Raw genomic sequence first — 57,671 nt, forward strand, 5'->3', positions numbered from 1 at the left:
AGCGCTGATGGTAGTGTGGGGTTACCCATGTGAGAGTAAGTCATCGCCAGCTCATTATTCTAAACACCCCCGTTCTAATGAATGGGGGTGTTTCTTTATTGCGATAAAAAATTTGTGCGGAGAATAAATATAAAAATACTAAGGAAGAGTTGTGCTATAAATAATAAGAAAATTAATCTTTTAAGTATGCATAATAAGGGAAGAGCATCTATGATAATTTATGGTGATGTCGGTTCGGGTAACTGCTATAAGATAAAACTATTACTTTCCTTATTAAATATTAATCATAGATGGATCCACGTTGATATTTTAAACAAAGAAACTCAATCAGCTGATTTTTTGTCCTTAAATCCTAATGGAAAAATACCTGTATTAGTCCTAGAAGATGGTCGTGTTTTGAGTGAGTCGAATGCTATCTTAGGTTACTTGGCTGAAGGAACAAAATTTATTCCTACAGATCCTTTTATTAAAGCAAAAATGTACCAATGGATGTTCTTTGAGCAGTATAGTCATGAACCATTTATTGCAGTTGCACGTTTTATTAATAAATATTTAGGGTTACCACCAGAAAGAATAGAGGAATACCATAATTTACAGCCAAAAGGCCATAAAGCACTATCTATTATGGATAAAGCTTTAGTAGATCACGACTATCTTGTTGGAGATCAATTAACTATTGCTGACATTGCCTTGTATGCATACACGCATGTCGCGGAGGAAGGTGGTTTTGATTTGGAGCTATATCCAAATATTCAAGCGTGGTGTCAAAGAATTCGAGAATATTTAGGTTATGTAGATATGATTTAAATAAAAAAGAACTCATATCGAGTTCTTTTTTATTTCTGAAATTCTGATTTAGAAATGTGCTTCTAGACCTACATATGGGCCTTTAAACTCAAATTTAAGGTCATTGTTATCGTAGTCATCTAAGTCAATATTAAGTACGCGATAGCCTGCTGTTAGACCCAGATCAATGAGTAAGTTATCTGCAAATTTATATTTTACTTCTGCCAGTGCATCTGTAATTCGTGCATCGTCAAAGTTTGTATAAGTTGCTTCACCTTTAGCACTTAAGCCTGTAAACGGAAGTTTTACTTCACCTGACAAATAAGCAATAGGATATGTTTTATCAATATCCACGCGATTACCTGTATACGCAGTAATATCACCATTTAATACAGTTGCACCAAGACCAGCATCTACACTTACGATATTATCTAGTAATTCGTAGTAGAGGATAAAATCGCTATGATCTAGATCAACTTTATAGTTGGCTTGACCTAAAGTTTCTGATTTAGTTTCGGTATCTAAATTTACATAACGAATTTTTGCATTTGGAATAAATGGGATTGGGTGTTCTACTGCTAATGAGATTTGAGCACTACCTTTTTGATCTAAATCTTGATCTTCAGGTGATTGAGAAGACATATTAGCTTTACCGTCATAAAACCAGTAACTGACGTCTCCTTTTACTCCTACCAAGTCTGCTTGAGCAAAGCCACTTAAGCCCATCCCGAGCGTTAATAAAGATATTTTTAATATTTTCATTTTTACATCCACATAAAAGAAATCTTTGAGCGCATGATATAGACATCTTGCTACAGATGCATTGATAAAAAATAAGGATCTGAGATGTGTGATATGAATAAATTTTTAATCCTTAAAAAAGTTTATTTATTTCAAGGAGTTAATATTTTCTATTTAATTTAAATGAATTTAATCTTGTAGAAAATTTAGTATAAATTTTGTCAATCGTACTGACTTATTAAATTTTAATTGATAACTGGAGAGTTAAAAATAAATTAGTGGATAAGTTGAGTAATTAAAGGAGCTTTTTTAAGAGTTGGCAGAAAATGTCATTGAACAATAATGTTGAGCTACAAGTAGTAGAACGTAAATATTAGCTGAAAAATAACCAATTGTGAAAAAAACTCAGAAAATTCGTAAAATTTCTGACGGAAATTACAGTAAAAAGAAATAAAAACAGGTATTGTTCAGCTATATAGGGGCAAAAAATGGACAAAAATCTTTAAGGAAGAATTTTCTATTTTTGCTTGTTTGTTAAGGGAATAAAAATACTCAAAAGGTGCTTTTTATTTTCTACAAACACAAAAGTATTTTTTGGTTCTTTTTTTGCATGCGGAATAACAATCAACAATAGCAGTAAAAATAAGTAATCTTTTAACATTAGGTGTTCTATGACAGATTCTCGTGAAAACTGGACGTCACGATCTGGTTTTATTATTGCAGCCGTTGGTTCGGCTGTAGGCTTAGGTAATATCTGGCGCTTTCCATACGTTGCTTATGAAAATGGTGGTGGTGCGTTTCTTATTCCCTATCTATTGGCACTCATTACTGCTGGTTTACCGTTACTATTTTTAGATTATGCGGTAGGACATCGTAGTACTGGTTCACCTCCTAAAGCTTACCGTGCCCTATTTAAAGGCGGGGAAACATTAGGTTGGTGGCAGGTTTGTGTCTGTATCATCATTGGTTTGTACTATGCAAGTGTGCTCACTTGGGCTGGTAGTTATGTTTACTTCTCTATTGGCCAAATGTGGGGAAGTGATCCAGAAGGTTTCTTCTTTAATACCTATTTGCAGACCACAAAAGCAACCGGTTTTGATTTACAATTTGTAGGTCATTTATTCTGGCCAATTGTTGGGATTTGGGCACTTACTCTAATCATTCTTTATGGTGGTGTGAAAAAAGGTGTGGAATTATCGAATAAGATTTTCATGCCTTTATTATTCATTCTCTTCACTATTTTAGTGATTCAATCATTACGTTTACCAGGCGCGGTTCAAGGCTTAAATGCTTTCTTTACGCCGAACTGGTCAGCAATGATGGATTATAAAGTTTGGTTAGCTGCTTATGGCCATACTTTCTTCTCCCTCTCTGTCGGTTTCGGGATCATGGTGACTTATGCATCTTATTTGAAACCAAAAACGAATTTAACAGGTTCTGGTTTAATCGTTGGTTTTGCTAATGCATCAACAGAGATTTTGGCTGGTATTGGTATCTTCGCAGCGCTTGGTTTTATGGCTCATGCGGCAGGTACTGAAGTTAAAGATGTGGTGAGTGGTGGGATTGGGTTAGCATTTATTGCATTCCCTAAAATTATCTCAAGTTTAGGTACTGGTGCCGATTTATTTGGTTTCTTATTCTTCTCTTCACTTTTTGTCGCAGGTATTTCTTCGATGGTGAGTATTTTGGAAGTACCTATTGCAGCAATGCAAGATAAATTGAAATGGGGCCGTAAAAAAGCTGTAACCATTATCGGTGGTGGTAGTGCGCTTGTATCAATTATTTTATTCTCAAGTGTAAACGCAATTAAGCTGGTTGATATTGTTGACCACTTTATCAATAACATCGGTATTATTGGCGGTGCTTTACTTTCTATTATTGCCGTGACTTGGTTTAAACGTTCTGCACTGAAAGAACTTCGTGATCACGTAAATCGCATCTCAACTATTCAATTAGGTAAGGGGTGGGATTTCACTTTAACAGTCATTACATCATTAATCTTGTTAACTACTCTCAGTATGACTGTATTTAATTTGATCAAAAATGGCTATGATACTTATAGTATGAGCTTACAAGGTGTATTCGGCTGGGGCAGTGTGATTTTCTGTGCAGTCGTTGCAATTGTTTTAAGCAAAATGAAAGATCGCTAGGGGGACAGAATAATGAATACTTCAGCAATCGTAATGATGGTAATTTCGATGGTGTTTTTATGGGGTGGCTTGGCTTTGTCCATTATCCATTTATCGAAACATCCTGAAGAGTTAGATGATGTTTTAGAAGAAGTAAAAGATCAGCACACACTTTAATGCTGATCAAGTAAAAAAGCAGGCTTTAAGCCTGCTTTTTTATACAATTTTTTGGATTTTACAATAATAAAATCCATCACCAGACTGCGCTTGTGGCAGTAATTGGCGACCATAGGTTTGCTCGATTCCCCAGTCAGCATCAATCTTGATCTCTTTTGCATTTGGATTTTCAGCAAAAAAAGTCATCATTTGCTGTTCATTTTCAGCTTTTAAAATTGAACAGGTGATGTAAAGCAATGTGCCGCCAACTTTGAGCTGTTGCCACATGTGGTCCAAGATCTGCTTTTGTAGTTCAATGGTTTGAGCTATATCGGTAGATTGGCGCAATAGGCGTATGTCAGGATGACGACGAATAACTCCTGTAGCAGAGCAAGGTGCATCGAGCACGATACAATCTACTGGCTGTGCAGGAGTCCATTGAGTTGCATCGGCTGCCAAAATCTCTGTATGACTTTGATCAAGTGCTAAGCGATTTAAGTTCTCAGTTACACGCACTAAACGGCTTGGGTCCTGATCAATCGCAATGAGCTGAGCTGGTTTAAACTTTTCAAGTAAATGAGCAGTTTTACCACCTGGGGCAGCACACGCATCAACTACTATTTTATCGTTCAAATCTGGCAATAATGTTGCGCAAAGCTGAGCGTGTTCATCTTGTACAGAAAACCAGCCCTGTTCAAAACCATGTAACTGAGTGATTTGTACAGATTGTTCAAGAACAATACCTGCTTCAGACAAAGTACATGCACGTGCCTGAATTTCTAAACTTTGTAGTTTTGCTAAATAAGCATCGCGGCCAATATGACGCTGGTTCACCCTTAAGGTTAAAGGCGCGACTTGCTTCAAAGATTGGCAGAGAGATTCAGTTTGTTCACCCCAATCCTTTTTTAACCGTTTGAAAAGCCAGCTTGGTAAGCCATGCGCCTGCTGTAAGCCTTGCTGAAAGTCATCAGTTTCACGAGTAGCTCGGCGTAAAATTGCATTAATAATACCGCTGAGTGCAGGGAAACCAAGTTGTTTGGTTGCATCTACTGTTTCTGAAATAGCGGCATGCGCTGCAATACGCGTGCATAAAACTTGATAAAGACCAACATAAAGACAGGTTTCTACTGCCTCATTATTTAAAGGCTTGCTGAGTAGCGGTAGGCTAATTGATTTAAGTGCAAACCATTGACGCAATGTACCTAATACAAGCTCATGAAACAAAGCACGATCACGCTCTGCGACCTGATTCAGCTGTGTATTTAAAATACTAGCGAGTGATTGGCCTTGCTGAACTTTTAGTAACGTCTGGACGACTTGAGCACGCAGGTTAAAACGTGAGGAATTTGAGGTAACCTGACTCATGGCAAAATTTGTCCTACATGAAGTTTTTGAGTTTGTGCAATTTGTTGAGCGTTTAATGCTTTGCCACCCGGCCACTGCACGCTAGTCAGACAAATAAATGTATTTTCACCGCAAGCAACGTGCACACCTTGTTTATCGATTGCAATAATTTCACCAGCTTGAGCATTCGCTTTGCTTTGGCTAGATACTAAAGAGTTCCAGACACGTAGAGCATTATTTTCATCAAGCTGAACAAAAGCGACTGGCCAAGGGTTGAATGCACGTATATTTCGGTCAACTTGAATAGCATCAATTGCCCAATCAATACGAGCTTCTGATTTTACGAGCTTATGAGCATAGACCGTTAAGCTTTCGTCTTGAACTTCGCGTTCTGCCAAATATTTTTGTAGTGTTTCTTCTGACTCAAGTACCGCACAAATTGCTGTTGCACCTTGAGCTGCGAGTTTGTCATGCAAAGTTGCTGAGGTATCTTCGGCAGTAATTGGACAGTATGTTTTATACATCATATCGCCTGTATCTAAACCAGCAGCCATTTGCATGATAGTGATACCAGTTTCGTCGTCACCTGTTGCAATCGCACGCTGAATTGGTGCTGCACCACGCCAACGAGGTAATAGTGAGCCGTGAATATTTAAACAGCCATATTTAGGTGTATCGAGCACAGCTTGTGGAAGGATCAAACCATAGGCTGCAACCACCATCACATCAGCACCTAAAGCTGCCAGTTCTTGTTGAGCTGCTAAACCTTCTTCGGTTGAAGCTTTGAAGTGAAGGGGTTGATAAACAGGGATATTATGCTCAAGAGCAAGTTGTTTTACAGGAGATGGCGTTAGTTTTTGTCCACGACCCGATTTACGATCTGGCTGAGTATAAACCGCGATAATTTCATGGGAAGTTTTTAATAAAGCCGCCAATGCTGTTGCAGCAAATTCGGGGGTGCCAGCAAAAATAATTTTCACAAATGCAATCCAAAAAGAGTTTAGGCGTAGTATACGTGAAAAATGATTGAAGCCCTAAAAGCATGGCGATTGAGCATTTTAGTTTTTAAATAGTGAACAAAAAATTATTGAAAAACTTTTATTGATAAAAAAAGGTTATGAAAAAATAAAAAATTATTCATGTAAGTTTTGCTAAATATTGACTGTCTATTACTGTTCTTGGCTTTCCGAATATTATTTGCTTCTATAGAATGGAGAATGATCAAATTATGATGATGAGTCAATATTCCGACTGATCTAACGCTATATCAGTATCATTCGCCAGAGCGGGAAAAATTCCGCTCAAGCACAACTTGTTGGAAACACTAATGCCTGACTATCGTTCAAAAACATCGACACACGGAAGAAATATGGCTGGCGCACGTGGCTTATGGCGTGCAACAGGAATGAAAGATGAGGATTTCGGCAAACCGATTATTGCGGTGGTCAACTCATTTACTCAATTTGTGCCGGGCCATGTACATCTTAAAGATCTAGGGCAGCTTGTCGCAGCAGAAATTCAGGCAGCAGGTGGTGTTGCTAAAGAGTTTAATACGATCGCAGTAGATGACGGGATCGCAATGGGGCATGATGGCATGCTTTATTCACTACCATCACGTGATTTGATTGCTGACTCAGTTGAATATATGGTGAATGCACACTGTGCAGATGCCATGGTGTGTATTTCAAACTGTGACAAGATTACTCCGGGAATGCTCATGGCTGCGATGCGTCTGAATATTCCTGTTGTTTTCGTGTCTGGCGGACCAATGGAAGCTGGTAAGGTTAAGTTCCGCGGTAATGAAAAAGCGATTGACCTTGTTGATGCAATGGTTGTTGCGGCTGATGAAAGTTATACAGACGAAGAAGTTGAGGAATTTGAACGTTCGGCATGTCCAACCTGTGGTTCATGTTCAGGGATGTTCACTGCAAACTCAATGAACTGTTTAACAGAAGCTTTAGGTTTATCTTTACCGGGTAATGGTTCGATTGTTGCGACGCATGCAAACCGTAAAAAACTATTCTTAAAAGCAGGCCAACTTATTGTTGAATTGGCTAAGCGCTATTACGAACAAGAAGATGCAAGCATTTTACCTCGTTCGATTGCAACCAAGGCTGCATTTAAAAATGCGATGACCCTTGATATTGCAATGGGTGGTTCAACCAATACCGTTCTGCATTTATTGGCTGCGGCAAGTGAAGCAGAAGTTGATTTTACAATGGATGATATTGACGAATTATCACGTCGAGTTCCTGTATTGTCGAAAGTAGCGCCTGCAAAACAAGACGTTCATATGGAAGATGTTCATCGTGCTGGCGGTATCATGGCGATCTTAGGTGAACTTGATCGCGCGAATTTGCTTGATGTATCTGTACCGACTGTACACGAGAAAACTTTAAAAGATGCATTAGATAAGTGGGACATTATTCGTACTGAAGATGCAGACGTTTATGAATTCTATCGTTCATCACCAGGTGGTGTTCCAACTCAAGTTGCATTCTCGCAAAATCGCTATTATTCAACATTAGATGGCGACCGTGAAAAAGGCGTTATCCGTAATGCAGAAAATGCATTCTCTAAAGATGGTGGTTTAGCGGTTCTATACGGCAACATCGCGCTTGATGGTTGTATCGTGAAAACTGCAGGTGTTGATGAATCAATCTTGAAATTTACTGGTACAGCGCGTGTATTTGAGAGCCAAGATGCGGCTGTAGACGCAATTTTGGGTCATGATATTAAAGCTGGCGATGTGGTTGTGATTCGTTACGAAGGTCCACGTGGTGGTCCGGGTATGCAAGAAATGCTTTACCCAACTAGCTATCTTAAATCGAAAGGTTTAGGAAAAGACTGTGCATTGGTAACAGATGGCCGTTTCTCTGGTGGTTCATCAGGTCTTTCGATTGGTCACGTTTCACCAGAAGCGGCTGAAGGTGGTGCAATTGGTTTGGTTGAAGATGGCGATACTATTGAAATCGATATTCCAAACCGTACGATTCACTTAAACGTTGATGATGCGACTATGGCACATCGTCGTACAGTGCAAGAAGCGAAAGGCTGGCATCCGAAAGAAGAACGTAAACGTAAGGTATCAAAAGCGTTAAAAGTTTATGCAATGCATACAACAAGTGCAGCGAAAGGAGCTGTACGCGTTCTATAAAATATTCAATTTTAATAATTGATTATGAATCATGCACCCTTTGACAAGATGAATTGCTATCATGTTAAGGGTGCATTTTTCATGTCTGGTAAATAAAATCAGCTTGTAGAAAAAGGTGTTTTTAGATCATTCTATGGGTTTGCCATAAAATGGTGATAAAATCTTCACCTACGTAGAAACTTGCTAAAAACATGACTTATTTTCTGCGTAAACTAAGGTAGTTATATTTCAATCTCGACTACTGTTTTACCTTGCACTATGATCAAAACAATCTTTGATCTCGCTTAGGATTTATTTTTTAGAGGCACAACTCATGTCACTGCTACGCCGTTGGTTTGACCCTATTCGATCGAGCTGGTTTTACCAAAAGCCTTCTCGTCAAGCGGTGTTACCCACGGAAAATGGTTTAAGTATTTATTTACGACTTGATGATGTGTATAGCTATTTGGCTGTTCAGCAATTGTCTCAGCTAGATGAAATTTTAAGTGATGAACTTAAGCCTTTAAAAATTATTATTTCGCATACGGCTTCTGAACCTCCAAACAGCATGTCGCATGAAGAGTGGCAGAATTATTGTCTGAATGATGCCAAGATATTAGCCAAACAACATCGTTTCGGTTTTGATGAATTTCCAGAAATCCCAAGCCCAGAATCTTTAAAACAAGCGGCAGTCATATTAAAAAGAACCCCATTACAAGGTCAGAACTTCTTCCATCTATTAGAAGATATTTTTCACATGCTTTGGCAACAACAATATGGAAAGTTACGAACTTTACATGCCATGGCAGTTAAACATCAGCTTCCTCAACATTTTTCAGAACGCATTTTTACGGATGAGCCTGTACCTGCGGCATACTTTGAATTTGGTGGACGTAAATATCACGCAGTAGATGATTTATTACGTTTAACTCGTCGTCTGAAGCAGCAAAAATTACTGACGGGTAATCCAATTTTTTTAATTAATCATATCGAATGGCGTGAACATTTGATTAATGATGCTGAGGCACTTACCGAGATTCAGACCCTGCATCCTGAGCTTGATATTTATATTGCTTTAGAAGACCCAATGAGCTGGTTGTTACTTACCTACATTAAAGAAGAGCTGGCTGATTATTATGATATTCAACTAAAAGTTTACCCTTTAAGTTATCAAGGTCGAGACTGGTTTGACTGGAGTTTGGCGACACGTGTTTCTAAACGAACAGGTGTGGCCTTTACACCATTTTGTCGTCCTACTGAGGAAAGCACATTAGAGATGGCAAAGCTTTTCTATAGTGTGCAAGAGAATCAGCAAATCGATACAATTTTTACAATATTGCAGGCAGTTTGGACGAAAGGAAAAGATTTATCTTTCTTAAAACATTTTCAACAGTTACAGCAGCAACTTGGGATTGAGCAGCTAACCGTCCAAGATGTGCAATCTGTTTTGGCGCAGAATGATGCACTTTGCAAAGACAAGCATCAGCCTGATTTACCGGTTTTAGAGCTGCGTATTGATGGTCAGACCTACGTATTTAATAGCTTGTATCGTGTGTGGATGATCGAAAGTATTTTTAGCAATGTATTAGAAGAAAAATATAAAACAGCCTCAACTTTTAATTGAGGCCTACTCCTAAAAACAAGAATAGGGCAGTACCTGTTTTTTCCGTAGCATATTCTTTAAGGAATCGGAGATAAACAGTGACTTTTTTAGCAATTATTATAGTGGTCTTTGCCTTCGCTGGCATGATTAAAGGCATGATCGGTTTAGGATTGCCCGCGGTATCGATGGGCTTACTCACCATCGCAATGAGCCCTTTTCAGGCAGCATCTCTGCTCATTGTCCCTTCAATGGTCACCAACGTCTGGCAGCTTTTTGCTGAAGGACATGTCTGGGCGTTTATTCGCCGTTTCTGGACGTTGCTTGTCGGCATTATAGTAGGTTCTATATGGAGCTTTTTACCTACTTTAAGTCAAAGTCATGGGCATAGTAGTGAAATTTTATTAGGCTGTATGTTGGCCTTATATGGACTCTACGGTTTGTGCGTGAAGAAACTTCCACACTTAGGAAAGTATGAACGTTGGCTATCACCGATTATTGGATATATCGGCGGGGCAGTGACTGTAGCAACTGGTGTCATTATTATTCCAATCGTTCCTTATTTGCAGTCTTTACATTTAAAGCGTGATGAGTTGGTTCAGGCTTTAGGACTAACGTTTACTGTCTCTACCATTTGTCTTGCAGTCTTTTTACACCACAACCCGATGTCGGGAATGACATTGGATTATCGTTTATCTTTTGCTGCATTATTGGCGGCTCTCGTTGGAATGTGGTTAGGTAAAAAAATCCGTTATCGGTTAAATGAGCAGTTATTTCGCCGTATCTTTTTTATAGGTTTGGTGTCATTAGGTCTTTATATGATTTTGCATTAAGCTAATTTTTAAGGGCGATGTTGCAATAAAAAATCTGAAAATTGTTTATAACTGTTAGGCAGTTGATTGAAATTTTGTGTGGCCAAAAGCAGTTTACGATTTGCCCACGCGCCTAGCAGTTGAATGGAATGAAAGTCATAGTCCGATTGCAAACGCTGGGCAGCACGAGCCGGCATAATCGCAATTCCAACGCCTTTGGCGACTACCTCAGCAATCGCCCCAAAATTAGGTAAGCGCAAACGGTACTGTATGTTAAAGCCCAATAGCTTAGCTTGAGTTTCGATGGACTGTTGCAACGAATGGTGGGGTTTAAGGCCAATAAAACCATAATTTAAAGCCTCTACCAAATTCAGCTCTTGGTGTTGAGCTAAATTGTGAGTAGGAGGACAAATCAGAACTAATGGATCGCTAGCAAATTCCTTAGTTTGCAAATGTCTGGTATCAAAAAAACTTGAGACTAGCCCAAGATTTGCAACTCCTTGCGTTAATACCTCTACAATTTCTGAACTTTCTGCCTCATGTAAATCAATACTCATTTCGGGATGAAGCACCAAATATTGTGGTAATAACGGAGGCAAATATTCGCTTTGAGCAGAAGAGTTACACCAAAGCGTTAATGACTCTGTTGTAGGCGGCCTAAACCTCTGCATTTCTTGTTCGAGCTGCTCTTTTTGTGTCATCAGTTGACGGGCATGCTCTACAAACGCGTGTCCCGCTGTGGTGAGCTCCACTCCCGTCGTCTGGCGAATAAATAAGGGCGTTTCAAAATATTGTTCGAGTTTTTTTATACGTTCACTGGCGGCTTGAAGTGAAATTGCAGAGCGGTCTGCACCTTTGGTTAGACTACCTGTAGAGACAATATGAAGAACCAGCTGTAAATCAAAAAAATCAAAACGCATGACAAGGAACGTATTGAAGGCTAAAAAGTCATCATACTAAATCGTAATAAAAAAAGGCAGCTTGCGCTGCCTTTTTGAATTTAGGTTTTATCTTTTAAACTAAACAGCCAATTTAAAATAATGGCTGCAAAAGTTGCGGTACCAATACCACCTAAATTGAAATTACCAAACAATAATTCAAAGTTACCAGCACCTAAAATAATCGTGACCGAAGCAACAATTAGATTTTTATTGTTAGAAAAATCAACTTTGTTTTCGATCCAGATTTTGGCCCCAGCAATGGTAATTAAACCAAACACAACAATAGACGCGCCTGTTAAAACAGCACTTGGAATAGTACTAATAACCGCGCCAAATTTTGGAGATAGACCTAAGAAAATTGCAAAGACACCTGCGATGACGAAAACAATAGTTGAGTACACACGAGTGACTGCCATCACACCAATGTTTTCACCGTAAGTAGTCATCCCTGGAGCGCCGACACTACCAGATAATGTTGTTGCCAAACCATCTGCAACAAATGCTTTACCTAATTGTGGAGTCAGGTTTTCACCAGTCATCGCGCCAACAGCTTTAATATGTCCTAGATTTTCTGCTACTAAGATAAGCGCAACTGGCGCAATAATTAGCATAGCATTCGTGTCAAAAGTAGGATGCGAAAAGCTTGGAATCCCAAACCATGCGGCTTGTGAGATCTGGCTAAAATCGATTGGTTTACCTAAACCTAGCCCATTGGTGGTGATGGCATAAATTGCATATGCCAAGATCAAACCAATCAACAGAAGCAAGCGTTGCAATAGGCCACGAGTAAAGACTGCAATACTGCCCATACAAAGTACAGTAATTAAGGCCATCCACATTTCAAATGGTTGGCCTGCAACACCTTTAATCGTAACAGGTGCAAGGTTCAGACCAATAATCATCACAATGGCACCAGTCACCACAGGCGGCATGAGTTTTTCAATCCAGCGTGTACCAGTAAGCATCACGATAAAACCGATGATGGCATAAAAAACACCACATGCTACGATTCCACCTAAAGCCATAGATAGATTTGGATTGGCACCTGAACCTGTAATATGCCCAGTTGCAGCTGCAACCACCCCAATAAAGGCAAAACTTGATCCTAAGTAACTTGGAACACGACCACCTGTAATTAAGAAAAACAGAATGGTACAGATTCCAGACATTAAAATAGCAAGGTTAGGATTAAAACCCATGAGTAAGGGTGCTAAAACAGTCGCTCCAAACATAGCAAATGCATGTTGAATACCCAAAACAGCACTTTGAACGGGTGGGAGATATTCATTGGTAGAGACTGGCCGATGGTCAATATCACCTTGGTAAGGCTGCCATTTTGGAAACCAATTGGACATAAAATAAGCTCATTATTCTTTAATTGCTGCCATGATACTCTTTCTTGAGAGTGCATTTAATCTCTAGAGAGAAGTATATGAGTGAAAAGTAATTATTTTTTAACGATTGGTATAATTTTAAAAAAACTAAATGTGCGTATTTAGTTATTTTTTTCTTATAAAGATTAATTTTATGATTTTTAAAAAATATTCAAAAAAATAGAAAATCGGAGAAAATTTAAGAAAAATAAAGAACTTTGCAAGTAAAAAGCAGCACATCGAGATGCACTGCTTTATAAAACAATTGGTAAAATTAGCTTAGCCTGTATTACGTAAGCCAGCAGCGATACCCGCAATACTCACCATAAGTGCATGGTCAACAGGAGTGTGCTCTGCCTGACGCTCAGCAAGATAATCACGACGGCGCTTCATGAGTTCAGCCTGTAAAAGATGCAAAGGAAGTAAGTATGGTTTACGAACCTGCATGGATTGATCAAGAACATCATTATTACTCAGAAGCTTTGATTCATCTTTTAAGGTTAATAAAGTTTGCACAGCATCTTTTAGTCGTTGGCGTAATTGGTTACCAAGAACTTTCAAATCTTCATCTTCAGTCAGATGAGACTCGTAATAGAGTGCAATGTTGGCATCGGATTTAGACAATACCATTTCCAGCATATCAATGAGTGTCTGGAAATAAGGCCATTGCTGGAGCATTTCATCAAGTGTTGCTTTTTGCTGATCTGCAATCACTTCATTAATGGCAGCACCTGTACCTAGCCATGCAGGCAACATCAAACGGATTTGTGTCCAAGCAAATACCCATGGAATCGCACGTAAAGACTCGATGCCGCCACTTACTTTTCGTTTTGCAGGACGCGAGCCTAAAGGCAACATCTGTAATTCGAGTTCAGGCGTAACGGTCCGTAAATACTTGACAAAATGTGGGTTTTCACGAACTGTCTGGCGATAGACCTTAACAGAATGATCAGTCATGCGATTCATGAGTTCACGCCACTCAGCCTTAGGCTCTGGTGGTGGTAATAAGGTCGCTTCAAGTGTTGCTGCGGTATAGATTTCAAGGTTTTGCATGGCAATACCTTCTAAACCGAATTTGAAACGGATCATTTCACCTTGTTCTGTGACACGAATTGCACCAGAGATCGAACCCGGCGGCTGTGAGAATAGAGCTTGTTGGGTTGGTGCGCCACCACGGCTAATTGATCCGCCGCGACCATGGAATAGTGTCAACTGTACGCCGTGTGTTTGAGCAATTGCAGTCAGCTCTTCTTGAGCACGATATTGCGCCCAGTTGGCAGACATGAAACCGGCATCTTTTGCAGAGTCGGAGTAGCCGATCATGACTTCGTGTTTACCCTGAATGTGCTGTTTATACCAATGCATATTGAACAGCGTATTCATGGTAGTTGCAGCGCCATCTAAGTCTTTTAAAGTCTCAAATAGAGGAACTACACGTAAAGGATGCTGAATACCTGCTTCTTTTTGCAATAACAACACAGCTAAAACATCACTTGGATATTCAGCCATCGAAATAATATATGCTCCTAAAGACTCAGGTGGTTGGTCTGCCAAAGTACGCATGGTTGCAAATACTTCTTGAACATCTGGATGACCAATCAAACTCCCTTCAGGCTCATTAATATATTTCGGTAAAAGCGGGCGTTTACTTTGTAATTCTTGAATGAGGAAATTTTGGCGCGCTTGTTCAGTCCACGATTCAAAATTACCTAAACCTAAATATTCGGTAATGGCTGAAATCGCTTGGCGATGACGGCCTGATTCTTGGCGAATGTCGAGTTTAAGTAATTCAATACCAAAACAGTTCACACGGTAGATAAAGTCGAGCAGTTGACCATTCGCAATTTCAGGTAGGTTACTGTCGATTAAAGAGCGATAGCACAGCAATAATGGTTGTAAAAGCTCATCTTTACTTTTAATGACATTGCTGTCATCAGCTTCTAAGCCTTGTAAACGCTGAGCTAACCAGTGGCGAGTTGCTTTTAAACGCTCTCGTGTAGCACGTAAATATTCACGATAAGGTTCTGCATGTTGGCTACCAATTGCTTGAATCATTTCTTCAGAACACGTCTGGATTGAAAGTTCCCAACGTAAGTTTTCGATATCTCTTAAATAGAGATCGGCAGCTTGCCAGCGTGATAACCACAGCACTTCTTGGGTAATTTGATGGGTAACATTTGGGTTGCCATCACGGTCTCCGCCCATCCAAGATGCGAAACGTACTGGTGCAATATTAAGTGGTAAATTGAGTTGGCAGTTTTCTTGAACTAATTCATTTAACTCGCGAATGAATTTAGGTACAGCATTCCAAAGTGTTTGCTCAATTGTGGCAAATCCCCATTTTGCTTCATCGACTGGAGTTGGGCGATGCTGTCTGATTTCATCTGTTTGCCAAGCCGAACTAATTTGTTGCTTTAAATTCGCAAGTGCATTTTGGCGTTCGCGTGGGGTAAGTTTTTGCTGATCAAGCTGCGAGAGACATGCGTTAATATCATCATATTTCTGAATCAGGGTACGACGACTCACTTCAGTGGGGTGCGCCGTAAGTACTAACTCAATTTTAAGATCGCAAATTTGCTGGAATAGTTTTTCTGTTGAAATACTTTTATCTTTAAATTTTTGAAATAAGTGAACCAGCGGATTCGGAGAGTTTGCATCCGAATCGAACTCTGCCTGTCTGCGGCTACGGACCACATGATATTGCTCGGCAATATTGGCAAAATTGAGGAAATGAGAAAAAGCGCGGGTGAGAGGAAGTAACTCTTCATCGGGCAGTTCTAAAAATAATTGTTCTAGTTGCTTTTCGGCTTCAGCTTGACCATCACGTGCACCTTTGGCAAGAGCACGGATTTGCTCGATCTGATTAAACAGTTCTTGTCCTGCATGTTGTTTTAGGGTTTCACCTAATAAATTACCAAGTAAGCGGACATCCTCACGCAGTGGCGCATCGATTTGCTGAACCATGCTATTTTCTCCTGTTCTTATTCTTATCGAATATAGCGCGATTAACAAACATTCCAAGCTTTGAGCGTAAGAAAATGTGAATTTTTGCTTAAAAAATAACATTTAATTCGCTTATAGTGTCTTAAAAGCTGGCATGCACTCAGCGCAACTTTTGACAATCGGACTTTGGTTTAATTCCGGTATTTGAGCAAGAATAAATTAATTGCGTCACGAATAATTTGCTCTAGCTCCTGTGCATTTGGGGCAGCAGTGATGCCCAGTAAAACCTTGTGATGGCGTACACCAAGCAATAAGGTCAAAAGTAGTTCTGTTTGATAGATCGGATCATCGGCTTGAATGAAACCTAATTGAGCCGCTTTTTGAAAAAACTCAGCTAATTGATTCTCCATTCGTGTATGTGAAGCTTCAAAAAACTGTAGGGCGAGTGGGTTCTGTTCGGCTGCAAGCTCCAACAATACATGATCAAGCTTTAATGCTTCAGGTGAATAAATAATTTGTAAGGCACGTGAACATACAATAAAGAGTGTTTGATAGAAGTCTGCCGATGTATCTAAGTCAAATTGTTTAGTGCACAGTGTCTCTTCACAAGTTTCCGTAATCGCACAGATAAACAGGTTCACTTTATCTTGAAAGTGGTTATAAACCGTGAGTTTAGTAACGCCTGCTTCCTGTGCAATCTGGTTCATGCTAGTACCGTGATAACCGGATTTTAAAAAAATAGCTTTCGCGGCTTGTAGGATACGAGCACGCTTTTCCAGATCTTTGGGGCGACCACTTTGATTAACTGTTTGCACAAAACCCTCTAATAAAAGTTTAGAAAAATAAATATTTATAAGTTTTTTTTAATTAATGTACTCGTAGGTATATTAATTAAAAAACAAACAAATTATGATGCAAGCATATTGTGCCTTAAAAAATCAGTTTGAATAAGAGCGATAAGATATGAATCTGTTAAAACCTCTCATCATGAGTATGGTGATTGTTTGTACGGTCACATTAATGGGATGCAGTAAAGAAGCACCCAAAACAGAAGAAATACCCTATGTGATGGTGGCGCAGCCATTAACCACACTCAATGAACAAAAAAGCTATGCAGGGGATGTGCAGGCTAGACAACAAACGGCTTTGGCATTTCGGGTTGGTGGACAAGTTACGGCGCGCTATGTGGATGTAGGCGACCGAGTTAAAGTTGGACAAGTATTAGCAAAACTCGATGTGGCAGATGCTCAGTTACAATTAAATGCTGCTAAAGCCCAACTGGATAATGCACAGGCTTCAGCAAAAACAGCAGCAGATGAACTTAAACGTTTTCAACAATTACTCCCTATTAATGCAGTGAGCCGTTCGCAATTCGATACGGTAAAAAATCAATATGACGCGGCACAGGCAGCACTACAACAAGCTCGTTCTAACTATGAGGTTTCTGCTAACCAGACAGGTTATAACCAACTCGTTTCTAACAAAAACGGGGTGATTACTGCGCGAAATATAGAAATTGGACAAGTGGTTGCAGCAGGACAAGCTGCTTATCAACTTGCAATTGATGGAGAGCGTGAAGTTGTTATTGGTGTTCCTGAACAAGCAGTTACCGAGATTAAAGTTGGTCAAGGCGCTTGGATCACCTTGTGGTCTAAACCGAATGAAAGGTTTGCCGGATATGTACGTGAAGTTTCTCCGGCAGCGGATCAGTCTCGTACCTTTACAGTGAAAGTTGCACTCAAAGAAGGGCAGTCTGTTATCCAACTTGGACAAAGTGCACGCGTATTTTTTACCTCAACTCAAACCAACGTGATGAGTGTGCCACTTTCGAGTGTTTCAGCAACAGATAATCAGCCTTATGTCTGGGTTGTTAATGCGAATCAAACTTTACGCAAAGTACCTGTAACTGTTGGTGCATATGGCAGAGACAGTGTACCCGTGCTATCTGGTTTAACACCAAATGATTGGGTGGTGATTGGTGGTGTGCATTTGCTACGCGATAAGCAGAAGATTCACCCGATTGACCGTGAAAACCGTGCGGTGAAAATTCAGGGAGCAACCCAACCATGAAATTCAATCTCTCGGAATGGGCATTAAATAATAAAGGTATCGTCCTTTATTTTATGCTGTTACTCGGCATTATCGGCGCGATCTCTTATTCAAAACTCTCACAAAGTGAAGACCCACCATTTACTTTTAAAGTCATGGTCGTACAAACCTATTGGCCGGGAGCAACAGCGAAAGAAGTTTCAACGCTGGTGACTGACCGTATCGAAAAGGAACTGATGACCACAGGTCAATATGACAAGATTATGGCTTACTCCCGCCCAGGTGAGTCGATGGTTACGTTTGTTGCCAAGGACTCGCTGACATCGGCACAGATTCCTGACGTGTGGTATAACGTCCGTAAGAAGGTGAATGATATTCGCCATGAACTGCCAAACGGTGTACAAGGCCCATTTTTTAACGATGAATTTGGGGACACTTTCGGTAATATTTATGTACTGACAGGCAAAGACTTTGACTATGCAATTTTGAAAGAATATGCAGATCGTTTGCAATTACAGCTTCAACGAGTCAAGGATGTCAGTAAGGTCGAATTGATTGGTCTACAAGACCAAAAAATATGGGTTGAGATTTCTAACACTAAAGCGGTGCAGCTCGGAATTCCAGTTACAGCGATTCAAGAAGCCTTACAAAAGCAAAATAGTATGGCAAGTGCTGGCTTTTTTGAAACGGGTACAGACCGTATTCAAATTAGAGTAAGTGGTCATCTACAAAACATTGATGAAATTAAAAAAACACCTTTATTGGTCGGTGATAAAACCATCCAGCTTGGTGACGTTGCTGATGTTTATCGTGGTTTTAGTCAGCCTGCTCAACCACGTATGCGTTTCATGGGTGAAAATGGTATTGGCATTGCCGTTTCGATGCGTAAAGGCGGTGACATTATTGCCCTTGGTAAAAATCTAGAAACAGAATTTGCCCAACTGCAAAAGACCTTGCCACTCGGCATGAAATTGCAAAAAGTTTCTGACCAACCTGTAGCAGTACAACGCAGTATTCATGAGTTTGTGAAGGTACTCGCTGAAGCAGTCATTATTGTCTTGTTAGTGAGTTTTTTCTCTTTAGGCTTCCGTACGGGATTGGTGGTCGCTTTTTCTATTCCATTAGTTTTAGCAATGACCTTTGCCGGTATGAGTTTATTCGATGTCGGACTGCATAAGATTTCACTTGGTGCTTTGATCTTGGCGTTAGGTCTGTTAGTCGATGACGCCATTATCGCCGTCGAGATGATGGCCATTAAGATGGAGCAGGGCTATAGCCGAATTAAAGCCGCCGGATTTGCGTGGAAAACTACCGCATTTCCGATGCTCACGGGAACATTGATTACCGCGGCAGGTTTTTTACCGATTGCTACGGCTCAGTCTAGTACAGGCGAATACACACGCTCTATTTTTCAGGTCGTGACCATTGCTTTATTGGTGTCTTGGATCGCGGCAGTTTTATTCGTACCTTATTTAGGTGAAAAGCTATTACCAGATTTTACCAAGTTAGGACATCAGGCCCCTTGGTATGTCCGTTTGTGGGCAAGATTAACGAAAAAACCGCAACCGCAAACTGTGGCAATTTCACAGGACCATCATTACGATCCTTATCAATCTAGTTTCTATTTACGTTTTAGAAAGATGGTCGAGTTTTGTGTGACCTATCGTAAAACCGTGATTGCAACGACAGTGGGGATTTTTGTACTCTCTGTGCTGATGTTTAAGATGGTACCTCAGCAGTTTTTCCCGCCTTCAAACCGTGCCGAGATTTTAGTCGATTTAAAGCTTGAAGAAGGCGCCTCTTTAACAGCAACAGAACAAGCTGTGAAAAAGGTTGAAAAATTCTTGTCGAAACAAAAAGGTATTGATAACTATGTGGCCTATGTGGGTACAGGTTCACCACGTTTTTATTTACCTTTAGACCAACAATTACCACAAGCCAGCTTTGCTCAGTTTGTTGTACTCGCATCATCACTTGATGATCGTGATGACATTCGTCGTTCGTTAGAAACACAAATTAAGCAGTTACTCCCACAAGTCCGTACTCGTGTGTCATTACTCGAAAATGGCCCACCTGTGGGTTATCCATTGCAATATCGTGTGTCAGGTGAAGATTTAAATCTGGTACGTAAAGAAGCACAGCAAGTCGCTAAAGTAATGAGTGAAAACCCGAATACCACCAATGTGCATTTAGATTGGGGCGAGCCAAGTAAGATCATTTCCATTCAAATTGATCAAGACCGTGCTCGACAAATGGGTGTCTCTAGTCTGGATTTAGCGAATTTCATTAATGCATCAATTACTGGTAGTGCGATTGAGCAATATCGTGAAAAACGTGAACTCATTGAAATTCGCTTACGCGGGGACCAAGCAGAGCGCGTTGAAGTGGCTTCACTGGCAAGCTTAGCTGTGCCAACGAACAATGGAACTACTGTACCTTTAGCTCAAATTGCGAAGATTGAGTATAAGTTTGAAGATGGTTTGATCTGGCATCGTAACCGCTTACCGACGATTACTGTTCGTGCAGATATTCGTACCAATTTGCAGCCTGCTACTGTTGTGGGTGAGTTAGCTGAATCAATGGATAAGTTACGTGCTGAATTGCCAAGTGGCTATCTCATTGAAGTGGGTGGAACCGTAGAAGAGTCTGCACGTGGGCAAGATTCTGTGAATGCGGGTATGCCACTCTTCTTGGCAGTGGTCATGACATTACTGATGATTCAGCTCAAAAGCTTGTCTCGCTCGACCATCGTGTTGTTAACAGCTCCACTGGGTTTAATTGGTGTTGTTTTATTCTTACTGTTATTTAACAAACCATTTGGCTTTGTGGCCATGTTAGGCACAATTGCGCTCTCTGGCATGATCATGCGTAACTCGCTTATTTTGATTGATCAAATTGAGCAGGACCGACAAGCGGGACATCCAACTTGGGAAGCAATTATTGAAGCGACAGTGCGTCGATTCCGTCCAATTATTTTGACTGCTTTAGCCGCTGTTCTGGCCATGATTCCACTTTCGCGAAGTATTTTCTTTGGTCCGATGGCAGTTGCGATCATGGGCGGATTGATTGTTGCCACCTTACTGACATTATTTTTCCTACCTGCACTCTACGCAGCGTGGTTTAAGGTGAAAAAAACCGCATAAAATACATAAATTTTTTGTGAATAAAGGTGCGAAATATTGAAAACTCCAATATAGTAGCACCTGTCTTTACACAAAAAATACAGGATTATTTCACTGCATAAAAAATAGGCAAAATGCAGTGAATTGAGGTGAAATACAGATGGGGCAAGACCATATCGAACAGCATCGCCGCTATATAGTAATTTCTTATGCGTTCATGTTTCTTGCATTGTTTACGGTTATTTTTGCGGCCTTTGCTTATTTGGTCGCTCGTAAAGTGGCAGTTGTAGATAATGCAGAAGTTTGGATTCATGCGCATGCGCTATGGATTATGCGCAATGCGATTCTATTTCTATTTATGGCAATTTTTGCTGTTGTCTGGTTTATTCCGCTCTTCTTCTTTGCATGGGACAGCAATCTTTGGGTCACAGCCTCTACAGTTGCTGGTGTAGTTTTTAGCGCTATTGCGTGGTTATTTCTATTAAATGCATGGTTAAAAGGCTTGTCTAAATATTTAAAAAATAAGGCAGTTTTTTAATATATCTATTTTTTGAACATTTCCCCCTTGTAAATTCGGCTAAAGTCCCCCATTTAGTCGGCAATAGAGTATTGATAAAATTCCGTGAGGAGCACCGCCAAAAATGGCTAAACGTGATTATTATGAGGTTTTAGGCGTTTCAAAAACCGCAAGTGATGATGAGATCAAAAAAGCCTACCGTAAATTGGCGATGAAATATCATCCTGATAGAAACCCTGACAATGCCGAAGCTGAAGAGAAATTTAAAGAAGCTGCTGAAGCTTATGAAGTTTTATCGGATAGCGAAAAGCGTAGCATGTACGATCGCATGGGACATAATGCGTTCGAAGGTGGCTTTGGCGGAGGCGGTGGTGGCTTCGGCGGATTTAGTGCAGAAGATATTTTTAGCCAGTTCGGTGATATCTTCGGTGGCGCATTCGGTGGTGGTGGACGTCAACAGCGTCAACGTCGCGGATCAGATTTACGCTATGTAATGGAACTTACCCTTGAAGAAGCTGTAAAAGGGGTGAAAAAAACCATTACCTTTACTGCTCCAGCACCATGTGATGTGTGTGATGGTAAAGGTTCTAAAAATCCAAAAGATGTTGAAACCTGTAAAACTTGTCATGGTTCAGGACAAGTTCGTATGCAGCAAGGTTTCTTCTCTGTACAACAAACATGTGGTACGTGTCGTGGTCAAGGTAAAATTATTAAAAACCCTTGTCAGGCATGTCATGGTTCAGGTGTTGCCGATCGCCAGCAAACGTTGGAAGTTACAATTCCAGCGGGTGTAGATAATGGTGACCGTGTTCGTTTGAGTGGTAAAGGCGAAGCAATTCGTGATGGCCAATCAGGTGACTTATACGTTGAAGTCGTTGTTCGTGAACACGAAATTTTCCAACGTGATGGTGCCGATCTTTATATGGACGTACCAGTAAGCATTGCTGATGCTGCACTTGGTAAAGAAATTGAAATTCCAACTTTGGAAGGTCGCGTTAGCCTGAAAATTCCTGAGGGAACTCAAACAGGTAAATTATTCCGTTTACGTGGCAAAGGCGTTCGTCCAGTACGTAGCAGCATGGTGGGTGATTTACTCTGCCGTATTGTGGTAGAAACACCAGTCAACTTAAATTCTCGCCAACGTGAATTACTTAAAGAGTTGCAAGCTTCTTTTGATGGCGAAGACAGTGCTTCCTCACCAAAGAAAAAATCATTCTTTGATCGTTTGTTCGATTAATGCTTGATTAGACAAGAAATTAAAAAGAAGGCGGATATTTATAAAATATCCGCCTTTTTATTGCGCTGATGTATCTTATTATTTTTATTCTGCTTAAAAGAAAATTACGTCTGCTTACTTTGTAGGGAGAGCAACATCAATATCATTAACACTTACAGTCGGTTCGCTAGAAGCAAGAGTAGGAGCATTTTCGATCACTGGTGCGGCTACTGCTTCTGCCTGTACAGCTACTTTTGGTGCCTCTGCTGCTGTTTCGCCAATAATTGGGTCAATATCTTCAACTTTAACCTCAGCATTGGCATCGCTTGTTTGAGCTGTAGGCGTTGCTGTTTGAGTATTTACGTTTGTTGTAATACGCGCTTTAGATAAGCTTTCTAATGTGTCTCCTGGCTGGATTGCAGGCTCTGCAAATGCCACTGAACTCATAATCCCCATCATTACTGTAAAGCCAATAATTCTCGAATGCATGCTGAACTCCTTATAGTCATCTTTTTCTCATTCGTGGCTCCGTAGTCTGCCGATCAATTCTTTAACTTTTGTGAAAACAGATTAAATTTCGTCCCAACTCAAAAAATAATTTTTACTTTTTAAGATGAGCAAAGAGTTTTGATATAGTAGGTAAATTACGTAAAACCGAAGATTGGGAAGATTATGTCAGCAGCTCCACGCATTGGTATTTTAGGTGCAGGCGGTCGTATGGGCCGTACGCTTATTCAAGCAGTTCAACAGGCAGGCTATCAATTAGCTGCTGCGGTAGAGCGTCCGGAAAGTAGTTTGGTGGGCACGGATGCAGGTGAGCTTGCTGGTATTGGTTCAGTGGGTGTGAAGGTTTCAGGAAACTTGGCAGAAGTTCTTAAAGACTGCGATGTAATCATTGATTTTACTGCACCAGTTGCAACTGCTCAGCATTTAAAGCTTTGTCGTGAAGCTGGGGTTGCCATGGTTATTGGTACAACAGGTATGTCAGATGAGCAAAAAGCTGAGTTAGACGAAGTTGCTACGCATACCCCAGTGGTTTACGCTGCGAACTATTCAGTGGGCGTAAATGTATCAATCAAGTTACTTGAGCTTGCAGCAAAAGTATTTGGCGATACAGTAGATATTGAAGTGATTGAAGCTCACCACCGTCATAAAGTAGATGCGCCGTCAGGTACAGCATTAATGATGGGCGAAGCAATTGCAGATACTTTAGGTCGTAACTTAAAAGAAGTTGCTGTGTATGGCCGTGAAGGGCATACAGGCCCACGTGACCGTCAAACGATTGGCTTTGAAACCATTCGTGGTGGTGACATCGTTGGCGAACACACTGTCATGTTTATTGGTGAAGGTGAGCGTGTTGAAGTGACTCATAAAGCGACTAACCGTATGAACTTTGCTGCTGGTGCAGTACGAGCTGCTGCATGGGTTGTGGGCCGTGAAGCGCGTAAATATGACATGAAAGATGTTTTAGGATTGAACGACGTACAGGTATAAAACCCTGTACGTATTCCATGTGTAGCGAGAAAAACAAGATAGAGCAGAACATGAATAAAAAACAAATTGCCTTGACCACTCTTCTTTGCTTAAGCAGCCTCTGGACGGGGGCTGCTTCTACAGAAAAAGCTAAACTCAGCTTAGACCGCAATAATATTAAAGTCTGGACCTATCAAAAAACTGATAATCCAGTCTTTCAATATAAGGCTGAAACGACATTTGATGTGCCACTTGAACGCGCTGTCGCTGTGATTTTAGATGTAAATCGTGCTGACCAGTGGGTGCCTTATATGGGCAAAGTTGAAATGTTGTCTCAAGATGAGAAAAAAGGTGAGTTCACACTTTACATGGTGTTGGATTTTCCGTTTCCTTTGAAAGATCGCGATGTGGTTGTAAAAGGAAAAATGAGCAAGGCTGCAAATGGCGTTGTAACAATTAAAAATACTGCAATTAGTGGAAATTATCCGATACAACCTGATGTAGTGCGCTTAACACGCTATGAAGGGGATTGGACATTCCAGAAACTTGCAAATAATAAGGTGAAAGTAACGACCAGTGGTTATGCTGATCCTGCTGGTGCAATTCCGTTGAGCTTTGTAAATATGTTTGTTCAACAGCAACCTTACCAGATGCTGCTCAAAATGAAGCGGGAAGTAACCAGTCCGATTTATGAACACCCTAAATTACCAGATATTTTAAAATAAATAGCTTAAAAAAAAAGCGCCTGAGATCAGGCGCTTTTTTATTAATCTGAACACTGCTGTAAAGCTTGTGCAGGGCTGCTTTCGCGTTTGATTTGAAATAAAACCAATAACAAACCTAACCCAGCCAACAATGCGCCAGCAAAAGATACTGCGCTATAACCCCAACCTAGATCGAGTACTAACGCGCCTGCTGCTGCACCTACTGCATTACCTAAGTTAAACGCACCAATATTCACTGAAGAGGCAAGTCCTGGTGCTTCATGAGCGACTGACATTACACGCATTTGCAAAGGTGGTACTAAAGCAAAGGTTGCTGCACCCCAGATCACTAATGCAATGGCTGCTCCAATCTGGCTTTGCGCAAGAATTGGGAAAGTCACCATCATCACAATCAACAGAACCAAGAAACCAATCAGAGTTTTGTTGATAGACAAATCTGCAAAACGTCCACCCAAATGGTTACCAATTGAGAAACCTACACCAATCAGCACCAACATGAACGTAATGAAAGTCGGTGAAGCATGGGTAAACTCAGTCAAACTTGGCGCAATATAGGTGTAGAGTGTAAACATTGCACCTGCACCGAGTACGGTGGTGAGTAGCGCAAGGACCACAGGAGTACGCGTTAATACCTTTAATTCAGCTTTCACATTTGGTTTTTGGGCAACCATACCTTGTGGGAGCGCTTTCCATAAAGCGAGCATGGTAATTACGCCAAGCAAAGAAATCGCAAGAAAAGACATACGCCAGCCAATGTTTTGCCCAACCCATGTTGCTAACGGTACACCACCAATATTGGCAATGGTTAAACCCATAAACATGGTTGCTACAGCACTGGCCTGTTTATGTGCGGGTACAATGCTTGCCGCTACAACAGAGCCAATCCCGAAGAAGGCACCGTGGTTCAGGCTTGTAATGAGACGAGCACCTAATAAGCTCATATAGCTTGGTGAAAACGCTGCGATTAGGTTACCGACCGTAAAGATCGCCATCAGCAAAATAAGCGCATTACGTCGTGCAAAACCACCAAACCACAAGGTCATGAAAGGCGCACCTAGCATGACGCCAAGTGCATAGCCCGTAATTAACATTCCGGCCGTTGGAATTGAAATTCCTAAATCATTAGCGATATTCGGCAACAGTCCCATTGGTGAGAATTCCGTGGTGCCAATGGCAAAGGCACCAATTGCCAATGCCAATAACGAGAACGCCGTATTTGATTGAGTGTTCATGAGTTTAGTCCCAAACTGGTGCCCATGGCTCTGGGCTAACTTCACGACTGTTGCGGTCGAGCTCAGCAATCATTTGCATTTCAGCTGAAGTTAACTCGATATCCTGTGCTTTTAAGTTGCTCATCAGGTTTTCACGTTTAGTCGAAGATGGAATGACTGCAAAACCACGTTGCAATGCCCACGCTAGTGCAATTTGCGCTGTCGTTGCTTTATGTGCTGCTGCAATTTCAGCGAGAACAGGATCTTGAAGCACTTTGCCGTAGGCAAGCGTCATATATGAAGTCACATCAATATTCTTCTCTTGTAAGAAATTCACAAGCTTATGGTTTTGAAGATAAGGACTTAGCTCAATCTGGTTTGTTGCAATATGCTCTACACCAATTGTGTCAATTGCTTGTTGAGTAAGCTCAATATTGAAGTTTGAAATACCAATTTGTTTAGTTAAGCCCTGTTGTTTTGCTTCAAGTAAAAGCTTCATAACTTCAGGAATCGAAACGCCTAAATCTGGCGCTGGCCAATGGATCAATGTGAGGTCAACATGGTCAGTACGAAGCTTTTGTAGGCTCTCTTTTAAGCTTGGAATGAACTTATCTTGAGCAAAATTATCTACCCAGATTTTTGTGGTTAAAAATAAGTCCTGACGGGATACACCGCTTTCGGCAATGGCTTGACCAATTGCTGCTTCATTATCATAAATTTGAGCAGTATCAATGACACGGTAACCTACGTCTAAAGCAGTTTTAACAGAATCAATGACTGCTTGTTCTTTAAGACGGAAAGTTCCTAGACCAAAACGTGGGATATTCATGTATTTACCTAAATTTGAATAATCATTTAACTTGATGTGCATTTTGCTTTTTTTATTGTTGCGAAAAAATAGATGAATAAGCAAAATATCTTTGATCATTAGTCAATAATGGAATAAGACATGAAATCAACAATTGAAGAGCTGGTCGCATTTATCGCAATCGTTGATACAGGCTCTTTTGTTGCGGCGGCAGAACATTTAAAACAAACGCCTTCAGGAGTCAGTCGCTCTTTAACACGCTTAGAAGCTAAGTTAGATGTGACTTTGTTAGAGCGAACGACACGTAAATTAAAACTCACTCAAGAAGGGCAGCAGTTTTTGGTAAAGGCCCGTAAAATCTTAAATGAGCTAAATGCTGCCGAAGAAGAACTACAAAAATCTGATCAGGGTACTGCGGGACTTATTCGCATTGATTCAGCAACGCCGTTTGTCTTACACGTTATTGCGCCATTAATGCATAAGTTTCGTGAGTGCTATCCAAATATTGAAATTGAGTTAAATAGTAATGATCAGGTGATTGATTTGCTGCAACATAAAACTGATGTTGCATTCCGATTCGGAGAACTTAATGATTCAAGTCTTCATGCCAAATTAGTATGTAAAAGTCGCTTATTTATCGTTGCAAGCCCTGAGTATTTAGAAATTAAGGGTACACCGACACAACCTGAACAGCTTGAACAACACGATTTGATCGGTTTTACCAGACCTGCATATATCAATAGTTGGCCGATTAAAGTTGGTGATGAATATTTTTTTGCGCAATCAAAAATTAAAGCATCGAGTGGAGAAACGGTACGTCAGCTGACGATTAGAGGACATGGTATTGCACGACTATCTGAATTTGAAATTTGGAAAGATATTGAAGAAGGGCGATTGATTGCTTTATTTGAAGACCAAATTGAACATCAATACCAAAGCATCCATGCTGTGTATTATCAACAAGAGCATCTACCAAAACGAATTCGTTTATTTATTGAGTTTTTGGCAGAACAGTTAAAAGACGGTTTTAAAAACGCTCTCTAAAAGTAGTGTAACTGTCAGTTGGAAAATGAACTTCTAAAAGTGGGGTCGTTTGTCCTTGTGATGAATGTTGAGACAGAAAATAGCTTTTTTGATGTTCTCGGCAGCTAAAATACAAAGTTGAATAAACCGAGTTCACCATTACAACTTCATTTGAGCTATTCCGTTTATATTGATAATGAGAAATCGTACTGGTCTTTTCATCAGTGTGTTGCTCTATTTTATAGTCTTGTTGATTTGTCATTTTTAAATAACCTTCTATGAGGCTTTGGCAAACAGTATGTCTGTATTGCTCATCTTTTGGTTGTTGTTGGCAACCAGCTAAAACAATAGTAAATAACAATATAGCTTTTAATTTCATGACCTTGCTACTTTCTGAGTTGATTTCTATAGCCTAAAGGTGTTCTATAAACCAGTACAGATACAGAAATTTTTAAAAAAGCAGCACAGAATGACTTTCCAATATCAGGTTCTTGCCAATCAATTAGCACATCGTATTTATCAAGATGAGCTTAAACCTCATCAGAAACTTATTTCTTTGCGAGATTTTGCTCGTCAGCACAGCATTAGTTTAAGTACAGCAAAAAGTTGTTATGAGTTACTTGAGGCGAGGGGGCTTATTTATGTAAAGCCGAAGTCAGGTTATTTTGTGGTAGCTCGTGCACAATCTGGCCCCATTCCTGAAAGTCCAGATTTCTTGTCTTTACCTCGACAAGTCTCAAATCTGGAATTGCATAATCAAATTCAGGAAGCCGCCTTACAAAGTCATCTTGTACCTTTAGGCTCTATTCAGTTAACGCCTCATTTTATTCCTGTGGAAGGTTTACGTCGTTCTATTCAACGGGCTTTAAAAAATTGTCAGCCTCAAGACTTTCTTTATTGTAATAAACAAGGGCATGAGCAATTAAGAAAAGCGTTATCTGATCATTGGCGTGAAGATGGAATTTTTATCGCAGCAGAAGATATTTTTATTACCAATGGCTGCATGCCTGCTTTGTCTTTGGTGATTCAACATCTAACGGAAGTAGGTGATACTATTTTAATTCCGACACCTACTTTTAATGGACAACTACAGCTTATAGCCAGTTTAAAACGGCAGATTATTGAAATTCCAGCGCATCATCGTGGTATCGATCTTGAGCGCTTAGAATCATTTATGAAGCAAGGTTTGGCTAAAGTTTGCTTAATGACAGCCAACTATCAAAATCCTTTAGGATACTGTTTAAGTAATACAGAAAAACAAAAGATTGCCGAGTTAGCAGCAAAGTATCAGTGCTTTATTATTGAAGATGATATTTATGGAGAGTGTGGCTACAGTGGTGAGCGGCCATTGCCTATTCGCTATTGGGACCGTGAAGGCTATGTGATTTGGTGTGGATCGGTTTCTAAGTCATTGTCGAGCGCGTATCGGGTAGGGTGGTTCTGTTTAAGTGCGAAGCTACAGCATTTAAGGCTTGAGCTGGTAGCCAGTAATATTGGGGTCAATACACCCTTACAATTAGGCCTAGCTGATTTTATTTATAGTCGTGGTTACCGAGAGCATTTAGAGCAGTTAAGACCGAATTTGATGCGGCAAGTCGAGGAATATCGTAGTTGTATTTTAAATGCCTTTGAAGGTATTGCAATTGCACTGAGTCAACCAGAGGGGGGATATGCTTTATGGATGCAGTTACCTAAAACTGTAGATAGTTTGGCGCTCTATTACACTGCAAAATCTAACGGAATTACCGTAGTTCCCGGGCATGTTTTTGGGGAGGATGAACGCTATCGGCATTTTATTCGTTTAAATGCAGGTCATGAGTTAACAGCAGATGTCCGCCAAGCCATTAAAGACTTAGCGGACTGGTCACGGCAACAGATTAAAACAGCGAGTTAGTTTTATTCTGCAAAGTCTGCTTTAAGTACAATGCGGTAGCGTGCCTGACCTGAGTGTAGACGTTCAATTGCTTCATTGAGCTGTGACATTGGAAATAGCTCAATTTGAGGCGCAATTTTTTTGCGTGCAGCAAACTTTAAAAGCTGACGTAGTGCAGCAGGTGAGCCTGTAGGTGAACCAGTCACTGACTTAGCACCACCAATAAGAGAGCCAACAGAAACAGGAACAGGCTCAAGCGTAAGACCTAAGAAATGTAAGGTTCCGTTTGGTGCCAGTGTTGCAATAAAAGCAGACCAATTTAGAGTCACATTCACGGTACTTAGCAATAAATCGAATTTACCTTTTTGAGCTTTTACTGCCTCTGTATCGCGACTATTTACCACATGGTTCGCTCCCATTGCTTTGAGTTCTTCCGTTTTATCTGGGTTAGAACTAAAAGCAGTGATTTCACAGCCCCATGCTTTAAGTAGCTTAATGGCTATATGACCTAAACCACCAATACCAATTACACCGACATGATGCGTTGCCTGTATTTTGTGTTTGAGTAGTGGATCAAAAACGGTAATTCCGCCACAAAGTAAAGGACCAGCACTTTCAGCGTCTAAATTTTCAGGGAGGGGAATGGCCCATTGCCAACCTGCACGGACTTTATCAGCAAAGCCACCAGCATGCCCCACGATTGTTGCAACATTTCCACCTGTACACAGTACTTGCTGACCACCAATACATTCATCACAGGCTTGGCAACTTTCAGCTGTCCAACCAATGCCGACACGTTGCCCAATTTGTAGACCTTTTGCTTCTGAACCCAAAGCAACAATTCGTCCAATAATTTCATGACCTGCAACCACAGGGTACACGGTCGAACGCCATTCATTGTTTAAAACAGAAATATCAGAATGACATAAACCACAATATTCAACTTTTACCTCAACCTGATGCGGTTGTAATTCACCTGCGTCAAATTGATAGGGAACCAGTTTTTCACCTGCCTGCATTGCAGCATAAGCTTGAATCGTATTATTGCTCATCGGAAACTCCTTAAGCGGCTTTGAACCGTTCTGGTGGGTTATGAAGCTTTAAATTGACAATCGTTTTCATGATCATCGACCATGCCTACTGCCTGCATAAAAGCATAGCAGGTGGTTGGGCCAACAAATTTGAAACCATTCTTTTTAAGAGTTTTGGAAAGTTTTACGCTCAGTTCGGTTTGAGCAGGGGCCTTACGATAATCTACAACATCATTGTTTTGTGGAGCTGCATCTACAAACTGCCAAAGCCATGTAGGAACATCACCAACTTGTACTTTGAGCGCTTGCCAAGCAATAGCATTATCACGAATGGCTTTGAGTTTACCAAAGTGACGAATTAAGCCAGCATCGGATAATTTTAGTTCTAAAAAATCATCTGTAAATGAAGCAATGTCTGCAATCGGATGATTAAAAAAGTGTTGACGGTAGCTTTCTCTTTTTTTCAGTACGGTAATCCATGATAGGCCGGCTTGCTGTCCTTCAAGACAGAGCATTTCAAATAATCGTGCTTCGTCGTGTTCGGGTTTACCCCATTCTTCATCATGGTAAGCAATATAGAGTGGATCGTCGGAACACCATCCGCAACGTTGAGTTTTCATGATAATGCTCCTTATATTTATCTTAGAATTTTAAAGTTTAAATAGCACCCATTCATTCGGGCGAGTATCCCAATAATACAGTTCTGCTTGTGTTAAGTCTTCAAACTTTAGCCAAAAGTCTTTGCCAACTTTGTCTGAAAAACCGGTACTGATCAGTAGGGCATCATCGCTGATTTCCATGATCCAGCCTTGATAGCTATTGCCATTTAAAACGATCTTTTGCTGGTTGCCAGACTCGGCAAACTCTACTAAGCGATTGATCAGCGCTTCCGACATAAAATGTTCCTAGCGTAAATATGAATAAGGATTAACAGCACCACGACCTTTAGCATCTAAGTAAAGACCATAATGAAGATGAGGTGAAGTATAACGTGCATTGCCCGTATTGCCGACATAGCCAATGAGGTCGCCCTTTTTGACATAGTCACCCACATTTAAGCCACGTTTGTGACCATCAAGATGAGCATAATAATGCCATGTCCCGGCTGGACCTAAAATCCAGATGACTTTGCCACCTAAGTTGTTATTGCGAAGATCTGCAACGAGTCCTTCGGTTGCACTGTACACTTTGGTTCCACGTGGAGCCAAAATATCAATTCCTTCGTGACTACGGCCCTGACTCCGAGCAGCTCCCCATGTGTCTTTTAATTCATCACGGTCAATACCTTTTACAGGTACAGGTAGTCGACTTGGAAGCTGCATACTTTTGAGTTTGATGACTTGAGCAGGTGGAAGTGGGGCAGGTTTTTTAGGTGCACTGGCACAGGCAGCCAAAAGAATAATCAGAAAACCAAGTGAGAAATGAGAAACAAAACGTCGCACAAAATACTCCCTGTCACAGCCATATCAAAATTATTTTACTCACTATGTCATGAACGGCTTGTCGAGATCAATTTTTTCATAGCGGTTGGAACACCTTTGGCAATGGCTTGTTCCGGACTCAACCATTGACCTTCAAGTTCAATAGCCAGATGTTCTTTTTGATCAGGTTCCACGTGGAACACATGAGCATTAAGTAACCATGTGAAATGAGTGAAGCTATGGCTGATCTGAAAAGTTTGTGCTTGAGGTTGTAGTTTGAATTGTTGGCTTAAGCTCAGGCGTTCATGTTCATTTTCTAAAATAGGTAAACAGAATAAACCGCCCCATAGACCATGAGCTTGACGTTGTTGCCAGAACCATTCACCTTCGCACTGAATAATAAGAACATCTGCTGTTTTAACAGGTGGTGTTTTTTTCGGTTTTTTAAAAGGTAATTCTTGTTCTAACCCTTGCTGATAAGCCTGACAATGAGCTTGCATTGGACAATATAAACATAGCGGTTTTTTAGGAGTACAAATGGTTGCACCCAAGTCCATAATCGCTTGAGTGTAGTCATGATTGCGATGTGTAGGGCAAAGCTCTTCAGCGAGTTTCCACATTTCACGTTCGTGTTGTGGTTTGCTTAAGTCATCTTCAATGGCAAAGAAGCGAGCTAAAACGCGTTTCACGTTGCCATCCATAATGACGCCGTACTGACGTAAACCTAAAGACATGAGCGCCCCTGCAGTAGAGCGACCAATGCCAGGTAACGCAATCCATTCTTCTAGCGTTTCAGGAAATTTACCTTGCTGCGTGACAAGACCAGCCGCTTTATGCAAATTGCGTGCACGAGCGTAGTAACCGAGGCCAGCCCAAAAAGGGGCTACTTCATCCCAAGTTGCATGACCTAAAGCTTCTACAGTCGGGAAGCGCTCCATAAAGCGGTCAAAATATTGCAAGACCGTTTTCACCTGAGTTTGCTGCAACATAATTTCAGAAACCCAAACTTTGTATGGATCATCGGCAACTTGCCAAGGCAAATCGTGACGACCATGTTGATCGAACCAGTTTAAGAGGGCATCAGAAAAAGAAAATTCAGGCATGAACAGCTATAGAAGAGAAGTAAGGGCTAAATTATAGCTGAAATTTAGATGAAATTTTGTTTAAAGCAGGCGAACAGCGAGAGTATATTAAAACAGAGACGACCTTGAAAAATAGCAATCTCTGTTTTAATCAGATAAAAGGATTAATCCTTTTGTACACCCCAAAGTTGATCAAGTTTCAACGGTTGGTTTTTATAGTAAGGAATGACATGAATGTGGAAATGATCTGAAGTTTTTCCAAAAACTTCACCATCATTAAAGCCAATATGAAAGCCATCTGGTTGATGACGAAGCTGTGTCTCATGACGGGCAATTTCAAGAAGTGTCAGTAAGCCTTGGTGTTCTTTAGATGTAATGTCAAAAAAAGAACTAACATGGCGCAGTGGTGTTACTACACAGTGGCCTTTAGATAACGGATTAGAATCAGGCAAAATTACGGCAAATTCATTCTTATCAATGATGTCATATTCATCAAATTCGCAATACGGACATTTCTTGTCAGTCATTGTTGTATCCTCTCATGTTATTCCATTAAACCCCGAGTGCGGGAAATAAGACTAGGCTTTGCTCTAGCTCAACGGGAGTATAGTTATTGAAGTATGGTTTAAAAAATACAGTAAAAATATTGCAAAGTCATAAACATTTAAGGGAGCAAATGCAAAAAAATCATTTGCTCCAAATTTGCTTCTTTTATTTTAGAGTACGATCTAATAAAGCGTACATTTTAGCAAGGCCTTGTTTTTCCGCTTCGCTATTGTAGCCAAGGTCCACACCGTTCGCTTTAGCTCTTTCATCGGCAAGCGGGTTACTAAAGCCATGTTTAGCACCTTCTAAAACCACTACTTCATGTTTAACCTCAGCAGCTTGCATCTCTTTTTCAAAATTAGCAACATCTTCTAAGGTGACCATACTGTCTAATTCACCATGTAGAACTAAAACTTCACCTTGAATGTCGCCTTTTTGAGCAGGAGCTTTAGGCGTTAATGTGCCATGGAAAGTTGCAGTTGCTTTTAGTGGAGCACCTGAACGTGCAAGATCTAATACGACTTTACCACCATAACAGTAACCGACAGCAGCAATTTTTTCACTGTTTACTTCCGGCTGAGCAGCTAAAGTTTGAAGCCCAGCATTGGCACGATCAGTCACCGTGTCTAACTCTTCAAATGTCTGCATCATCCATTCATAGGCTTGAGCTGCGGTGGTTGTAACTTTTTTATCACCATACATATCAATTGCAAGCGCAGCATAGCCGTGTTCAGCAAGTTCACGTGCGCGTTGCTCAGTATATTCGTTACGTCCCCACCACTCAGGAGCAACAATCACACCCGCAACAGGTGTTTCGCTATCTGGAGCCGCAAAGTAACCAATTAAATGGCTACCATCTGGTGCAGTATATTGAATTTCACGGGTTTTAATTGCAGTACTCATGACATTAATCCTGAAATTTAAATCGATTTAAATACGCTTGATTAAAGCATAAAAATTAAGAACTAAAATAAATAACTATGTAAAAATCTACATCAAAAGAAAAAGATACAAAGCTATAAGCAATAAAAAAAGAAGGAAACCAGTTCCTTCTTTTTATGTGATCATGATTAAATTAAGTTCGGCCTCGAGAAATGAACCCAATTACAGCTAGAATTACAGCTACAACTAATAAAATCACGGCAAAGTCTTTAGATAGCCCTGCAACACCACCAAACCCTAATAGACTGGCAATGAGTGCAATTACTGCAAAAATTATCGCCCAACGGAACATAATGCTGTCCTCCTTATTTTTCATTGTCATTTAACTATATAGCGTGTTTTTTACTCGGAATGTGTCGTTTATGTGGTTGAAATGTATATTAAACAATCATTTTGTGATGTCATAAATACAGCTTCTTTTTTAGTACAGACCACTTCAATGCTATACTGATACATCATTTTATCTCATCAGCTGTTAAAAGATTATGTCTACCGAGACCTCACTTCGACCACTCTTTTGGAAAAACTATCCGTTAGAGCAACTGACTCAGGCTGAGTGGGAAGCTTTATGTGATGGCTGTGGTTTGTGCTGTCTGGTAAAACTAGAAGATGAAGATACACATGAGGTGGCTTATACCAAAGTGGCCTGTAAGTTACTTGATTGTGGTACAGGGCGTTGCACGGACTATCCGAATCGTCAGCAGCAAGTACCTGACTGCCTACAATTAACGGTAGAGTCTTTAAAAACAATCCACTGGTTGCCTTCAAGCTGTGCCTATAAGCGCTTGAATGAAGGCAAGAATTTACCTTCTTGGCATTATTTAAATACGGGTTCGAGACAAAGCGTGGTTAAGGCGAAAAAGTCAGTTGCAGGACGTTGTATTTCTGAAGTTGATGTCCATGAAGATGATCTTGAAGATTATATTGTGCGGTGGGTGCGCTAATTTAGTCTTAAAAGAGAATGTTTGATTACAGCGTATAATAAAGTAACACTTTTATCGTAATTTTTTTGCTCATCTCCGTAATATAACAATAAAAACAAAGGAGATAAAAATGATGAGACGATTAGCAGCCCCCTTATTATGTAGTAGCTTTTTTTTGTTAATGGCCTGTGGGTCTAATAATACCAATTCAAAAAATCCTGAACAAAATACGACTGCAAAAGTAGATCAGTCTGTTGCCATCAAACAAACTTATCGGGTTGAAGCAGTCTCACATTTTAATGAGCCTTGGGCTGTGACCAGTCTGCCTGATCAGCGTTTATTAGTGACTGAACGGCAAGGTAAATTAAAAATTTTTAACCCAAAAAATAAGCAAATGTTGGACGTGCAAGGTGTTCCAGCGGTGAACTATGGAGGACAGGGTGGTTTAGGAGATGTCATTTTACACCCTGACTTTGCCAAGAATCATTGGGTTTATCTCAGCTATGCTACAAAAGGGCAAGGTGGATCTGGCGCAGTGATTTCACGTGCGAAACTAGATTTATCTCATCCTAATCAGCCAAAACTCACCGAGATAAAGCAGATTTGGCAGCAAGTGCCTAAAATCTCAGGACAAGGCCATTATGGACATCGCATGCTTTTTGGTACAGATGGTAAGCTGTGGGTCAGTTCAGGTGAGCGACAAAAGTTTGATCCTGCCCAAAACATGAAAAGTAACTTAGGTAAAATCTTGCGTTTAAATGAGGATGGCACCGCGGCTGTAGGTAACCCTTTTTATAAGCAAGGCGGGGTCACTGCTGAAATATGGTCACTGGGACACCGTAACCCGTTAGGTATGGCTTTTGACCGCCAAGGACAGCTGTGGATGGTTGAGATGGGGCCTAAAGGTGGTGATGAGCTTAATATTATTACTAAAGGTGAAAATTATGGTTATCCAATCGTTTCAAATGGAGACCACTATTCGGGCCAACCTATTCCAGATCATCACACTCGGCCAGAGTTTAAAGCACCAGAAATTGACTGGACTCCTGTTATCTCTCCATCGAGTATGATCATTTATCGCGGACAACAATTTCCTGCATGGCAAAATAAAGCCTTAATTGGCGGGTTATCTTCCGAAGCGATTATTGTGGTGGATTTAGAGCATAAGCCCGTGAAAGAAGTGCAAAGATTGGATATGAAAAAACGTATTCGTGGGTTGCATGAAGCACAAGATGGTTCGATTTGGGTGATTGAAGATGGCTCAAATGCGCGTTTACTCAAGCTGAGTAAGAAACCCTCTTAATGCTAAGCAAGAGCCTGTAAATAAAGAACGTGTCTCATAGATTCAAATTGTAGATTTCTGTGAGACACAATAGACTATAGTGAAAAGACGATAAAGCCATTTGAGATGTCAGACACCCATATTCCACTTCCCGAACGCCTGCGCCCAAGAGACTTGTCTGAAATTATTGGGCAAGACCATTTATTAGGTGAACATGCGCCCTTACGTCAAATGATTGATCAGGGTCATTTGCCTTCTATTATTTTTTGGGGTCCACCAGGCGTTGGTAAAACAACAATTGCTTTACTTTTGGCGCAGGCGATAGACCGTCCATTTGTGAGCTTGTCTGCGCTGAATACGGGCGTAAAAGAATTACGTGAAGTGATTGCAGAAAGTGGTGATTTACTGACACCTGTAGTTTTTATTGATGAAATTCATCGTTTTAATAAATCTCAGCAAGATGCTTTATTGGGTGCAGTTGAAAAAGGCAAAATTACGTTAATAGGCGCGACAACTGAAAATCCATCTTTTGAGGTGAATAGCGCGCTTTTATCACGCTGTCAGGTCTATACCTTAAATAGTTTAGACAGTGAGGCAATTCAGACATTACTCAACAATGCACTTCAAAGCGATAGATTCTTAAAAGAACGTTACATTCATATAGAAGAATATGATGCGCTGATTCAGTTCGCAGCAGGTGATGCACGTAAAGCGCTTAATTTACTGGACTTGATCGCAAGTACTTTTGAACCAGAAGTTGAAAACACGATTACTAATGCGGTTGTGGTAAAAGTCGCTCAGCAAAATATTGCGCGTTATGACAAATCTGGCGAGCAGCATTACGACCTTGTTTCTGCCTTTATTAAATCAATTCGCGGTAGTGATCCAGATGCAACGCTATATTGGATGGCACGTATGCTTAAAGGCGGAGAAGATCCAGTTTTTATTGCAAGACGTATGCTGATTGCAGCCTCAGAAGACATTGGAAACTCTAATCCAAATGCGCTATTGCTTGCAGGTGAGTGTTTCCGCTCTGTACAAGCGGTGGGTATGCCTGAGGCTCGAATTATTCTAGGTCAAACAGCAGTTTACTTAGCAACGAGTGCAAAAAGTAATAGTACTTATTTAGCGATTAATAAGGCTCTGGAACTTGCTGAAAAAACGGCAAATTTACCTGTGCCTTTGCATTTGAGAAATGCGCCAACCAAGCTTATGAAACAGCAAGGCTATGGTATTAATTATCTCTATCCTCATGATTACCCTGAGCACTTTGTGCTGCAAGACTATCTGCCGCCTGAGTTGAAGGGAACCAAACTCTATGAGTCTGCAAGAAATAAGCGTGAGGTTGAAGGTGAGCGTTTGCAGCAACGCAGATGGCAGCAGGAACAATAGTTCCTGCTTTATGCTATTCCAGCTCTTTAGTGACCTGACCATAAATCAGTAGAGTAAACACGCCTGTACCGCCAATAATATTGCCGATAGTGGTAGGGATGAGGAAAGTAAACAGATACTTGCTAATAGAAGCTTCTCCTTGCCAGACCAGATAGGACATTTCTGTAGAACCAACCACTACATGGGTAAAGTCACCCAGTCCTATCAAATACGTCATAAAAAAGATGAGCAGAAACTTATTACTGACTGAAGGCAACATCCAGACCAATGCAGCAATTAACAGCCCTGACATAATGCCTTTGAGCAGATTCTGAGTGGCAGAAAAGGAACCCACATGATGTGCGAGTTCATCTAGTGCTTTATCAATATCTGGCGTAAACAGGTGAGTAGTTAGGAAAAATAAACTCGCTAAAGCTGTTCCAATGATGTTGCATAGAATCACAATGCCCCATAAGCGGCCCACTGCTCGTAATTTATCGAAAGTAAAGGGATTAAATAAAGGCACAACTGTGGTGATAGTATTCTCGGTAAAGAGTTGCATGTGACTCAATATAGCGATTAGAAACCCAATGGTATAACCCACATTAGTGATTAAATCGGTCCAGACTGCATCAGTTGGGAGATAAGCAGCAATAATCGCTTTAAATACAAATGAAAAACTGATGACTAAACCCGCGGCAATCCCTGAAAAGATCAGTGCAGTTGTTGGACGATCAAGCTCTTCGGCACCATCACGGCGGATAATTTCATAAACCAGACGGGGTGACAGTTTCTCATGTTCTTCGACTGCCATTTTTTCACGCCAGCTTAAAGTTTTCTCGACTTTCTTTTCCTCTATTTCATGGTCCATCAGGGTTACTCCTCACTGAATAAATATCTTATATTTATTGTTTTATTTATTGTTAAGGCAGTGTTCAGGATAAATCTAGTCTATTCATAACAGCTTTATGTGTCTTTTTATAAATCGAATGCACAATGATCAGATCATCAATCACAAAATCAAAGAAAAGTATAAGCTCTTAAAGTACGGATGAGTGCCATATAGTCGCCTTGAGAGGCTTTAGCAATAACAGATTCAACCTCTGCCTGACTCCAGCCTTGTTTTAAGGCAGAAGTACTAAAGTTGTTTAATAAGACCAAAGGATTTTCACCAAAATGGATTGGATGATTCATTAATCTCTTTTCAAGCTTAGATAATTCCATAGGTTCATCCTAGTTTTTAAATTTAATTATTGTGAAGTACTTTGTGTTTTTTTAGATTTTAGTGTTTTAAATTAAGCTTATGCAAGTGTTAATTTATAGAAATAGACAAATCTGTCTACATTGTTTGGGGCGCATGGCGCTGAATATAAAAAAACCGGGCTTTAGCCCGGTTTTTTATGAAGTTTTACTGATTAGATGTCAGATAAATCTACGCCTAAACGAGCAGCAACTTCTTCATAAGCTTCAACAACACCGCCTAAACCTTGACGGAAACGGTCTTTGTCGAGTTTCTTCTTAGAGTCTTTATCCCATAAACGGCAGCCGTCTGGAGAGAACTCATCACCAAGCACGATGCGGTCATGGAAAACACCGAATTCAAGCTTGAAGTCCACCAAAATCATGTTGCCTTCAGCAAATAAAGCTTTTAATACATCGTTTACTTTATAAGTTAAAACTTTCATTTGTTCTAACTGTTCAGCAGTCGCCCAACCTAAAGCAATCGCTTGAGATTCGTTAACCATTGGGTCGCCTAGACCGTCATCTTTATAGAACAATTCAAATGTAGGAGGAGTTAACTCTTTACCTTCTTCTACACCTAAGCGACGGCATAGAGAACCAGCTGCGTAGTTACGAATTACACATTCAACTGGAATCATTTGAAGTTTTTTAACAAGCACTTCAGTTGGAGAAAGCAATTTTTCAAAATGCGTTTCAATACCCGCAGCAGCAAGTTTTTCCATGATGAAGGCGTTAAAACGGTTGTTCACCTTGCCTTTACGATCTAGTTGTTCGATTTTTTCGCCGTTGAACGCAGAGGCATCATCACGAAAGACTAAAATCAGATGGTCGGCATTGTCTGTTTCATATACAGATTTTGCTTTACCAGTATAGAGCAAGGTTTGTTTTAACATGAGGGAACCTTTTTAAAAAAAATGCCTAGTAAACGACTAGGCTGGCCAATTTTGGTAAATCTGGTTTAGCACTTCAGCAGCCACATCTGGGCTTGCAAAAGTGTTATCTACATTAAATAGAGCAAGAGTATGACTAGAACCTACACCAGTAAGTTTAAGCACATAAGTATTGTCATTTACTTTAATCGTCGCTTGATTACTACCTTGAGCGATGATGTTGAAATTTAAAGTACTTAAAGTTGCTTTGGTGTACTGCCAGATCTCGGCTGTATTTCCATCAACTTTTAACAACGGATTTTTATTACCGTCAGTCACAAGCTGAGGACGTCCAAGCGCAGTCGTCGTTTGAGCAGAGGCATCTAGTGTCGCATTACCTTGCGTTTGTTCAGGGCGTGGCAGTGCATAGCGGTTGCCACGCTTATTTTCAAACTTCGGTGCGTTATCGATAGCGCGCTGTTCTACAGTTGGTGCAGGATACAAAGGTGTCGCTGGTCGTACAGTTGCATCGGCAGGATATTCAAGCGGGGCAAGTTGCTTGGCATTTTTATAATCTAAAGAGTGATTATTAATTGCGAAGCGACCACAACCAGCTAAACTTAAGGCTGAAACTGCAAGGACTAAACCAAGACGTAATTGCATCATAAATTGCTCTTATTAAATAATTCCCGCATCTTTTAGGGCATTGCGGAGAGGTTCGCGATATTGCTCAGCGAGAGGAGTGAGTGGTAAGCGAATACCAGTATCAATCAGTCCCATCTCATGTAGTGCCCATTTCACAGGAATTGGGTTTGATTCGCAAAATAGAATATTGTGTAAATTTGCAATCTTATTGTTAAGCGTCTTCGCTTGTTGTTCATCTTTGGCAATCGCAACAGCACATACTTCACTCATTGCTTTAGGTGCAATATTTGCAGTAACCGAGATGTTGCCGTCAGCGCCAAGAAGCATAAGTTCCCATGCTGTCTCATCATCACCTGAGTACACAGCCATCTTGCCGTTTAACGCCTCAATTAAAGCTTTACCACGAGGTACGTCACCTGTTGCATCTTTAATGCCAACAATATTCAAGATCTCTGCTAAACGTACAGCTGTGTCGTTTGAAAGGTCTACGCCAGTACGACCAGGTACGTTATAGAGAATAAGCGGTAATTCAACAGCTTCAGCAATCGCTTTATAGTGTTGGTAAAGGCCTTCTTGAGTTGGCTTGTTATAATATGGTGTTACAAGTAAAGCTGCATCAGCACCGAGGTCTTTAGCGGCTTTAGTTAATTCGATTGCTTCACGGGTTGAGTTTGCACCAGTACCGGCAATAATTGGAATACGTTTATTGGCTACACGAATAATTTCTTTAATAACCTGTGTGTGCTCTTCCATGCTCAATGTTGAGGCTTCGCCGGTTGTACCGACGGCTACAATACTGTTTGTACCTTGTTCTATGTGCCACTCAACCAGCTTCTCAAGACCCTTCCAATCTACACCGCCGTCTTTCAACATTGGTGTGACGATTGCGACGATTGAGCCTTGAATGGTCTGTGCTTGCTGAGTCATTTTTAAAAATATCCTATTTATCCATCCGAATCTGAGGTAAGAAAAACAAAATGTGGGATGGTTGCAGTATTTTGATTGTCCAGTTCTAACAATAACAGATTGTTGAATGACAATTATGCAAATTATGACTGATCAGACGCATAAGAACAATACGCCTAACGGATAATCGCGATGTAAACTTGAGGAAAAGATAGGATGTTTTCGTTATTGCGCATTAAGAACACCCAATAAACACAACAATACAGTTGGATTCAGCTGAGCCTTACTTAATATGTACTTTTTTTATGGCAAGATAGAATGCAATTTCCCAGTTGGGATTGAAGATGACATGGAAATGAATAAACAACCACAAAATGCGGTTTTAATCGTAGTTGATGTACAAAATGGTTTTACACCGGGTGGAAATTTAGCAGTTGCTGATGCCGATAGAATTATTCCAACGATTAACCAACTTGCTGGTTGTTTTGAAAATGTCGTCCTGACTCAGGACTGGCACCCGGATAATCATATCTCTTTTGCAGCCAATCATTTTGGCAAGCAACCATTTGAAACCATTGAACTCGACTATGGACAGCAGGTGCTTTGGCCTAAGCATTGTGTACAAGGTACTCAAGATGCCGAGTTTCATCCTGATTTAAATATTCCGACAGCTCAACTGATTATCCGAAAAGGCTTTCATGCTCATATTGATAGCTACTCGGCTTTTATAGAAGCTGATCACTCTACAACGACGGGTTTAACAGGTTATCTAAAAGAGCGCGGTATTGATACGGTTTATGTGGTCGGAATTGCTACGGACTTTTGTGTAGCATGGACTGCTTTAGATGCAGTTAAGCAAGGTTTTAAAACTTTAGTGGTTGAAGATGCTTGTAAAGGGATTGATCTGAATGGTTCATTAGAACACGCGTGGCAAACCATGCAGCAGCAAGGTGTTGTCCGTATTCAGTCGACTGATCTGTTGAGTGAGCGCTAATTATATTGCTCTGGTTTTTAACTTTCATATTTTAATTTTTAGGGATAGAAAGTATGGCTGCATTCCTACGCTTTACCCAATTTATTCAAAAAACTTTTGCCCTATGGGTGATTGTTTTTGCAGCGCTAGCGCTATGGCAGCCTGAATTTTTTGTCTGGCTCAAAGCGTACATTCCATGGATTTTGGGCATTATTATGCTTGGTATGGGAATGACCATGACTGTCGATGACTTTAAAGGGGTATTACAAAGCCCTAAAGCGGTATTGATTGGGGTGGTAGCGCAGTTTGTCGTAATGCCTGGCTTGGCATATGTTTTATGTAAATTATTTAATTTACCGCCTGAAATTGCGGTTGGGGTCATTTTGGTGGGTTGTTGCCCAGGGGGAACGGCGTCAAACGTAATTACCTATATGGCCAAAGGCAATGTGGCGTTATCGGTAGCCTGCACATCGGTATCAACACTTTTAGCACCTGTATTAACCCCTGCGATTTTCTATCTGCTTGCCAGCCAATGGCTAAAGATTGATGCAGCTTCAATGTTTATTTCGATTTCGCAGGTGGTGCTACTGCCTATTGTGATTGGTTTGATTTTAAGAACATGGCTTAAACGTCAGGTCGAATCTTATATTCAAGTCATGCCTTTAGTTTCGGTCATTGCAATTGTAGCGATTGTGGCCGCGATTATTGGTGGAAGCAAAGCAGCAATTTTACAGTCGGGCTTGCTCATTTTAGCCGTAGTGATCTTACATAACGGGCTTGGCTATTTATTAGGTTTTACCGCGGCACGTTTCTTTAAACTACCTTATGCGGACAGTAAGGCCATTGCTATTGAGGTGGGGATGCAAAACTCAGGCTTAGGTGTTGCACTTGCAGCAGTCCATTTTGCTGCTTCTCCGATTACAGGTGTACCAAGCGCAATTTTCAGTCTTTGGCATAATATTTCTGGGCCTGCGCTTGCGACTTATTGGGCAAGTAAACACAAACAAGAATAACTGTATAAACAACATTCATTAGGAAAGAAGGCCAAACGAATAGTTTGGCCTTTTTATTTAAAGCATATTTTAGGGGAGCTAAAGCTAGAACTGGTATGTCTTTTGCTTTGAATTGATGCACTAAAAATAACGTGAATATGAGTATAAATCGTAAAGAAAAATAAGGCATTTCCTTGATGAACCAGATTTTTAAATTATTTATTCCCATGCTCTCAAGCAATTTAATTCTAGTTTTAAGTGGATTGATTGATATTGCTTATGTAGGGCATTTTAGTAACGATCATGTAGCAGCATTATCGGTGACCTTATCTTTATATACAGTGGTTTATGTCATTGGTATGGGGATTCTGCAAGGTGTGATGCTCAAGCTTTCAGAAGCTTATGGTTGCCATGACATACCACACATTCGTCAAATTTTTATTCAAGGCATCTGGCTGATGTTATGTTCGGCATTGGTGAGTATTGGCTTGCTCTACTTGTTCCGTGATTTGCCCAAATTGTTTGGTGCATCGGAACATGTTGTTTCAATTACTAAAAACTGTATTTGGGCTTTGGTATTTATTTTACCTGCCCATTTACTGATGCGCTTATTTACAGCTTTATCTCAGGTCACTGAAAATGCGCATAAGGTTTTACTATCAGATAGCATTTTCTTCATTCTTAAAATTATTTTGTCCTATCTTTTGATTTATGGCGTCGCTTCATTTTCAATTCCACCACTCGGTGCCATAGGGGCTTTGTTAGCCACTCTCATTGTACGGTGGTTTATGTTGGCTGTTTATTACGTATTTTTCTTGGAAAAAGGATACCTCTTTATTGAGCAACCCGAACAGTCGATTGAAGATAGTCGAGAAAGTCTGCGGATGATTTTAAAAATAGGTATCCCGACAGCAATTATGGCGTTGATGGACGTTGTTGCATTTTGTTCGGTTGCTATTCTGATTTTACCTTTTGGGAGTGTGGTGTCAGCAGCACATCAAATTGTCGCAAGCACTGGCGGCTTCATGTTTATTTTTCCTTCGTCCATTGCCTCGGCCTATAGCATTTTGGTGTCACGATCTATGGGCAGCGGGAACATGGAAGAAGCAAACAAAATTGCCAGACAAAGTATATGGGTGATTATGGCAGTGAGTGGCAGTTTGTCCCTGTGTTTATGGTTGGAACGGGATTTAATTGTCACGTTCTATTCAGACGATTTGGCCGTGCAGATTTTGGCTGCATCGTTGTTGTTGATTGTGTGTCTGTCTCACTTTCTAGATGGCTTAATGACGTTATTGACCTCTTTGTTGCGCTGTTGGGATGTGTCGATTTTACCAATGCTGATTTTCTTGGTCGTGGTGTTATGTTTCGGATTAGGCGGTGGTTGGTGGATGGCCTATAAAGGACTGCATTGGCAGGATATCTCGATTTCTGCGATGGGAATTTATGGCTTCTGGTGGATGGCTGCCATAAGTTATTTAGTGGCTTGTCTAATGAGTGCCATCTGTTTCCATTTTAGAAAACAATTAAGAGGATTTTGATTGAGCAGACAATGATTAAAGAGGATGTTCTACTAACCAATCTTCAATCTCATTTTCAGAAATTACTTCAAAGCCATGGCGCTGCAAAAGCGCCGTGGTGATTCCAACTCCCGTAATTTTCTCACCTTGAAAAGTACCGTTATAAATTTTTTGGCTACCACAAGATGGGCTATTCTCTTTTAAAACCACACAAGTCGCTTTTATTTGCTGCGCAACTTCTAGGGTGCGGTAAGCACCTTTTAAATATAACTCTGTCACATCTAAACCAGATGAATCAGTAATTTTTGCTTTGCCATCAAGCACATCTTGACCTGTTCCGTCCACAATTTCTGCGGGTAAACGGGGAGTGGTAAAACCACCTAATAGCTCTGGGCATAATGCTTGGGCTTTTTTATTGATTAATAGTTGCTTAAGTCGGGTATTTGGACAGGATTTACCATCATATCGAACAGGTTCACCAATTAAACATGCGCTGACTAAAAGCATAGTTTTTCAAACTCAAAGCAAGAGAGATTTTTGAAGATAAGGATCATAAACAGAATATCGAATATGACAATTGATTTTAAAAACAGGCAAATTAAAAGATTACTAAAATTATGCAATTCATAATTAAGTTATGTATTGCATAATTTAATTGTTTTTAGTAGCATCTAATTCAAGGTAAATGGCCATTGGAGATCCAACAAGGATGTTGGTCTCCATAAATCTATAAATGATTTTTAGGAAAAGACGATTTTTAAGGGTTTATTGAAAAATCTCAATCGTACTTTTAGATAACAAAGGACAGTGTGTATGGAAAACAAACACCACATGGAACGGAAATTAATCATTAAAGGCTTTACGCTCATCATATCTTCGTTTTAATGACTCGTTTTTTTCTCATAGGATGCGTTGGGTTAAGCCAATTTGACGGTTCAAGTCTTCACCCAATAGCAACGTATTCTATAGAGAAAGGAGCTGAGTTCATCAGCAATAGAGATAAACGGAACAGGTAATCACCAGAGGGAAACTAGATGGATATTTTAGAGAACCCATTAGAATTATGCGGTTTTGCATTTATTGAGTTTGTTTCAAAAGAAAATGAATTAGATCCAGTTTTTGAGACAATCGGCTTTTCAAAAGTAGCCAAGCATAAATCGAAAGAAGCGTACTTATGGCGTCAAGGAAATATCAATATTATCCTGAATTATCAGCCAGAATCTTATGCTTCATTCTTCTTTAATGAACATGGTCCATCTGCTTGTGCGATGGGTTTTAAAACACGTGATGCAGCAAAAGCTTTCCAAAAAGCAGTAGAACTTGGTGCTGAACCAATGTATTCAAAAGTTGGGCCAATGGAGCTCAACATCCCGGCAATCAAAGGTATTGGTGGTATGCCAATCTTTTTAGTTGACCGTGATATTTATGAAAATGACTTTGTTTTCTTTGATGATGCCGAGAAACGTCCAGTAGGGGCAGGCTTAAATGAGATTGATCACTTAACTCATAACGTCTACAAAGGCCGTATGGAGTATTGGGCAAACTTCTATGAAAAAATCTTTAACTTCCAAGAAATTCGCTACTTTGATATTAAAGGTGAATATACAGGTTTAACGTCTAAAGCATTAACAGCACCAGACGGTAAGATCCGTATTCCGTTAAACGAAGATTCAGATAAAGGAAACGGCCAAATTGCAGAGTTCCTGTCTGACTTTAATGGCGAAGGTATTCAGCATATCGCGTTTATTTGTGATGACTTAATCTCGACTTGGGATAAGTTAAAAGGCCTTGGTCTGAAATTCATGACTCCGCCGCCAAATACGTATTATGAAATGCTAGAAGATCGTTTACCTGAGCATGGTGAACCGACTGATGAATTAAAACAGCGCGGTATTTTGCTTGATGGTAATACTAAAGACGGTCAGAAAAAGCTGTTATTGCAAATTTTCTCTGAAAACATGATTGGTCCAGTTTTCTTTGAATTTATTCAACGTAAAGATGATGATGGCTTTGGTGAAGGTAACTTCAAGGCGTTATTTGAGTCGATTGAACGTGACCAGATTCGCCGTGGTGTTTTAGAAACTAAATAAATAAGCTGAGCTTTATTCCTGATCTTAAAAAACCAAGAGTTTGATCTCTTGGTTTTTTTATGGCTATTGATTAGCGGCTTTTAATATATTGATTGATGAGGTTAACTTCATTTTTCAAGATTTCAATCGTTTTACTGTGAGGGTCGACTGGTAAAAACATTTCACTATCCAGTGCGACAATACAAAACTCAATGCTCTGGTTTGAGTTAAATACAGGTAAACCTACCGCATTAATTCCCGTCAGTAAATCACCTTTCGCTGCCGACATTTTTTGCTGGCGAATGGTGTCTTTAAGCTCTGTAAATGCTTGCCAGTTTTGTGGTGCGATGTGCAGACCAAGTTCTTGGTGCTTTTGCCATTCCGCTTCCATTAAGGGACGAACAAAATGTTCTGGAAGATAAGAAGCAAATAGACGTCCCGCAGCAGAATTGACTAAAGGCATAATCGAGCCGACTTTAGTCACAATCGAAATAGGGTGGTTTGATTCAATCGATTGAACAACTACAGGGCCTTTAGGTGACCATTTACTAATTTGTATACCGCAACCAATTTTGTTTTGTAGGTCATAAATTAAATGCTGTACCAGCTGTAGTGTGTCGCTATGCTGGACACAGTTGAGACCTAAGCGCCATGCCTGATCACCTAAAGCATATTGCCCATCATCAAGCTGTTTTGCATATTCCATACGAATAAGGCTGACCAGATAGCGGTGAACCTTGGCAGGATGCATTTCGAGCTTGCTCGATAGATCTTTGAGAATAATAGGTTGATTGTGCTCTAAAAGGGCGTTTAGTACAGATAAACCGACTTCAAGTGATTGAACCCCCCCAGATACTTTTTCTTCAATCATTTAAATACCCTTAATAAATTTACTTCAGCTGTTAAACAGTGACGATCAAAACATAAATTGAAATTGGCGCGTTTTACATCATGCCTGAGCCTAGTGAAAAATAGAAATCACCTTTTTCTATTAGCGAAATTGACATGTTTAATAACCAACAATTTTTTAAAATCACTATGCTCTTATTTATAGCGCAATTTTCTAGAAATTTAGCGGTTTTAAATAATATAAATCGGCATTGATATAGAACTGCTCTTAAAACAATTCTAATCAATGCCGATTTTTTATTACGCTCTTTAAAAATTAGGTTCCTAACTCTTCTTCATGCAAGAAATGAGTATGGTGCGGAGCGCGTTTGGTTTTGCTCCATTCCTCTAGCATTTCAGTTTTCATTTCTTCAGTAATTTTTGCAATTTTTTCTTCAGCATGAGCATCGTTATAGGTCAGTTCTAAACGATGACCATTTGGATCGAAGAAGTAAATTGAGTGGAAAATGCCATGGTTAGTCACACCTAAGACTTTCACACCATTTTCTTCTAAATGTTGCTTGGCAGCCATCAACGCATTTAAGTCTTCAACTTCAAAAGCAATATGCTGTACCCATTGAGGCGTATTTTCATCTCGGCCCATTTCTGGTTGAGTTGGCAATTCAAAAAATGCCAAAACGTTGCCTTGACCAGCATCTAAGAATAAATGCATGTATGGGTCAAAGGCTTTAGTTGACGGCACATGGTCTTCAGCAAAAGCTAAAATAAAGTCCATGTTGAGCATTTTTTTATACCACTCAACAGTTTCTTTCGCATCCTTACAACGATATGCAACGTGATGTATTTTTTTAATGGCAAATGTCATATTAAAACTCCTTTTTACTATTCCCAATCTGGTTGTTGTTCTGGCGCCGCGTTATAAAAGGCTGGGATAGACAAACAATGGTGATAAATCGATTCAATTTTTGGAAACGCAGATAAATCAATCTTGAAGCGTTTCGCGTTGTAGACCTGTGGAATCAGACAGCAATCAGCGATTGTTGCTTGTTGTCCAAAGCAAAATTGTCCATTTGAATCTTGAAGTTGCTGTTCGAGATTTTGAAAGCCTTCAATAATCCAGTGCTGATACCAATAATTTTTCTGCTCATCTGAAACATTTAAGTCATTTTTTAAATATTTCAGTACACGTAAGTTGTTTAACGGATGAATATCGCAAGCGATTGCTTGAGCAAAAGCACGAACTTTTGCTCTCTCTTGCACATCACTTGGAAGTAATTTGGTTTCTGAGTATTGTTCATCTAGATATTCCAAAATACTTAACGATTGAGACAAGGTTAAATCGCCGTCAATTAAAGTCGGAACTAGAGCACTACTGTTTAACTTTAAATAGTCTTCGCTTTGCTGTTCATTTTTTACCAGATGAACTGGAACAGTCTCATAAGCTAAACCTTTAATGTTTAGACCAATCCGTACTCTGTAGGCTGCAGAGCTACGAAAGTAACTATACAGCTTCATAGTCAGGCTCCGAAGTTTCTGCAAAATCGAAATTTAATGCAGGAAGGACTGTATTTCGAACTTCACCGAAGCCAATGCGAATACCATTTTTCTCACAATGACCTTTCATGATCAGGGTATCGCCATCTTGCAAGAAACCACGAGTTTCGCCATTGGCAAGTGTTAAAGGCTTGGTGGTGTTCCATGTAAGCTCAAGCAAGCTACCATACGAATCTGGTGTAGAACCTGAAATGGTACCTGAACCCATTAAATCGCCAACCTGAACATTACAGCCGCCAATGGTGTGGTGAGTAAGCTGTTGAGCCATAGACCAATACATATATTTAAAATTAGTTTTGCAGATCACGTCAGCTTGTGCCGATTTCGGGCTTTGAATTTCAACACTCAAATTAATGTCGTAACTGTTAGCGATATTTTCTTGTAAATACGCTAAAGGTATAGGCTCTTGTTTTGGGCCTTCCACTTTAAATGGCTCAAGTGCTTCAAGTGTGACTACCCAAGGTGAGATGGCACTAGCAAATGATTTTGAATTGAAAGGGCCTAAAGGCACATATTCCCATTGCTGGATATCGCGTGCTGACCAGTCATTGAGTAATACCATTCCAAAAATATGGTCCCAAGCATTTTCAATTGAGATTGGCTGGCCAAGCTCTGTTGGTTTACCAATAACAAATGCTGTTTCAAGTTCGAAATCGAGTTTACGGGTAGCTGAGAAAACTGGGCGCTCTTCATTTGGAAGTTTAATTTGTCCAGATGGACGTACGACTTGAGTGCCACTGACGACAACAGAACTAGCACGACCATTATAACCAACAGGCAATTCAGTCCAGTTTGGCAGTAAAGCATTTTTAGGGTCGCGGAACATACAGCCTACATTGGTGGCATGTTCTTTAGAAGAATAGAAATCAGTATAACCAGATACTTGAAGTGGTAAATGCAAAGTAACATTGTCTTGCTTAACCAAAACTTCCTGACGCAATGCTTCATTTTCTTGAAGCGTTAAATTTTCAACCGAGAGAAGAGACTGTAGTGTCTTACGAGCTTTTGACCAGTTGGCTTTACCAGACTCAATAAATTTATTCAGTGTAGGCTGGTTAAAATATGTGTCTTGTTCTGAAAGTTTTAAAAGACCGTGCTTTTCAAGAGCAGCGAGATCAATCACCCAATCACCAATAGCTACACCAACTTGACGCTCACTTTCGTTAGCTCTGCTAAAAACACCGTAAGGCAAATTATGAATAGTGAAATCTGATTGAGGTGAAACTTCAATAAAAGAGTTTAGTTTTTGTTCCATTTTCGCTTCCTTGTCTTTATCTCGGGTCTTATACAAATAAAAGTTCGGTCTAGGACTGAGCTACTCAATAAGTTTTAACCTTTGCTGAGATCATCTTTTGTCTTATGAGTTTGATATAGACCGAGCACAACCAATTGCTTCATGTCTCTATAATACTGAATTCATAAAATTACGCAATACATAATTTAATTACACATTTCATAATAATTGTCATTTCTTGTATTTTCTGTTTTCATTCGCGGTCATGAGAAAAGTCACGCAATTATTTTTCATGAATCTCTATGAAAGTTTGATAAATTTATGATATACGTAATTTATTGGAAAAAAATTACGTGACACGGATGAGAATAATCATATGTCAGCACAAGAGCAAGGAAACCTGAAACATGGTTTGAGTAATCGGCACATCCAGCTTATTGCATTGGGTGGGGCGATTGGCACAGGGCTTTTTCTTGGTATATCACAATCGATTAAATTAGCAGGTCCATCGGTCATCCTCGGTTATGCCATTGCAGGATTTATTGCTTTTTTAATGATGCGTCAGCTTGGCGAAATGGTGGTAGAAGAGCCAGTTAGTGGATCTTTTAGTCATTTTGCCTACAAATATTGGGGACCATTTGCAGGGTTCATGTCAGGATGGAACTATTGGGTACTCAATGTACTCGTCTGTATGGCAGAACTAAGCGCAATTGGTCTTTACATTCAATATTGGTGGCCGCAAATCCCGACGTGGGCATCTGCTTTAGCCTTCTTTGTCTTAATTAACGGCATTAATTTGCTACACGTTAAGTTTTTTGGCGAAATGGAATTTTGGTTTTCTATTGTCAAAATCTTAGCAATTCTTGCAATGATTGGCTTTGGTTCATATCTACTTGCAACAGGCACCGCAGGTCCACAGGCAAGCATTTCAAACCTCTGGGCACTTGGCGGTTTCTTCCCGTTTGGTGTTGAAGGCTTAGTGATGGCAATGGCGGTCATTATTTTTGCTTTTGGTGGTATTGAGCTTTTCGGTATTACTGCAGCTGAAGCACGTGACCCTGATAAAACTTTACCTAAAGCTGTGAATCAAATTATTTATCGTATTTTGATTTTCTATATTGCGACGCTTTTTGTTTTATTCTCGCTGTTCCCATGGAACCAAATGGCACAAGGCGGCAGTCCGTTTGTAATGGTCTTTGCTTCTTTAGATAGCCAAGGCATTGCAACGTTATTAAACTTTGTGATTTTGACTGCTGCTGTTTCAGTTTATAACGGGACAAGTTATTGCAGTAGCCGTATGTTGTTAGGCCTTGCGCAACAAGGAAATGCGCCAAAAGTATTTGCACGTATTAATAAACGCGGTATTCCAACCAATGCAGTGATCCTTTCTGCGGCAGTCACTATTTTATGTGTACTGTTAAATTATATTTTCCCTGAAAAAGCATTTGGTTTACTCATGATGCTGGTGGTTGCAGCGATTGTAATTAACTGGGTTGTAATTTCATGGACGCATTTAAAATTCCGCAAATATATGCAGCGCCAAGGGCAAACAACGAAGTTCCCAAGCTTTATGTATCCGTTTAGCAACTATCTATGCATACTGTTTATGCTGGGTATTTTGGTCGTGATGTCTTTAACACCAGATATGCGTGTTGCGGTCATGATGATTCCTGGCTGGATCTTGTGTTTGATGGTGGCTTACCAATTTAAACGCCGAAAATTAAAAGCTGAACAGTCTGTACCTGCCTTAGAAGCAGATATTTAATAAATTATTGAGTTGTATCTAAAAAGGACGTCTGACAGGCGTCCTTTTTTATTTTTAAAATTTAGCAACAGAAATTAAAGGATTTTATTATTGTTATAATATAACATTTCTTCAATTTAATGATGAGCAATTTTCCCATTTTTGGTGAAGATAGAGCATATTTATGAAGCGTTATTTAGGTTTAATTTTATTATCTCTCACAGCGTGTAGCACTCAAACTCCCAAGCCAACAACTCCTTTGCACACCCGGACCTCTTTACCTCAACCTACAAAAACAGTAGTCAAAATAAAGCCTCAACCCGAGGCGTATGTTGCGTGGTTAGCTTCAGCAGACCATCGACAGGCTGTACAAGCTTACAAGCAATTTCTTAAGCAAAAAGGGCTTGCCAATTTAGTTCCAGACCATGAATTATTAAGCTCAGCTCGAGATTGGCAAAAATGTGGAGTTGAGCCTTACGCAGTGCCACCACGCGAGATTTGGTCCAATATTGTTCCGACGCTTAGCATTTTAAAAGCATTAGTTGATGATGGCGTAATTAATGATTTTGAAGTGACTTCGGTCTACCGAGCGTTGTCTCTAAACCGCTGTGCAGGTGGTGCTGATGCTTCCCGACATGTCTTTAATGCAGCACTTGATTTTAGAATTGGGCCAGAACAGCCCAGCGACTTAGACCAGTTCAATATTCAGCAAACTAAAACTAAGCTTTGTCAGTTTTGGGCCACAAAAGGCCAAGCGCTTAATATGGGATTGGGTGTTTATGCTTCAGGACAAATCCATATTGATAGCCAAGGATTCCGTGCATGGGGGCCTGACCATCACTACAAAACCTCAATTTGTCAGGGACTATAAAAGCAATTTTTTCAACGACTAAGTAAATTGATTTAAATAAAAGCGGAATAAAAACTTGATCAATAGTTATGTTATAACATAACATTATTGCGGTTTAGAAATAGATTACGCCTGTGATCTGGCCATATCTAAATGGCCAGCCATGATCAGTTTAAATATTATTCGAAGAGATCAAGCCATGCGCACTGCAATCGCCAACTCATTTGCCAAGCTTCCCGTCACTGTTTTATCAGGCTTTTTGGGTGCAGGAAAAACCACATTACTCAACCATATTTTAAATAATCGCGAAGGCCGCCGTATTGCCGTGATTGTCAATGATATGTCTGAGGTGAATATTGATGCGGCATTAGTACGCGAAGGTGGGGCGGAGCTTTCAAGAACAGATGAAAAGCTGGTTGAAATGAGCAATGGTTGTATCTGTTGTACGTTACGCGAAGATTTATTGGTTGAGGTGAGACGTTTAGCTGACGAAGGGCGCTTTGACCAATTGGTGATTGAGTCAACAGGCATTTCAGAACCGTTGCCAGTAGCAGAAACTTTTACCTTTGAAGATGAAGATGGAAACTCACTCAATGAGTTCGCTCGACTCGACACTATGGTTACGGTAGTCGATGCTTTTAACTTCCTTAAAGACTACAGTTCAGTCGACTCACTGCAGCAACGTGGTGAGTCGCTAGGGGAGCAAGATGAAAGAACTGTGGTCGATCTTCTCATTGATCAAATCGAGTTTTGTGATGTAATCGTGCTGAATAAAATTGATTTGATTGACCAAGCCCAGCAAGACCAGCTCATCGCAATTTTAAAAACTCTAAACCCGCGTGCCCGAATTGAAATTGCTCAATTTGGAGAGGTCGCTTTAGATAAAATTTTAAATACGCAATTATTCGATTTTGATGAAGCAGCACAAGCACCGGGCTGGTTAAAAGAGTTACGCGGCGAGCACACTCCCGAGACTGAAGAGTATGGAATCAGCAGCTTTGTTTACCGCGCTCGCCGACCTTTCCATCCAGAGCGTTTTTATGATTTGGTTCAGGCTGAATGGCCGGGAGTCGTGCGTTCTAAGGGCTTTTTCTGGTTGGCTGCCGAACCGACATTGGCTTATTCATGGTCACAAGCAGGTGCAATGGCTCGACACGGCTTGGCAGGTTATTGGTGGGCCGCCGTTGCAGAAGAAGACTGGCCGAGTGACCTAGCCAGCATTGAAGAAATTAAGAAAAATTGGGATGCTCGCACAGGTGATGCGCGTCAGGAGCTGGTTTTAATTGGTATGCAAATGGATGAGCAAGCTTTAATACAACGCTTGGATCGCTGCCTGTTAAGTGATGAAGAAATGGCTTTAGGACCACAAGTTTGGCAGAGCTGGTCTAATCCTTTTAAGCAAGATGATGAAACCATGTTGATCGCTTAATAAAACAAAAGCCCCTGATTTAAAGGGGCTTTTGTTTATGATTTGTCTTTAATAAAAACCTTTCGAATGTAGCTGTTAAGCGGTGTGGAATAATATTTTTCAATCGCTGCGCTGATGATAACAGTCAAAACCAGATAGCCAATTAAAAGCATAATTTTGATGCTAGAGTCGGTTTGAGCAGGAATAAACGCAACTTTCATAAGGCCCAATACAACTAGATGAAATAAATAAGTTTCGTAACTTCTTTGCCCCAACCAGACCATCACTTTGGTAAATAGGTTATGCGCTTGCGTTTCGGAAGGATGCTGAAAACACAAAATAAGTAAGCCTGTGGCAAGAGCGAATAAACTGATACCCCATGTACTGACTTCTTTAATTGGTGCATATAAATATAGAGCGGTCATACTCAAAATAATCAACCATGAAAGAGGTTTTTTATAGGACCAATTTGGCTGATATTTATGAGAAAAAATGGCAGTTAAACAGCCCACCGCTATACCATCAAAACTTGAAAAATAATGATATAAATAAGCGCCGCTTTCTTCTCCAAAATGCAGAGATCTAAAATAAGGCCCATATAAAATGACTCCAATTAGCACAGCAATAAAGACCTTATTACTGCGCGTGAGTAGACACAATAATGGAAAAACAAAATAAAAAACTTCTTCCACAGAGAGCGACCACAGCACTCCCAAAGCGTAGTTTACCCAACCGAATTTAATAATCAGGATATTCATCCAGAAGGTTAAAGCTGCAAATATGGTTAAAGGATAAGAGACTTCAATGCCATTCGGTGCTTGGTTCATAAAGGGTTTTAAGTCAAATGAACCGAGTATGCTTACACCTAAAATGAGTAATACCAGACACGGTAAAATACGCGCTGCCCGTCGGATATAAAAATGCTTGAGGTTAATTGCAGAAAATTGTTTGTCTCGTTTTAAAGTGTGATGGGTAATTAAAAAACCCGAAATCACAAAAAACATGGTGACGCCATAATTTCCATTTCTTGCGATGACTGTGCTAAATGCTTCACCTAAAAAATCAAAACCTAACCATGTATCTTTAAGTTTATAGGGAATATTAAAATGATGTAAAAGAACCAAAAGGATAGAGATTCCTCGAAGAATATCTATTTTATAATTACGCATTCGATGTGCTTCCAGTTTTATTAATATACTGTGTGGCAGAAGAATACTATCGATCAGTTATTTTAAATAAAAGTTTTAAGCATCATTTCGTAAACCCGAAAAAATGATATTTTTGTTTTCTTGGATGGGGCACTGGCTTAGCAGAAATAACTATTAAATAAATATTGATAAAATCCTAATATATTTGAATTTCTCTACATAAAACTTTAAATTAGCTCTTATCGAGCTATGTTTATTTTTTAAACTTTTTAAAATCTATTTGATTCATAAATTAACATGTTGTATGTGGTTGTATATACATAGCATGTCAACTAAAATACCTTTTTGCCTGCCGCCTTTTTGAGTATTTGTTATGCCCAGAACATCAAAACAAGAACATACTGAGCTTTCGATTGAAGCTGATAGTCCAGTTCCTTTATATCAACGCGTAAAACAACTGATTTCACAAAAGATTTATGAAGGCTCGTGGGCTGTAAATAAAAAAATTCCTTCGGAAAGTGAACTCGTTAATCAACTCGGCTGTAGCCGTATGACGGTAAACCGTGCGCTTCGTGAATTAACGACTGAGGGTTTACTCGTTCGTATTCAGGGCGTTGGCTCATTCGTTGCTGAAGGGCAAGGCCGAACTGCACTTTTTCAAATTAATAATATTGCCGATGAGATTATTGCACGAAACCATAAGCACCACGCTGAAGTTTTAGTCTTAGAACAAATTTATGCAAATGCAGAGCAAAGCGTGTTAATGCAGACTCGTGAAGGGCAAAGATTATTTCATTCGATTATTGTGCATTATGAAAATGATGTACCTGTTCAGGTCGAAGATCGTTTGGTTGATGCAGCACTGATACCAGATTATCTACAACAAGATTTTAAAACCATTACCCCAAATGCTTACCTCATGGCAAAAGCTCCCGTGACAGAAGGCGAGCACATTGTCGAGGCCGTTTTAGCATCTGCTCAAGAGTGCAAGTGGTTGAAGATTACTAAAGCTGAACCGTGTTTACTCATCCGCCGTCGCACATGGTCAAATAAACAACTCATTTCAAGTGCGCGTTTGATCTATCCGGGTAG

Annotated in this window: 55 protein-coding genes (1 of these 55 running past the window's edge); 25 read left to right on the plus strand and 30 right to left on the minus strand. The window is 40.1% G+C overall.

Going from position 1 to position 57,671, the window contains the following annotated elements; translation table 11 throughout:
• The first annotated feature begins 210 nt into the window (after positions 1–210).
• Positions 211–807: a glutathione S-transferase family protein gene (locus tag WBW42_RS09390; RefSeq protein ID WP_032012858.1), complete on the plus strand. Its 597-nt coding sequence runs from the start codon at positions 211–213 to the stop codon at positions 805–807.
• A gap of 48 nt (positions 808–855) precedes the next feature.
• On the opposite strand, the gene WBW42_RS09395 is transcribed toward WBW42_RS09390, so the two are convergent.
• Entirely contained in the window at positions 856–1,560 is a 705-nt protein-coding gene (locus tag WBW42_RS09395; protein WP_080776796.1) for a TIGR04219 family outer membrane beta-barrel protein, read from the minus strand.
• A gap of 638 nt (positions 1,561–2,198) precedes the next feature.
• Here WBW42_RS09395 and WBW42_RS09400 point away from each other — a divergent pair.
• The gene (locus WBW42_RS09400) at positions 2,199–3,677 is read left to right on the plus strand and encodes a sodium-dependent transporter (RefSeq protein WP_002119149.1); all 1,479 of its coding nucleotides are present in this window, start codon (positions 2,199–2,201) and stop codon (positions 3,675–3,677) included.
• 12 nt (positions 3,678–3,689) lie between these two features.
• On the plus strand, positions 3,690–3,833 hold the full coding sequence (locus WBW42_RS09405) for a methionine/alanine import family NSS transporter small subunit (protein WP_002119126.1): 144 nt from the start codon (positions 3,690–3,692) through the stop codon (positions 3,831–3,833).
• Between the two features lie 39 nt (positions 3,834–3,872).
• Here the strand turns inward: WBW42_RS09405 and rsmB are convergent, their stop codons facing one another.
• Positions 3,873–5,177 (minus strand): 16S rRNA (cytosine(967)-C(5))-methyltransferase RsmB, encoded by a 1,305-nt coding sequence (rsmB, locus tag WBW42_RS09410; RefSeq protein WP_032012856.1) that lies wholly within the window; start codon positions 5,175–5,177, stop codon positions 3,873–3,875.
• Entirely contained in the window at positions 5,174–6,136 is a 963-nt protein-coding gene (gene fmt, locus WBW42_RS09415; protein ID WP_032012855.1) for a methionyl-tRNA formyltransferase, read from the minus strand. Before fmt ends, rsmB begins: the two co-directional genes overlap by 4 nt.
• 347 nt (positions 6,137–6,483) lie before the next feature.
• Here fmt and ilvD point away from each other — a divergent pair, with 347 nt between their 5' ends.
• The 3 genes from ilvD to WBW42_RS09430 all read left to right on the plus strand — a co-directional run bounded on the left by ilvD (position 6,484) and on the right by WBW42_RS09430 (position 10,725).
• On the plus strand, positions 6,484–8,313 hold the full coding sequence (ilvD, locus tag WBW42_RS09420) for a dihydroxy-acid dehydratase (RefSeq protein ID WP_005804318.1): 1,830 nt from the start codon (positions 6,484–6,486) through the stop codon (positions 8,311–8,313).
• A 313-nt stretch (positions 8,314–8,626) separates the two neighbouring features.
• A complete protein-coding gene (locus WBW42_RS09425) occupies positions 8,627–9,916 on the plus strand; it encodes a hypothetical protein (protein ID WP_032012854.1) in 1,290 nt (429 codons plus the stop codon).
• Between the two features lie 77 nt (positions 9,917–9,993).
• Positions 9,994–10,725 carry a sulfite exporter TauE/SafE family protein gene (locus WBW42_RS09430; RefSeq protein WP_005804320.1) on the plus strand — a complete coding sequence of 244 codons (732 nt, stop codon included), beginning with the start codon at positions 9,994–9,996 and terminating at the stop codon, positions 10,723–10,725.
• Between the two features lie 8 nt (positions 10,726–10,733).
• Here the strand turns inward: WBW42_RS09430 and WBW42_RS09435 are convergent, their stop codons facing one another.
• The 4 genes from WBW42_RS09435 to WBW42_RS09450 form a co-directional block, all read right to left on the minus strand.
• Positions 10,734–11,624, minus strand: a complete 891-nt coding sequence (locus WBW42_RS09435) for a LysR family transcriptional regulator (RefSeq protein ID WP_016802698.1) — start codon at positions 11,622–11,624, stop codon at positions 10,734–10,736.
• 80 nt (positions 11,625–11,704) lie between these two features.
• The gene (locus WBW42_RS09440) at positions 11,705–13,000 is read right to left on the minus strand and encodes a solute carrier family 23 protein (RefSeq protein WP_032012852.1); all 1,296 of its coding nucleotides are present in this window, start codon (positions 12,998–13,000) and stop codon (positions 11,705–11,707) included.
• A 297-nt stretch (positions 13,001–13,297) separates the two neighbouring features.
• Complete coding sequence (gene ppc / locus WBW42_RS09445) at positions 13,298–15,982, minus strand: phosphoenolpyruvate carboxylase (protein WP_032057160.1); 2,685 nt, start codon at positions 15,980–15,982, stop codon at positions 13,298–13,300.
• A 170-nt stretch (positions 15,983–16,152) separates the two neighbouring features.
• Positions 16,153–16,776, minus strand: a complete 624-nt coding sequence (locus WBW42_RS09450; protein WP_002119184.1) for a TetR/AcrR family transcriptional regulator — start codon at positions 16,774–16,776, stop codon at positions 16,153–16,155.
• Positions 16,777–16,924: 148 nt separating this feature from the next.
• Between WBW42_RS09450 and WBW42_RS09455 the strand changes: the two genes are divergently transcribed.
• From WBW42_RS09455 to dnaJ, 4 genes are all read left to right on the plus strand, one after another.
• Positions 16,925–18,031: an efflux RND transporter periplasmic adaptor subunit gene (locus tag WBW42_RS09455; protein ID WP_005804324.1), complete on the plus strand. Its 1,107-nt coding sequence runs from the start codon at positions 16,925–16,927 to the stop codon at positions 18,029–18,031.
• The gene (locus WBW42_RS09460; RefSeq protein WP_032057158.1) at positions 18,028–21,153 is read left to right on the plus strand and encodes an efflux RND transporter permease subunit; all 3,126 of its coding nucleotides are present in this window, start codon (positions 18,028–18,030) and stop codon (positions 21,151–21,153) included. Before WBW42_RS09455 ends, WBW42_RS09460 begins: the two co-directional genes overlap by 4 nt.
• A gap of 139 nt (positions 21,154–21,292) precedes the next feature.
• Positions 21,293–21,670 carry a membrane protein gene (locus WBW42_RS09465; protein WP_002119294.1) on the plus strand — a complete coding sequence of 126 codons (378 nt, stop codon included), beginning with the start codon at positions 21,293–21,295 and terminating at the stop codon, positions 21,668–21,670.
• A gap of 103 nt (positions 21,671–21,773) precedes the next feature.
• A complete protein-coding gene (gene dnaJ, locus WBW42_RS09470; protein ID WP_002119101.1) occupies positions 21,774–22,886 on the plus strand; it encodes a molecular chaperone DnaJ in 1,113 nt (370 codons plus the stop codon).
• Positions 22,887–23,000: 114 nt separating this feature from the next.
• On the opposite strand, the gene WBW42_RS09475 is transcribed toward dnaJ, so the two are convergent.
• Positions 23,001–23,354: a hypothetical protein gene (locus tag WBW42_RS09475; RefSeq protein ID WP_002119225.1), complete on the minus strand. Its 354-nt coding sequence runs from the start codon at positions 23,352–23,354 to the stop codon at positions 23,001–23,003.
• Positions 23,355–23,537: 183 nt separating this feature from the next.
• Between WBW42_RS09475 and dapB the strand changes: the two genes are divergently transcribed.
• Both dapB and WBW42_RS09485 read left to right on the plus strand, forming a co-directional pair.
• The gene (gene dapB / locus WBW42_RS09480) at positions 23,538–24,359 is read left to right on the plus strand and encodes a 4-hydroxy-tetrahydrodipicolinate reductase (RefSeq protein ID WP_002119175.1); all 822 of its coding nucleotides are present in this window, start codon (positions 23,538–23,540) and stop codon (positions 24,357–24,359) included.
• 50 nt (positions 24,360–24,409) lie between these two features.
• Positions 24,410–25,063 carry an START domain-containing protein gene (locus tag WBW42_RS09485; RefSeq protein WP_002119284.1) on the plus strand — a complete coding sequence of 218 codons (654 nt, stop codon included), beginning with the start codon at positions 24,410–24,412 and terminating at the stop codon, positions 25,061–25,063.
• Between the two features lie 41 nt (positions 25,064–25,104).
• On the opposite strand, the gene WBW42_RS09490 is transcribed toward WBW42_RS09485, so the two are convergent.
• Positions 25,105–26,295, minus strand: coding sequence for an MFS transporter (locus WBW42_RS09490; protein WP_005066574.1), 1,191 nt, complete (start codon positions 26,293–26,295; stop codon positions 25,105–25,107).
• A gap of 4 nt (positions 26,296–26,299) precedes the next feature.
• Positions 26,300–27,103 carry a 2,5-didehydrogluconate reductase DkgB gene (dkgB, locus tag WBW42_RS09495; protein ID WP_025464149.1) on the minus strand — a complete coding sequence of 268 codons (804 nt, stop codon included), beginning with the start codon at positions 27,101–27,103 and terminating at the stop codon, positions 26,300–26,302.
• 120 nt (positions 27,104–27,223) lie between these two features.
• Between dkgB and WBW42_RS09500 the strand changes: the two genes are divergently transcribed.
• Positions 27,224–28,126, plus strand: a complete 903-nt coding sequence (locus WBW42_RS09500; protein WP_017399454.1) for a LysR family transcriptional regulator — start codon at positions 27,224–27,226, stop codon at positions 28,124–28,126.
• On the opposite strand, the gene WBW42_RS09505 is transcribed toward WBW42_RS09500, so the two are convergent.
• Positions 28,110–28,484 (minus strand): hypothetical protein, encoded by a 375-nt coding sequence (locus WBW42_RS09505; protein WP_032057155.1) that lies wholly within the window; start codon positions 28,482–28,484, stop codon positions 28,110–28,112. The genes WBW42_RS09500 and WBW42_RS09505 overlap by 17 nt on opposite strands.
• 90 nt (positions 28,485–28,574) lie before the next feature.
• Here WBW42_RS09505 and WBW42_RS09510 point away from each other — a divergent pair, with 90 nt between their 5' ends.
• Positions 28,575–29,999, plus strand: a complete 1,425-nt coding sequence (locus WBW42_RS09510) for an aminotransferase-like domain-containing protein (protein ID WP_032057153.1) — start codon at positions 28,575–28,577, stop codon at positions 29,997–29,999.
• A gap of 2 nt (positions 30,000–30,001) precedes the next feature.
• Here the strand turns inward: WBW42_RS09510 and ahr are convergent, their stop codons facing one another.
• The 8 genes from ahr to WBW42_RS09550 all read right to left on the minus strand — a co-directional run bounded on the left by ahr (position 30,002) and on the right by WBW42_RS09550 (position 35,292).
• Positions 30,002–31,030 carry an NADPH-dependent aldehyde reductase Ahr gene (gene ahr, locus WBW42_RS09515; RefSeq protein WP_032057151.1) on the minus strand — a complete coding sequence of 343 codons (1,029 nt, stop codon included), beginning with the start codon at positions 31,028–31,030 and terminating at the stop codon, positions 30,002–30,004.
• A gap of 38 nt (positions 31,031–31,068) precedes the next feature.
• Positions 31,069–31,629, minus strand: coding sequence for a DNA-3-methyladenine glycosylase I (locus tag WBW42_RS09520; protein ID WP_032057150.1), 561 nt, complete (start codon positions 31,627–31,629; stop codon positions 31,069–31,071).
• A 30-nt stretch (positions 31,630–31,659) separates the two neighbouring features.
• Positions 31,660–31,905, minus strand: a complete 246-nt coding sequence (locus tag WBW42_RS09525) for a hypothetical protein (protein WP_005066589.1) — start codon at positions 31,903–31,905, stop codon at positions 31,660–31,662.
• 9 nt (positions 31,906–31,914) lie between these two features.
• The gene (locus WBW42_RS09530) at positions 31,915–32,451 is read right to left on the minus strand and encodes a M23 family metallopeptidase (RefSeq protein ID WP_032057148.1); all 537 of its coding nucleotides are present in this window, start codon (positions 32,449–32,451) and stop codon (positions 31,915–31,917) included.
• Between the two features lie 47 nt (positions 32,452–32,498).
• Positions 32,499–33,533 carry an A/G-specific adenine glycosylase gene (gene mutY, locus WBW42_RS09535; protein WP_032057146.1) on the minus strand — a complete coding sequence of 345 codons (1,035 nt, stop codon included), beginning with the start codon at positions 33,531–33,533 and terminating at the stop codon, positions 32,499–32,501.
• A 143-nt stretch (positions 33,534–33,676) separates the two neighbouring features.
• Positions 33,677–34,039, minus strand: coding sequence for an HIT family protein (locus WBW42_RS09540; protein ID WP_002119132.1), 363 nt, complete (start codon positions 34,037–34,039; stop codon positions 33,677–33,679).
• A 184-nt stretch (positions 34,040–34,223) separates the two neighbouring features.
• On the minus strand, positions 34,224–34,961 hold the full coding sequence (locus tag WBW42_RS09545; RefSeq protein WP_002119163.1) for a dienelactone hydrolase family protein: 738 nt from the start codon (positions 34,959–34,961) through the stop codon (positions 34,224–34,226).
• A gap of 172 nt (positions 34,962–35,133) precedes the next feature.
• Entirely contained in the window at positions 35,134–35,292 is a 159-nt protein-coding gene (locus tag WBW42_RS09550) for a DUF1328 domain-containing protein (protein ID WP_002053759.1), read from the minus strand.
• A 193-nt stretch (positions 35,293–35,485) separates the two neighbouring features.
• On the opposite strand from WBW42_RS09550, the gene WBW42_RS09555 reads away from it, so the two are divergent.
• The 3 genes from WBW42_RS09555 (at position 35,486) to WBW42_RS09565 (ending at position 38,597) form a co-directional block, all read left to right on the plus strand.
• Entirely contained in the window at positions 35,486–35,944 is a 459-nt protein-coding gene (locus WBW42_RS09555; protein WP_002119281.1) for a YcgN family cysteine cluster protein, read from the plus strand.
• Between the two features lie 109 nt (positions 35,945–36,053).
• Positions 36,054–37,226 carry a PQQ-dependent sugar dehydrogenase gene (locus WBW42_RS09560; RefSeq protein WP_032057144.1) on the plus strand — a complete coding sequence of 391 codons (1,173 nt, stop codon included), beginning with the start codon at positions 36,054–36,056 and terminating at the stop codon, positions 37,224–37,226.
• 105 nt (positions 37,227–37,331) lie between these two features.
• Positions 37,332–38,597 carry a replication-associated recombination protein A gene (locus WBW42_RS09565; protein ID WP_032057143.1) on the plus strand — a complete coding sequence of 422 codons (1,266 nt, stop codon included), beginning with the start codon at positions 37,332–37,334 and terminating at the stop codon, positions 38,595–38,597.
• Between the two features lie 13 nt (positions 38,598–38,610).
• On the opposite strand, the gene WBW42_RS09570 is transcribed toward WBW42_RS09565, so the two are convergent.
• From WBW42_RS09570 to dapA, 5 genes are all read right to left on the minus strand, one after another.
• Complete coding sequence (locus WBW42_RS09570) at positions 38,611–39,447, minus strand: formate/nitrite transporter family protein (protein WP_032057142.1); 837 nt, start codon at positions 39,445–39,447, stop codon at positions 38,611–38,613.
• A 149-nt stretch (positions 39,448–39,596) separates the two neighbouring features.
• Positions 39,597–39,800 carry a hypothetical protein gene (locus WBW42_RS09575; protein WP_005804340.1) on the minus strand — a complete coding sequence of 68 codons (204 nt, stop codon included), beginning with the start codon at positions 39,798–39,800 and terminating at the stop codon, positions 39,597–39,599.
• A gap of 191 nt (positions 39,801–39,991) precedes the next feature.
• On the minus strand, positions 39,992–40,711 hold the full coding sequence (purC, locus tag WBW42_RS09580; protein ID WP_002119240.1) for a phosphoribosylaminoimidazolesuccinocarboxamide synthase: 720 nt from the start codon (positions 40,709–40,711) through the stop codon (positions 39,992–39,994).
• Between the two features lie 36 nt (positions 40,712–40,747).
• A complete protein-coding gene (locus WBW42_RS09585; protein WP_002119179.1) occupies positions 40,748–41,350 on the minus strand; it encodes a hypothetical protein in 603 nt (200 codons plus the stop codon).
• A 15-nt stretch (positions 41,351–41,365) separates the two neighbouring features.
• Positions 41,366–42,259, minus strand: coding sequence for a 4-hydroxy-tetrahydrodipicolinate synthase (dapA, locus tag WBW42_RS09590; protein WP_032057141.1), 894 nt, complete (start codon positions 42,257–42,259; stop codon positions 41,366–41,368).
• A 328-nt stretch (positions 42,260–42,587) separates the two neighbouring features.
• On the opposite strand from dapA, the gene pncA reads away from it, so the two are divergent.
• The 3 genes from pncA to WBW42_RS09605 all read left to right on the plus strand — a co-directional run bounded on the left by pncA (position 42,588) and on the right by WBW42_RS09605 (position 45,744).
• Positions 42,588–43,232 carry a bifunctional nicotinamidase/pyrazinamidase gene (pncA, locus tag WBW42_RS09595; protein ID WP_032057140.1) on the plus strand — a complete coding sequence of 215 codons (645 nt, stop codon included), beginning with the start codon at positions 42,588–42,590 and terminating at the stop codon, positions 43,230–43,232.
• Positions 43,233–43,285: 53 nt separating this feature from the next.
• Complete coding sequence (locus WBW42_RS09600; protein WP_032057138.1) at positions 43,286–44,224, plus strand: bile acid:sodium symporter family protein; 939 nt, start codon at positions 43,286–43,288, stop codon at positions 44,222–44,224.
• Between the two features lie 176 nt (positions 44,225–44,400).
• Positions 44,401–45,744 (plus strand): MATE family efflux transporter, encoded by a 1,344-nt coding sequence (locus tag WBW42_RS09605; protein WP_032070472.1) that lies wholly within the window; start codon positions 44,401–44,403, stop codon positions 45,742–45,744.
• Positions 45,745–45,759: 15 nt separating this feature from the next.
• On the opposite strand, the gene WBW42_RS09610 is transcribed toward WBW42_RS09605, so the two are convergent.
• Positions 45,760–46,230: a 2-thiouracil desulfurase family protein gene (locus WBW42_RS09610; RefSeq protein ID WP_005804347.1), complete on the minus strand. Its 471-nt coding sequence runs from the start codon at positions 46,228–46,230 to the stop codon at positions 45,760–45,762.
• Positions 46,231–46,757: 527 nt separating this feature from the next.
• On the opposite strand from WBW42_RS09610, the gene hppD reads away from it, so the two are divergent.
• Positions 46,758–47,813 (plus strand): 4-hydroxyphenylpyruvate dioxygenase, encoded by a 1,056-nt coding sequence (gene hppD / locus WBW42_RS09615; protein ID WP_002119157.1) that lies wholly within the window; start codon positions 46,758–46,760, stop codon positions 47,811–47,813.
• Positions 47,814–47,883: 70 nt separating this feature from the next.
• Here hppD and WBW42_RS09620 read toward each other — a convergent pair whose 3' ends face one another.
• The 4 genes from WBW42_RS09620 to fahA all read right to left on the minus strand — a co-directional run bounded on the left by WBW42_RS09620 (position 47,884) and on the right by fahA (position 51,450).
• Positions 47,884–48,663 carry an IclR family transcriptional regulator gene (locus WBW42_RS09620; RefSeq protein ID WP_032057136.1) on the minus strand — a complete coding sequence of 260 codons (780 nt, stop codon included), beginning with the start codon at positions 48,661–48,663 and terminating at the stop codon, positions 47,884–47,886.
• Positions 48,664–48,957: 294 nt separating this feature from the next.
• The gene (locus WBW42_RS09625) at positions 48,958–49,506 is read right to left on the minus strand and encodes a VOC family protein (RefSeq protein ID WP_002119119.1); all 549 of its coding nucleotides are present in this window, start codon (positions 49,504–49,506) and stop codon (positions 48,958–48,960) included.
• Positions 49,507–49,523: 17 nt separating this feature from the next.
• Positions 49,524–50,156 carry a maleylacetoacetate isomerase gene (gene maiA, locus WBW42_RS09630; protein ID WP_032057134.1) on the minus strand — a complete coding sequence of 211 codons (633 nt, stop codon included), beginning with the start codon at positions 50,154–50,156 and terminating at the stop codon, positions 49,524–49,526.
• Entirely contained in the window at positions 50,143–51,450 is a 1,308-nt protein-coding gene (fahA, locus tag WBW42_RS09635) for a fumarylacetoacetase (RefSeq protein WP_032057133.1), read from the minus strand. The genes maiA and fahA overlap by 14 nt, the downstream gene beginning before the upstream one ends.
• A 355-nt stretch (positions 51,451–51,805) precedes the next feature.
• Between fahA and WBW42_RS09640 the strand changes: the two genes are divergently transcribed.
• From WBW42_RS09640 to zigA, 3 genes are all read left to right on the plus strand, one after another.
• Positions 51,806–53,194 carry an amino acid permease gene (locus WBW42_RS09640; RefSeq protein WP_002119258.1) on the plus strand — a complete coding sequence of 463 codons (1,389 nt, stop codon included), beginning with the start codon at positions 51,806–51,808 and terminating at the stop codon, positions 53,192–53,194.
• Positions 53,195–53,357: 163 nt separating this feature from the next.
• Positions 53,358–54,044: a D-Ala-D-Ala carboxypeptidase ZrlA gene (gene zrlA / locus WBW42_RS09645; protein ID WP_032057132.1), complete on the plus strand. Its 687-nt coding sequence runs from the start codon at positions 53,358–53,360 to the stop codon at positions 54,042–54,044.
• Positions 54,045–54,186: 142 nt separating this feature from the next.
• A complete protein-coding gene (gene zigA, locus WBW42_RS09650) occupies positions 54,187–55,452 on the plus strand; it encodes a zinc metallochaperone GTPase ZigA (RefSeq protein ID WP_080776794.1) in 1,266 nt (421 codons plus the stop codon).
• A 35-nt stretch (positions 55,453–55,487) separates the two neighbouring features.
• Here zigA and WBW42_RS09655 read toward each other — a convergent pair whose 3' ends face one another.
• Positions 55,488–56,600 (minus strand): acyltransferase family protein, encoded by a 1,113-nt coding sequence (locus WBW42_RS09655; RefSeq protein ID WP_032057130.1) that lies wholly within the window; start codon positions 56,598–56,600, stop codon positions 55,488–55,490.
• Between the two features lie 352 nt (positions 56,601–56,952).
• On the opposite strand from WBW42_RS09655, the gene hutC reads away from it, so the two are divergent.
• Positions 56,953–57,671: the 5' portion of a histidine utilization transcriptional repressor HutC gene (gene hutC / locus WBW42_RS09660; protein WP_002119291.1), read on the plus strand. It continues 34 nt past the right edge of the window; the window shows 719 of its 753 coding nt (coding positions 1–719); it begins with the start codon at positions 56,953–56,955; its stop codon lies off the right edge, out of view.

This window comes from Acinetobacter sp. LT1, from assembly GCF_059800965.1.

Coding starts and splice junctions, on each gene's coding strand:
- WBW42_RS09390 (WP_032012858.1), top strand. CDS start 211: ATGATAATTTATGGTGATGTCGGTTCGGGTAACTGCTATAAGATAAAA.
- WBW42_RS09560 (WP_032057144.1), top strand. CDS start 36,054: ATGATGAGACGATTAGCAGCCCCCTTATTATGTAGTAGCTTTTTTTTG.
- WBW42_RS09465 (WP_002119294.1), top strand. CDS start 21,293: ATGGGGCAAGACCATATCGAACAGCATCGCCGCTATATAGTAATTTCT.
- hppD (WP_002119157.1), top strand. CDS start 46,758: ATGGATATTTTAGAGAACCCATTAGAATTATGCGGTTTTGCATTTATT.
- maiA (WP_032057134.1), bottom strand. CDS start 50,156: ATGAAGCTGTATAGTTACTTTCGTAGCTCTGCAGCCTACAGAGTACGG.
- WBW42_RS09610 (WP_005804347.1), bottom strand. CDS start 46,230: ATGCTTTTAGTCAGCGCATGTTTAATTGGTGAACCTGTTCGATATGAT.
- WBW42_RS09550 (WP_002053759.1), bottom strand. CDS start 35,292: ATGTTCCGTTGGGCGATAATTTTTGCAGTAATTGCACTCATTGCCAGT.
- dapA (WP_032057141.1), bottom strand. CDS start 42,259: ATGACTCAGCAAGCACAGACCATTCAAGGCTCAATCGTCGCAATCGTC.
- WBW42_RS09510 (WP_032057153.1), top strand. CDS start 28,575: ATGACTTTCCAATATCAGGTTCTTGCCAATCAATTAGCACATCGTATT.
- fahA (WP_032057133.1), bottom strand. CDS start 51,450: ATGGAACAAAAACTAAACTCTTTTATTGAAGTTTCACCTCAATCAGAT.
- WBW42_RS09620 (WP_032057136.1), bottom strand. CDS start 48,663: ATGATTGAAGAAAAAGTATCTGGGGGGGTTCAATCACTTGAAGTCGGT.
- WBW42_RS09460 (WP_032057158.1), top strand. CDS start 18,028: ATGAAATTCAATCTCTCGGAATGGGCATTAAATAATAAAGGTATCGTC.
- purC (WP_002119240.1), bottom strand. CDS start 40,711: ATGTTAAAACAAACCTTGCTCTATACTGGTAAAGCAAAATCTGTATAT.
- ilvD (WP_005804318.1), top strand. CDS start 6,484: ATGCCTGACTATCGTTCAAAAACATCGACACACGGAAGAAATATGGCT.
- WBW42_RS09655 (WP_032057130.1), bottom strand. CDS start 56,600: ATGCGTAATTATAAAATAGATATTCTTCGAGGAATCTCTATCCTTTTG.
- WBW42_RS09605 (WP_032070472.1), top strand. CDS start 44,401: ATGAACCAGATTTTTAAATTATTTATTCCCATGCTCTCAAGCAATTTA.
- WBW42_RS09575 (WP_005804340.1), bottom strand. CDS start 39,800: ATGGAATTATCTAAGCTTGAAAAGAGATTAATGAATCATCCAATCCAT.
- WBW42_RS09505 (WP_032057155.1), bottom strand. CDS start 28,484: ATGAAATTAAAAGCTATATTGTTATTTACTATTGTTTTAGCTGGTTGC.
- WBW42_RS09440 (WP_032012852.1), bottom strand. CDS start 13,000: ATGTCCAATTGGTTTCCAAAATGGCAGCCTTACCAAGGTGATATTGAC.
- pncA (WP_032057140.1), top strand. CDS start 42,588: ATGGAAATGAATAAACAACCACAAAATGCGGTTTTAATCGTAGTTGAT.
- ppc (WP_032057160.1), bottom strand. CDS start 15,982: ATGGTTCAGCAAATCGATGCGCCACTGCGTGAGGATGTCCGCTTACTT.
- WBW42_RS09455 (WP_005804324.1), top strand. CDS start 16,925: ATGAATCTGTTAAAACCTCTCATCATGAGTATGGTGATTGTTTGTACG.
- WBW42_RS09500 (WP_017399454.1), top strand. CDS start 27,224: ATGAAATCAACAATTGAAGAGCTGGTCGCATTTATCGCAATCGTTGAT.
- WBW42_RS09640 (WP_002119258.1), top strand. CDS start 51,806: ATGTCAGCACAAGAGCAAGGAAACCTGAAACATGGTTTGAGTAATCGG.
- zigA (WP_080776794.1), top strand. CDS start 54,187: ATGATCAGTTTAAATATTATTCGAAGAGATCAAGCCATGCGCACTGCA.
- dkgB (WP_025464149.1), bottom strand. CDS start 27,103: ATGAATATCCCACGTTTTGGTCTAGGAACTTTCCGTCTTAAAGAACAA.
- WBW42_RS09585 (WP_002119179.1), bottom strand. CDS start 41,350: ATGCAATTACGTCTTGGTTTAGTCCTTGCAGTTTCAGCCTTAAGTTTA.
- WBW42_RS09520 (WP_032057150.1), bottom strand. CDS start 31,629: ATGAAAACTCAACGTTGCGGATGGTGTTCCGACGATCCACTCTATATT.
- zrlA (WP_032057132.1), top strand. CDS start 53,358: ATGAAGCGTTATTTAGGTTTAATTTTATTATCTCTCACAGCGTGTAGC.
- WBW42_RS09435 (WP_016802698.1), bottom strand. CDS start 11,624: ATGCGTTTTGATTTTTTTGATTTACAGCTGGTTCTTCATATTGTCTCT.
- WBW42_RS09405 (WP_002119126.1), top strand. CDS start 3,690: ATGAATACTTCAGCAATCGTAATGATGGTAATTTCGATGGTGTTTTTA.
- WBW42_RS09400 (WP_002119149.1), top strand. CDS start 2,199: ATGACAGATTCTCGTGAAAACTGGACGTCACGATCTGGTTTTATTATT.
- dapB (WP_002119175.1), top strand. CDS start 23,538: ATGTCAGCAGCTCCACGCATTGGTATTTTAGGTGCAGGCGGTCGTATG.
- WBW42_RS09485 (WP_002119284.1), top strand. CDS start 24,410: ATGAATAAAAAACAAATTGCCTTGACCACTCTTCTTTGCTTAAGCAGC.
- WBW42_RS09525 (WP_005066589.1), bottom strand. CDS start 31,905: ATGTCGGAAGCGCTGATCAATCGCTTAGTAGAGTTTGCCGAGTCTGGC.
- mutY (WP_032057146.1), bottom strand. CDS start 33,533: ATGCCTGAATTTTCTTTTTCTGATGCCCTCTTAAACTGGTTCGATCAA.
- WBW42_RS09600 (WP_032057138.1), top strand. CDS start 43,286: ATGGCTGCATTCCTACGCTTTACCCAATTTATTCAAAAAACTTTTGCC.
- dnaJ (WP_002119101.1), top strand. CDS start 21,774: ATGGCTAAACGTGATTATTATGAGGTTTTAGGCGTTTCAAAAACCGCA.
- WBW42_RS09490 (WP_005066574.1), bottom strand. CDS start 26,295: ATGAACACTCAATCAAATACGGCGTTCTCGTTATTGGCATTGGCAATT.
- WBW42_RS09425 (WP_032012854.1), top strand. CDS start 8,627: ATGTCACTGCTACGCCGTTGGTTTGACCCTATTCGATCGAGCTGGTTT.
- WBW42_RS09565 (WP_032057143.1), top strand. CDS start 37,332: ATGTCAGACACCCATATTCCACTTCCCGAACGCCTGCGCCCAAGAGAC.
- WBW42_RS09545 (WP_002119163.1), bottom strand. CDS start 34,961: ATGAGTACTGCAATTAAAACCCGTGAAATTCAATATACTGCACCAGAT.
- WBW42_RS09570 (WP_032057142.1), bottom strand. CDS start 39,447: ATGGACCATGAAATAGAGGAAAAGAAAGTCGAGAAAACTTTAAGCTGG.
- WBW42_RS09475 (WP_002119225.1), bottom strand. CDS start 23,354: ATGCATTCGAGAATTATTGGCTTTACAGTAATGATGGGGATTATGAGT.
- WBW42_RS09555 (WP_002119281.1), top strand. CDS start 35,486: ATGTCTACCGAGACCTCACTTCGACCACTCTTTTGGAAAAACTATCCG.
- ahr (WP_032057151.1), bottom strand. CDS start 31,030: ATGAGCAATAATACGATTCAAGCTTATGCTGCAATGCAGGCAGGTGAA.
- WBW42_RS09625 (WP_002119119.1), bottom strand. CDS start 49,506: ATGACATTTGCCATTAAAAAAATACATCACGTTGCATATCGTTGTAAG.
- rsmB (WP_032012856.1), bottom strand. CDS start 5,177: ATGAGTCAGGTTACCTCAAATTCCTCACGTTTTAACCTGCGTGCTCAA.
- WBW42_RS09540 (WP_002119132.1), bottom strand. CDS start 34,039: ATGACTGACAAGAAATGTCCGTATTGCGAATTTGATGAATATGACATC.